We start from the raw sequence: 40,633 nt of genomic DNA, 5'->3' as shown, positions 1-40,633 counted from the left end.
CCTGAGTCTCACCATGTTTGAAACAACGCCAATAAATCAACTACTTACGCCGTCATCGGGAAATCTCAATGACGATAATCAACCAAAACAGATGTCTCTCCTATGAGAAACGTTGGGACACTAGTGAGTCCACATAAAACAAGGGCAACAAGCCGTAAGTGTTATTGTGTCTTAGTGCCTCGCGATCCGTTGGAATAGCACCTGCCGGAACTGGCAAAGCATAGAAATCAAAACTTTCTTTTGCAGGTATGCGGGTGCGCCGCTTTTCCATGATTTCTGTCCGTCTTTGCTTTCCGCTTTTCATTACGTCTCTACTTTAAAATAAAACCCCGACAAGTGTTACCAGGATTTTCTGATCTGTCCTTGCGGTGCAGACCAGACTGGAATCGAACCAATTTAACCGATGTAATCCTGATGGCATTCGGGTAAAACCTGTTTGAGCAGCTGCAAGACAAGATTTTGCCGTGACCTCGTCACTTTTGCAAAAAATGTAGTCACAGCTGCATTCTCGTACTGCTCAAAACCTTGACCAAATTTTGAACCACCACATGACAAGTGAATGATGTGAGCACCCCATGTAGTCACATAAGCATTCATATGGCATTCAAAAAACAAGCCCAATGACATTTATTGAATACGGCATGACAAGAATAGAGGGTGATATTACGTTTCAAATGTAATCACATCAGCATTCATACCATATTCAAAACCTGTACTGCGACATCTGATTGCAGTATTGAGAAATACAGTACGACAAGGTTTGCTTGCGATTTTTTTGGATGTAATCACCAGCGCATTCGTACTGCATTTCAAACTCAAGACCACAGTCACATGGTCTTTGAAGCACAGCATGACAAGATTTAAAGGTGACTTTACAGTTGGAGGTGTAATCACATTTGCATTCATGCTGTGTTCAAAAACTTTTACTACCTGGACTGGCGAAGCTGTTACTACATTTGCCCCGCCAGCGGCTCTCTAAATATCAATTGCCTTTACTTCACCTACCCAATGCTCTGCACTTAACTGACCAGCAGCAAAGGCAGCGATGATTTTGAATACGGCATCAGAAAAACCACCTACATTCAAAATATCATCTCTTTCTGCCGCCTGAGTCGTACCATATGGTGCGATGTCTATACACACCAGTTTGGCTTGTGGATTGCGTTGTTTGAACACATTCCATTCCGCCATGGTTGCAGTGGTACGACTACGGCTTGCATCCATCCAGGATTCATTGTCAGAGACAAAGATCACCAGGTCAGCCTGCGCCTTGCTCTTGTTCAACTGCACCAGTGGTGCACTGCAATTGGTTCCACCACCACCTATCGCTGCCAGTTTCTGCGCATTGGTCATCACGCTGTCACGTGGGTTCAAATCACATTTCACGACCTGGTTTTCAAACGGCAAAACCAGAGTAGATGGATTCTTGCGCAGCATGGCAGCAGCAACCAGCGCAGCGATGTCTATGCAACGTACTGCTGTCGTTGCAGAGCTACGGTAACCTGTGACTGCAGACGACATGGAACCAGACACGTCAGCACAGACCACGACTTTGCCAAATATTTCTGGCACATTGCTCAAGGCAATTTCCATAGCATCCTGTAAGGCGTTCTTGATCGGCAACGGCACTTCTTCATTCGCTGCCTTGTAAGCCGCCATCAACTGGTAAGGAAATACCTTGGCTTTGGCAATTGCCTCTGCATTACTCAATTTAGCAGCAATCAAGTCCACCATGCCTGGCAAGGCATAGACACCGTGACGGCCAAAGGTATTCAAGTTCATACGCAACATCTGCCAGCCAGCCTGACGGGCGATTTGCGCCCAGTCTTCTGTCGTCAAATCCATCGCTGTCAGCATCTGGAAAGGCACATCCGGCAAAGCCAGGCTGCGGTCTTTCTTGTATGCTTCAAACGCTGACACGATAGGTGGCAATGCTTCTGCCTTGTATGGTTTGCCTATCAACCAGGCGAAGAAGGCTTCACGCCATGCTTCTGTTGGCTTTGGATGCACCATTTTCACGACATCGGCCAGTGATGGTGTCGTACCCACCGCTGCTGACAGTAATTCTTTTTCGCTGGCAGTATTCAGCCATGCCTGTACCAGTTTTTTAGGACGTGAACCCAGAGACTTACGGCCTATCGCACCTGAACGCAGAATCTGTACAAAATTACGCAACATCTTGCCGTTGTTCATCACACGCTTGAAAGTACGCGGCAACTCAACTGCATTACGCATGGTCAATGCTGCTACCAGCAGCGCTGGCATGTCTTTCATATAACCACGCTCACGGCAGTAAATCGCGGTTTGCGCAATGAACAAAGGTGTTACCTCTTTAGTCAAATCCAGCACTGTCGCCAGTTGCGCTTCTGCACTGGCGTAGTAAGTCGCGTTCAAACAACCAGTGGCTGCATATTGGGCCAACTTGTGTTCCGCAGTGAACTTGTAAGCGGCTACGCCAGAAAAATTTGTTGTATCTGTGACTGGCAAAAATTTGTTTGTCAGTGAGTTTTTTAAACTCTGGAACAAGTGTGTGTTAACCATTTCATTTCCTTTTTTCTTTATTCTTATCAAGAGCTGTTTATTTGCTCGCTCTTGCCCATCTCTATTGCAATGGGCGTGCCAGGTCTGCGCCAACGTCAAACGAAACGACTTAAGTTATTGATTTAAATAGATAAACATAGAACTCACAAGAAAACTATCGAAATGGCCGTCAAAACAAATTTCATATATAATTATCTGAATAGATAAATATTTATCCAAAATGATCAAGAAGAAAAAAGTCGTCATCGGTTTCATAGGCACGCAACTCGATAGTGGCCGTGGCAGTGGTCGCTGGGAAAAATGGCGGCCCACGGTCGCTTTGACCCAGCACGAAGATATTGTCATCGATCGCATCGATTTGCTGTACAGCGGTCAGCATGAGCTATTGCTAGCACAATTAGAAAAAGACATTGCCGATACCTCACCCGAGACTAAGGTATGCGCGCATCAGTTAGATATACAAGATCCCTGGGATTTTGAAGAGGTGTATGGCTGCCTGTTTGACTTTGCCCGGTCCTACCCCTTTGATACAGATAAAGAAGAATACTGGGTGCACATCACCACCGGCACCCACGTGGCGCAAATTTGCCTGTTTCTGATGACAGAAGCCAGTTACCTGCCCGGCAAGCTCTTGCAAACTTCACCTCCACGGCGGCAGACCAAGGCCAATTTTGGTGAGATGACCATCATTGATCTGGACTTGTCACGCTATGACCAGATCGCCCAGCGCTTTAGCCGCGAGCAGGAAGAAGGGGTGGCCTTCCTGAAATCTGGCATTGCGACCCGCAATGCACGCTTCAATACCATGATCGATGAGATAGAGCGTGTCGCCATCAAGTCCAAGGCAGCAATTCTGTTGATGGGGCCGACTGGTGCGGGCAAGTCCTTCCTGGCGCGGCGTATCTTTGAATTGAAAAAAGCCAGACACAGGCTGGAAGGCAAGTTTGTCGAAGTCAATTGCGCCACCCTGCGTGGTGATGGTGCGGGCTCCACCCTGTTTGGTCATATCAAGGGTTCGTTCACCGGTGCCATGTCAGACCGCCCCGGTTTGCTGAGAACGGCACACAAAGGCTTGCTCTTCCTTGATGAAATTGGTGAGCTGGGTCTGGATGAACAAGCAATGCTGCTCAAGGCAGTGGAAGAAAAACGCTTCTTCCCGGTTGGCGGTGACCATGAAGTACAAAGCGATTTCCAACTGGTTGCAGGCACCAATCGTGATCTGGGTAAGGAAGTGGCTGCGGGCCGCTTTCGTGAAGACTTGTATGCACGTATCAATCTGTGGTCATATGAATTGCCTGGCCTGAGTGGCAGGGTCGAAGACATCGCGCCGAATATCGATTACCTTCTGTCGCAATACAGTGCGGAGAATGGGCAGATGGTGCGATTCAACAAAGAGGCAAAAGACAGTTATATGGAATTTGCCACTTCCCCTCAAGCAGTGTGGGCAGGCAATTTCCGCGATTTGTCAGCATCAGTCACACGCATGGCCACGCTGGCCGATGCGGGACGCATCAATGATCAGAATGCCAGTGAAGAAATCAAGCGCCTGCAACGGCTGTGGTCATATGCGCAGGAAAGCGGTGAAACAAATGAGCTGGATTTGCATGACTACCTCGATACTGAGCAATTGGCGCAACTGGATTTATTCGATGCCGTGCAATTACAGGCAGTGCTCGCAGTTTGCCTGCGCTCTAAAAACATGTCTGAAGCAGGCCGGAAACTGTTTGCTGCTTCCCGCAGCAACAAAGCCAATCCCAATGATGCAGACAGGCTTAAAAAATATCTCAACAAGTTTGGTTTGCACTGGGATGGATTAAGAGAACGATAGGGTCCCTATTTTATTGTTGAGCGGTTGGTGCAATTATCCAAGGTTTATAAGTTGCCTTGAGAGAAAACATATACACTTCGGGCCTTTCCCGCTTTACTCCGTCGCCTTGAGGCTTAATACAAACTTTCTAGTTCAGTGTTGATGTGGCCCTTGCCACAGAGTAGTCCCGGCCAGACATCAAAACGCACACTCATGATAAAAAAACTCGCAAAACTCAGCCCGATACTCGTTTTTGCTCTCATTAACCTGTCTTTTGTTGATCTTTCAAGTTTTGAAAATCTCTTCCTCGATTCGCCAACCCTGGGCACGGGGGACTTTGCCGGATGCCGTCAGTTTTTTGTAAAAGGACAAATTCCGACGCTAAGACATTCTCGGGACATGCGTCCGCGCGCCCTTTGTTTTTCAGCATTTGCGGTCATGCATTCAGGTAAAAGTCATACCCCCATCTATGTCGCTGAAAGGTTGAACCGTCAAATCATCTTGAAAGCCAGGGACAATGAGCGCAGCAACCAGTTCTATGCCGATGCCAGGTTGCCACGTGCAGAGAGGGCTGAACTCGACGATTACAAAGGTTCTGGCTATGACCGCGGCCATATGGCACCAGCTGCCGACATGATCGATAGCACCGCCATGGAACAAAGTTTCTCACTGGCCAACATGGTTCCGCAAGCGCCACTCAATAACCGGAAAACCTGGGCTGCCATAGAAAAAGCCACCCGCCAGTACGTCTTGCGCGCACAAGGCGATGTGTATGTCATTACTGGGCCAGTATATGGTCCACGCCCTGCGACAATAGGTAACAACAAGGTCTGGGTACCCAAATACCTTTACAAACTTGTATATGACCCCAATACCGGTCGCGCCTGGGCGCACTGGGTAGAAAACACCGACGATGCCCAGGTCAGCAAACCCATCAGTTATCAGGAACTGACGCAAAAGACGGGCATACAGTTCCTGCCCAATCTCAAACAACATGATATGTAATCGATGCGTCTTATCCAGGCCCAGCCTGGAGTTGACAATGCAGTCCGGTATTGCTGGCTAGCATGAAGAAATCACTTGGAAATCGCTATTTTTTGCCTTACTTGCAAAAAACTGTAATAAACTTAGCCACTTATCCAAAAGTCAAGTAGCCTGTTTTCGCATTAATTCCGTTTTATTGCCGCTTTTTCGTTTTCCACAGCATTTATCCATGTTTCACCTATTAACTGAAGGAAAAGTCCATGAATCTCATTGAACGTGCGAAAAATATCATCCTGACGCCACAAAAAGAATGGCTAGTCATTGAAGTAGAAAACACCGTCACGATAGACTTGTTCAAAAATTATGTTGCGCCTCTGGCTGCCATTCCTGCAGTCGCCAGCTTCATAGGCATGAGCATCATCGGTTTCAGCGTACCCATGCTTGGCACCATACGCTTGCCCATCATTGCAGGTATTTCAGCAATGGTGATGAGTTTTGTATTTGCTTTAATAGGCGTATATCTGATAGCCCTCTTGATTGATGCTCTGGCACCACAATTTGGCGCGACCAAAAACCCCGCGCAAGCCTTGAAAGTCGCCGCCTATTCTTTCACTCCGGCCTGGCTTGCTGGCATCCTGTCCCTTTTGCCTTCGCTAAGCATGCTGGGTGTGCTGGCGGGTTTGTATGGTATTTACCTGCTTTATCTGGGCTTGCCTGTGCTGATGAAGGTGCCTCAAGAGAAAGCTGCAGCTTACACCGCAGTTTCAGTCGTCTGCTCCATTCTGATCATGATTGTGTTTACGATGGTGGTAGGTTCTGTCGGTGGCGGTTCAATTTATGGCATGGGCGCCATACCTACTGCAAGCCGTACATCTGAAACCGCCGGTACACTGAACGAGCTTGAAAAAATGGGCAAGAAGATGGAGGAAGCCAGCAAGAAAATGGACGATGCAAAAAAATCTGGCGACCCACAAGCAGAAATGAAAGCAGCAACCGAAGCCTTGGGAGTAGCCTTGGGCGGCAGTAGCCAGGCCGAAGTGGTTGACAAGGACAAGCTAAAAGCCTTGCTCCCTGAAACCATAGGCGATTTGAAACGGAACAGCCTGGAAGGTGAGAAATCGGCCATGGGTGAATTCAAGGTCGCCAAGGCCGAAGCTCGCTATGCCGATGAAAATAATCATCAGATTAAAATCAGCATCACTGATACAGGTGGCAGCAAAATGTTTGGTGCCATGTTCGCCTGGGGCATGATGGAGCAGGACAAGGAAACCGATGCTGGTTATGAAAAAATGGGAAAGGTCAATGGCCGTCCTACGCATGAAAGATTTCAAAAGGATGGTTCAACTGGTGAGTATAGCCTCCTGGTTGGCGGTCGCTTCCTCGTAGAAACCCGTGGCGAGAATGTCGACATGGCCACCATCAAGACCGCATCGGCAGCAGTTGCTTACGATAAACTGGAAGCAATGAAAAATGAGGGAATAAAACCGTAACCCTCGATGCTCATTCAGCTATGCTTCACCTTAAAACTTTACCTTCAATGATGCATTGATAGCCAGAACTACCTATCAAACCTGTCCAGTTACTGCCTGCTCTTTACCTATCCGCAACAACCGCCCATCTGCAGGTGCTACTCCTCCGACATACTGGCTTTTCTGCCATTACTGCGAAAAACCACATCCCAGAAACTGGTACTGACACCAAAGCATACCGAATTTCCATCCGCATGATGATGACGTGCATGCCAGATCTTCCTTTGCTTCAACCAGGAATGTCTGGCCGGCCAGTGATGGGCAGCATGATGTGTGACGGTGTAAAACAAGTAGCCTCCCGTCAATCCCAAAGTCAGCGCACTGGCACGTAATACGTCACCCAGCAAAAACGCCGGTGTAAACACCAGGAAGATAATCAAAGTCGTGCTCAATATGGTCGGTGTACCTATCAAAGCAGCCGGACGCGCGTGATGCAGTTCATGCCAGCGTTTGAACGGTTGCAGGCCATGAAGGATGAAGCGATGCAAAAAATACTCTATTCCGGTAGATGCAAACAACCCTGCCAACACAAATACCGCAACCTCCAATAAGCGAGTATAGGGAGTAAGCACGCTCAAAAAAATCAGTAAGCAAGTTACCGCGACGCCATACAAGACAAAGTCGGTCAAATAAGCTGCTTTACTATGCTCGAGAGAAAAAAATGCCATGCCGCTCCTGATAATGTTGAATTCAAGTCTTGATCTACTACAAGAATAAAACGATTTCCAATCCAGCTCCGTACGTAAGCACACACAGTCCTTCATGCAATCAGCAGATGGACCTCCTGGCTGCATGAAGATGAATATGGAAAGCTGACTAGCATCAGACCTCCACGTTGTTTCCCTGACCCTGCCCAGAAAGACGACATTTGTGCGCCAACGCACCGATGAAAATTCGCATTTCACTTAGTCTCCCAAACAGGAATTACTGTTCCAGTCACATTCCGGTTTTTGCAATACATCTCCCTCCTCTTTTCACATCCAGAAAGAATATTCATGAATAAATTACGCGCTATACCTGCCGCCCTGGCCTGCCTGTTTTTCGCAGGTGCGGGCAATGCCATGGCTGAAGATTACAACCCATCCTGGTATATCGGTGGCAGCATCCATGCGGCAGAGACTGATGAAATTTTCGGTGCGGGCAATCGCGGCTATGGCGTCGGGCTACGTCTGGGCAAGCCTTTGTCAGAAAGCTGGGATGCCCAAATCAATACCAATTACACGCGGGCGTCAGACAATGGCAAACGCTATCAGCAAAATGCTTTGGGAATAGACCTGCTCTATCTTTTTTCGCGCAGCACAGTTCGCCCTTACCTGGTCATGGGTATTGCGGCAAACCGTGACAGGAGTAATGCAGGCTTAAAAAGTGGTGACAGCACGTCACCCGCGGCCAGCGGCGGCGTCGGTGTACAGCTCAGCTTGAACGATCAGTGGTCGGCCCAAGCAGAGTGGCGCAAGGTACATGGCTATTTGCATGGCAATGATTTTGGTTTTAGCCAGGCTAGCAATTCCCATCTTTCCGTTGGACTGAACTATAGCTTTGATAAACCAAAAGTGGCCGCCAGAACAGTCAGCTTCGCCCCTACACCACCACCCGAGCCGGTAATGGTACAAGCACCACCGCCAGCACCTGCGCCGGCTCCACCACCGCCTGTGTATCAAAAAATCACTTTGTCTGCGACAGAATTGTTTGCCTTTGATAGCGCAGTATTGAGCACGCCACAGCCAAAACTGGATGACATCGCTAATGCGCTGAATGCCAATATGCAGATCAATCAGGTTGTTATTACTGGTTATGCAGACCGCTTGGGTTCAGATAAATACAATTTGAATTTGTCCGAGCAGCGTGCCAATTCAGTCAAATCCTATCTGAACAACAAAGGCGTCGCTACACAAAGGCTGAATGCCATCGGCAAAGGTGAAAGCAATCCTGTCGTTGTCTGCAACAACAAAAAACGTGTCGATCTTATCGCCTGCCTGGAACCTAACCGCCGCGTTGAAATTGAACAATTTACTGTTGAACAGCGCGTCAGGTAAATGTAAATAGAAAAAAGAGAGCCAAGCTGGCTCTCTTTCTTATGGTCTCCAATGATGCTGTCAATTCACATCGACAACATCATTGGCAGAACAAATTTTACTTCAAACGCATATCGTTCTTCACAGAACGTACACCCTTGACATTGCGGGTAATGGCAACTGCTTTATCAATATTGGCATTGGAAGTCACAAAGCCACTGAGCTGCACTGTGCCTTTGAATGTTTCGACATTGATTTCCATGGATTTCAAAGTCGGTTCATTAAAAATTTCGGCTTTTACCTTGGTCGTGATGACGGAATCATCGACATATTCGCCAGTACCTTCACGTGTGGCTGTTGAAGCACAGCCAGCAATGACCAACAGAGAGGCGGCAAATATCATGGTCATCATGCGTTGAGCGATTTTCATTTTTTTCTTTCGAGAGATTGAGATTTAGAAACTACATTTATACATACAAGACCGCATATCGCTTGGCGCAAGAGCGGCTTTTCCTGACGTTAAAATTACTTGCCGAATTTGGATTTAGCTGCAACAACACAGTTATCCTTACCCTGACCGGTCAAGGCATCGCACTTTTCCAGCGCAACCTTGTATTCAGCTTTAACTTTGTCATCATTGGCGTCAACGCGCGCATCGACAACTTTTTTATCTGCTTTTGCGTTTGCCAATGCGGCAACTTTATTCGAATTGGCTTGCTTGACGCATACGTCTTTTTCATTACCAGCCATGCTGCCGCATTTGGCTTTTTCCACATCATAGTCAGCGTTGGCAATATCTTTTCTGGCGCTGGTACGTGCAGCCACAGTATTTTTATACTCCGCAGTAGCGTTGGCCTCTGTATGAACGCGCGCTGCTTTTGCCTCTGCTATGCAGACATCTTTCGGATTGCCTGCGACGGTGTCACATCGGCTCTTGGCCAGTTTGAATTCTGTAGTGGCAGCGTCTTTAGCCGCTGTGTAAGCAACTTTCTTTTCGTCGGCAGCGGCCAAAGCTGCCGTGCTAAATGTGGCTGAGCAAACCAGGATCATAACTAAATTCTTATTCATATTTTTCCTCTTAAGTGTGAGTAACGAACGAAACTTATTGGACGAAGCTGATTTCGCCTCAACGATTGCTGCGTCGGAAAAGCCCGATGCCTGAGTGTGCTGTCTGCTCACGTGTCCATCTGTGCGGTATCGAACATTGGTCAATATATATTTATCAAGTCAAATTCTTTACAGAGTGTGCCAGCGCACAGATGTCAAACCAGGAATAGCATAAATTTGTAGTACTTGATCAGATAAAGCCAGTCATCAAAAGATTTGGTCATCCTTGGTTCACCGTCATTAGCAGTGAGCCGCATTTTTCAGGGAGCCAGACATGATCGCAAGCAATGACACTTTATTAGTGAGGAAATCATCGACACGTCCCTCAACCAGGCACGGTGACTTCAAAAAGCCAGCCTTGGAAGATATTTCACTTAGTCAGCGTTGGAGTAGTGGCTATTACTCCGACATCAGCACGGGTACCGCTATAGGCATGGCTGTTGGCTGTATCCTGGGTGCGGTCAATGCAGCGCTTGCAGTCATGATTGCTCCATTTAACGTCCCCGTTCTTGGCTTGCTGGTGACGCATCCTTTGCAAGCGGCCTTGGTGGGTGCAGCCCTGGGCATGATCATGGGTTCTGTCATCGGCTCTTTACTGGGTTGGGGAATATCCAGCCAAACAGTAGAGCAACTGGACACTGATCTTGATTCAAATACCAAATTTTGTCCGATATCCAGAGCCGATGACCAGCAAAAAGTTGATGCCTGGAAGGATCAACACGGTGAATACGCCAATATCTGACCCAGTGTCTATCTATTTTTTAACAAAGGGAGAAAAACCATGATGGCCAAACGCGAGGCTTATATAGCCAGTATCAAAGCTCAGCTGGATGAATTAAATATCAGCATGACGGTGATGGAAGCAAAAGTTGCAGCTTCAAAAGAAGCGATGAAAGAGCAATATGCCAAAGAAATACAAAAACTCTATGTGCAATCGCAGCAAGTGCGCGACAAGCTCGATGAAATCAAGTCAGCCAGCGAAAACAACTGGGAGAGCATGATCAACACGACGGAAAAAGTGCGCGATGCTTTTGTCAATTCTTGCCACTATTTCAAAGCGCAATTAAAGGAAGATTGACTCCCTTCCGCAAGCTGCAATCCGGACCAGAAACATCCATCAAGCTGATAAATAACTGCAGCTTTGCTTAAACTGACTCTATAGGCTACATCATGAGCACCATCTTACTCGTCATACTTATCCTGGTCCTGATTGGACTCTTTCCCTCATGGCCGCATAGCCGCTCCTGGGGTTACGGCCCTAGCGGGGTTACCGGCCTCATTGTGATTATCCTTATCATTCTTTTGCTGACTGGTCGTTTGTAAAGCACTACGCATTTTCACTTTTTGGAGTTATCATGAAAACGACTAAACAAAGGTTGATAGCAGGAATTTTCTGTGCATTGTTCAGTAGTGGAGTCTTGAGCCCGGCGCTCGCTGCTGATGTAGACCCAACTACCATTGCTCAGCGCGGCGATCCTGAACGCTGGTATCAGGAAGAAACTACGCCCATGGCCTACTTCAAGACCTTAAAAAAGGAAGCGGAAGCCGTGCATCAGTTATCCGTAGTGGCCTGCAAACAAATGGATCGTACGCAACAAAATCAATGTCTGCGTGAAGCCAGAAATACAATGCAGCAAGATATGGCTGACGCCTACAGAAAGTCTGGTATCCGTCCACGTTAATGTCAGAAGAGGAAAAGCAATGTCTACCATGAAAGCCGCCGTCTACCTACGTCCAGGAAAAATTGCGATAGAAGAAAAACCCATCCCGGTTCCAGGGCCGGGTGAGGCGCTCATCAAAATTACCACGACGACGATTTGCGGCACAGATGTCCATATCCTCAAAGGCGAGTATCCAGTCAAACCAGGTTTGACCATAGGGCATGAACCAGTAGGAGTGATCGCCGCACTGGGTGCCGGGGTGAGCGGGTATGAAATTGGCCAGCGCGTTATCGTCGGTGCCATATCGCCTTGTGGACAATGCTATTCCTGCCTGGATGGACAGCATTCGCAATGCGGTGGCAAGCCAGCTGGTGGCTGGCGCTTTGGTAATACGATTGATGGTTGCCAGGCAGAGTACCTGTTGGTACCGTATGCCATGAGCAATCTGGAAGAAATACCTGACGGCCTTACAGATGAACAGGTCCTGATGTGCCCGGACATCATGAGCACAGGATTTGGCGGCGCTGAAAATGGTGATATCAAGATAGGAGATACCGTCGTCATCTTTGCCCAGGGACCAATCGGTTTGTGTGCAACTGCTGGCGCCAAACTACGCGGTGCCAGCCTGATTATTGCGGTGGATAGCGTAGCCAGTCGTTTGGAAATGGCAAGGGCATTAGGTGCAGATGTCACGATCGACTATACAACAACAGATCCCCTGACAGAAATCATGCGCCTGACCCATGGTCGCGGCGTCGATGTGGCGATTGAAGCGCTGGGTACGCAAGTCACCTTCGAAAGCTGTTTGCGGGCATTAAAACCCGGCGGCCGATTATCCAGCCTGGGCGTGTACTCTGGCAAACTGAGCTTACCACTGGATGCCTTTGCAGCTGGCCTGGGAGATCACAAAATCATTACCACATTGTGTCCAGGCGGCAAGGAGCGCATGCGCCGCCTGATGAATGTCGTGAAATCAGGACGAGTAAAACTGGACGCCATGGTCACCCATCGTTTCAGGCTGGATGATATAGAACAAGCCTATGACTTGTTCGCCAATCAGCGCGATGGTGTATTAAAGGTTGCAATTACCTGCTGACCTAGCTTACTCAATAACAAGGACTCATATGGCCGTTCATCATGGAATACCATCTCATTCATTGATGACTTCCATGAGCGTGGCCGCAGTCGTCTTGCTCAATGGCTGCAGCTCACTGCCTGACATCAATTACCTCGAACCATCCCTTGATCAACCGCAAAAAACGGTGTCGGAAAAACCTACCATCAATAATGCCAAGGGTGAGCTAACCATGTCAAAAGCCCAGGCTTTGATGCGGCAACGCTGGAAGAATTCAAGCACCGGCCTGGCGAATATGCAAGCCCTTGCGGCGCTGGAAGAAGCGGTCACTGGCAGCCCGCTGATTGCGGGAAATCAGGTAACTTTGTTATTCGATGGTCCGCAAACCATGGCGGCCATGATGGCTGCCATCAGACAGGCAAAAGACCACATCAATCTGGAAACCTATATCTTTGATCAGGATGAGCTGGGCATGGAATTCGCCAGGCTGCTCATGGAAAAACAACAGGCTGGCGTAGCCGTCAACATTATCTATGACAGTGTGGGCACTATAGGTACGCCACAAAGTTTTTTCGATAATATGAAAGCAGCAGGTATTCAGTTACTGGCCTTCAATCCCATCAACCCTGCCAGATTGCAAGGCCCATGGTCACCAAACCGGCGTGATCACAGAAAGATACTCATCGTCGATGGAGAAATTGCTTTTACTGGCGGTGTCAATATCAGCGCCAGCTATGCTAATAGCTCGCTATTCCGTTCCAAATCAAAAAAGCAGAGCAAAGTTGGCTGGCGTGACACGCATATCCAGATCACAGGCCCAGCCGTGGCGGCATTGCAAGGGGTTTTTCTTGATACCTGGTTGAACGCCGGTCACCAGCCACCAGCGGGCACACTGTATTTCCCAGTGCTGAAAGACCAGGGAAATAAAATGCTACGCGTGCTGGCGAGCGAGCCTGAAGGTAATCCCGCCATTTATAAAGCTTACCTGTTGGCGATACAAGAAGCCAGAGACAGCATCCACATCACGTCTGCCTATTTCGTACCGGATGCCCAGATATTAAGAGCAATGATTGCTGCTGCCCAGCGTGGTGTAGATGTGAAGATCATCATGCCTGGCGTGACTGACAGTGGTTTGGTATTTCATGCTGGACAATCGTTTTATACTGAAATGTTGAAGGGTGGTATCAAAGTCTATGAATTGAATATCGCCGTGCTGCATGCAAAAACTGCCGTGATAGACCAGGTGTGGTCAACCGTAGGGTCCACCAATATTGATACCCGCAGTTTCTTGCACAATAGAGAAGTCAATGTGGTCGTCATTGACACCGAGTTTGCCGTGTCTATGGAAAACGCATTCAAAGAAGATTTGCGTCTCTCCACCCAGGTCACTTTGGAAACCTGGCAACAACGTCCGCAAATCAACAAACTGAAGGAATGGCTGGCCAGACGCTTTGAATATTGGTTATGAGCTTGCGATCATCATTTTCTTTCTGATCAGATGATCACTTTTTATGATCAGATTCAGGTAATTTTTCTACTATGGGCGGGGTAATATTGATTGCGACCGGATCACTAGCAGGAAAACTCTCATCCAGTGCCTCATCCAGGGTATCTTCTTTCTTTTCTATTACTTTCTTCTTTTCTTCTGGCGTGGGTTTGACTGGAACTGGTTTTTCGTTCAATGGATCACTCATGATGTATTTCCCTGACGTTTGTAGAACTCCTTTACCTTGCATTGACCTATCAAATAAGTCAAGGCAAGGAAATGAGTGCGCCACGCTTAATGGCACTATCTATTTTTTTATCTTCAGATTATTGATGACACTCTCCACCCCGGAGATGCCCTTGGCAATCTCCTGAGCATGCGTTGCCTGTACTTCACTGTCGACAAAGCCACTCAGTTGGACCTCACCTTTGCGAGTGACTACAGCAACATCCATGCTTTTCATTTGCGTGTCTGACAGCATGGCAGCCTTAACCTCTGCGGTAATGACACTGTCATCGATCTTGTTGCCGACAGTTTGCTTGCCATCTTTCAAAACTAGCTTATTGTCGACTTTTTTAACACCTTCTACAGCCATGGCTACGGTAGTGCTGCGATCAATTTGTATCTGGTTGTCAGCAAACCCACTGATCAATACTTCACCTTTGCGGGTTTCGATCTTCACGTCCATGCTCTTGACCAGTTCATCAGCCATCAAGGCCGATTTGACCTTGGTGGTGACGACTGAATCATCAATTTCCACACCGATGGTCGTGGCCGCATTTGGCCCATTGGTATCTGGCGCTTTATTACAGGCAGCCAAGGGCAACAGCAGGGATATCGATAAAGCCGGGATAATGAAATTTTTGCGACGAAGGTAGTTCATGATTTTTCCTTTCATTTATTGAAGACTGAAGTAATCAGCGCGGTAATACCTTGCCATTGACGTCAGACAGGATGATCTCTACCCGACGGTTCAACTGACGGTTCTGCGCCGTATTGTTTTCAGTGACCGGAAAGGTTTCGCCATATCCTTTGGTCTCGATGCGGTCCCGCGACACACCCATCAAGACCAGGGCACTGCGCACGGCGCCAGCACGACGTTCTGACAGGTCCTGGTTATGCGCTTGTGTGCCAGTATTGTCAGTATGTCCTTCAATCAAGACAGTCCTTTGCATATTGTTTTGCAAAACAGTTGCCAGTTTTTGTACAGTGCGCATGCCATCCGGGTTCAATTTGGATTGATCGACACCAAACAAAACATCGCCCAACGTGATGACGATGCCGCGCGTGGTAGTCTTGGCTTGCAAGTCAGCCAGCTGTGCTTCCAGAGCAGCATTGCGGTTTTGCATTTCCAGTGCTCTGGCTTGTTCTTCAGCTGCTTTTCTTTGGGCATCGCCTGCCTCGCCTTGAGCTATCTGTGCTGCCAGCCTGGCCTGTTCTGCTTGTGCCTTGGCTTGATCCGCTTGCATTTTTGCCTTATCAGCTTCATTGGTACGCTGCTCCAGACGGATCTGATCACGGGCTTTGGCGGCATCGGCAACACTGGCTTCTGCCAGTTTTTGTTTACTTAACTCTTGTGCCGTTGCGATTTTTTGTTTCGCCAGATAAGCCAGTCGATCAATTTTTTCTGAGCTTTCATTATCTTTGGCCGCATTGTTGGCATCATCCATGGCAACCCCTGCCTGCCGCATTTCCAAAGGTGCCAGGCTCAGGACATTAGGGTTATTTTGCGCTGCCTGATAGTCCATGCGCGTCTGGTCCAGCAGGCTGGTGGTTTTTGGAGTCGTGCTACAGGCTGCCAACAGCATTGCTGTCAATAGTAAGGCAGGTGTAAAGATTTTCTTGATCATGATAATTCCCTGTTGTGTAGTTCAAACCTTGCCCCGTTTATGCTCAACTAGTGGCTTGACTGGTGGCTTGACTTGTTGCTCAATTGCTGAATAGTTGATGACTTATTTGGTCGTGTTTGTGTTTGCGCGTTCCAACTCTTCACGCAAGACACGGATATCGTCTTGCAGCGCATTAGCAGCTTTTTCTGCCTTTGCAGAATTGGCTTTGGCTTGTGCCAGCTTGGCATCGGCCTGCGCCTGGGTAGCCAGCTCACTGGCCAGTTTGTAGTCCTTGGCTTGCATGGCCTTGTTTGCCTGGGCCATTTTCTCGCGGGCAGCATTCATTTCTACCGGTGCAAATTCAGTGCCACCTGCCACCGCAGCATTGTCAACAGCCGCTTTGGAAACCGCGACCTCGGCGGTTGCTGGTGTTTTCATGCTGCTGCAGCCCAGCATCAGGAACATACCCGCGCTACATACAGCAAACATGCCACTCTTCAAGTTCTTATTCATGGTTTTCTCCGGTAAATTTAAAAGCGCAATCCATGCAGACTGCGCTGTTGTTGCCTAAGCCGCCTTTATATCTTCAGCACTGGGGGGTGGTCTGTACGTTGCCGCACATTTCCAAAGAATGATCATGCCTTCGGCCATAGGGCTATGTGCGCTAACGAACGTACAAAATCATGCTGATGTTTTAGTATCAAAACACTGCCTTTCCCATAGATCACGCCATCCTGTTTACGCTCAGATGTTTGCCTCATACAGATATCCAGGAAATGCCTGGCGACGGTGGATACACCTGTCGCTCGCTGGCAAATTCCAAATTAAAAGAAAGAAGTGTGAGAATTGAATTCAGCCAAAGATATGCTGTCATCCAGCTTGCATCATATAAAGAATGCCCTGAAGTACGGTCAGTTGCGCTTGCGCACCTATGCCGCGCAAACGGCAGCAGAGTTGCCATTGCGGGCAGACTTGTACAGTGCGCTGCAAATGGAACAGCATGGGCGGATACTGGCAAATAGCCATAAACTGAGTTCTATTTTTGGGCAAGACCAGCTTTTGTCACGCCTGGCAGATAATCAAGACGTGATCATGAATGCCTGCACCTTATTGACAGAAGCCATCAAGGATGGGCGGCCAGTGACACCCGCTGCAGCCTGGTTGCTGGACAATTTTTACCTGATAGAAGAGCAGATACGCACAGCCAAACGCCACTTACCTAAAAACTACAGCAAGGAGCTGCCAAGGCTGTTGCGCGGTAGCTCTGCCGGCCGACCCAGGGTATATGACATTGCGCTGGAAACGATCTCACATGGTGACGGCAGGGTTGATCCTGAAAACCTGAGTCGTTTCATCAGCGCCTATCAACTGGTGTCAGTGTTAAAACTGGGTGAACTATGGGCCATCCCCATTATGCTGCGGCTGGCCCTTTTAGAAAACTTGCGCCGCGTCGCCACCAATCTGACGATGACCCACAATCACCGCAATCTGGCAGCCAAATGGGCAGAGGATATGGTCGAAACTGCCGAGAAAGATCCCAGCAATCTAATCTTGCTGGTGGCTGACATGTCGCGCTCACAACCGCCACTTGACAGCTCTTTCGTGGCAGAAATGCTCAGGCGCTTGCAAGGTCAGGGGCCAGCTTTGGCCCTGCCTTTGAACTGGTTGTCACAACGTCTGGCAGAGACCGGACAAACCATAGAACATCTGGTCCATCAGGATTCGCAACAACAGGCTGCGGATCAGATTTCCATCAGTAACAGCATAGGCAGCTTGCGTTTGCTGTCATCCATGGACTGGCGCGAATTCGTGGAAAACATGAGCGTCGTGGATCGCTGTCTGCGCGATGATCCTGCATGCATCTATGCGCGCATGGATTTCGCCACACGTGATCTGTACCGTCATGCAGTGGAAAAAATTGCCAAGGGCAGCAGTTTCTCAGAAGCCGATGTGGCCCACAATGCCTTGCGATTTTCCCGTGAGGCCGCCATCCAGCATGGTCAGGCTGCACGCAAGGCGCATATAGGTTATTTCCTGATAGGAAAGGGCGTCGCAGAACTGGAACGTTCAGCAGCCATGCAACATCCATTGCCGGAGGCCATCAAGCATGCAGCGCGCAATTCTGCCTTGAGCATTTATCTGGGCAGCATCAGCATCGTGAGCCTGCTGACGACGGGATTGCTCCTTAGCCAGGCCAGGCACATAGTGATCAATCCATATTTACTGGCTTGTTTCATCATTGCCTGCCTGCTTGCCAGCAGCCAGTTTGCCTTGTCCATGGTGAACTGGCTGGCGACTTTTATTGCCTTGCCACGTCCTTTGCCACGCATGGACTTTTCAACAGGGATACCGCTGGAATCCAGTACCCTGGTGGTAGTCCCCACCATGCTGTTCAACCCGCAAAATATCGACGCTCTGTGTGAAGCCATGGAAGTACGTTTCCTGGCGAATAATGATGCTAATCTGCGTTTTTGTCTGTTGACTGATTTTGCCGATGCTGAACAGGAAACTTTGCCAGGCGATGAAGAGTTATTGACGCATGTCAGCCATGCCATTCTGGCGCTGAACAAAAAATATCCACGCCCGGACGGTGACAATTTCCTGGTCATGCACAGGCCAAGGATATGGAATCCGCAAGAAAAAATCTGGATGGCCTATGAACGCAAGCGCGGCAAACTAGGCGCGTTGAATGCCTATCTGCGCGGTGCAGGCGTTGATGCATTCATGCGTATCATCGGCAATACGTCTGGCCTGGAGCATATGAAATATGTCATTACTCTGGACACTGATACTGAATTGCCACGGGATACGGCACGCAAGTTTGTTGCCACCATGGCGCATCCACTCAACCGCGCCCACTACGATGAGAAACTGCAAAGAGTGACCGAAGGTTATGGCATCCTGCAACCACGCGTAGCCGTCGGACTCCCAGCCAGCGATGCCTCGTTCTATGAGCTGCTCTGCGGCGGCGAAGCTGGTATCGACCCTTACACCCGCAGCGTGTCAGATGTCTATCAGGATGTCTTCGATGAAGGGTCCTTCATCGGCAAGGGGATCTATGATATCGATGTATTTGAACTTGCCCTGAAAAACCGCATGCCAGAAAACCGCATACTCAGTCATGACTTGCTGGAAGGCTGCTACGCCCGTGCAGGCCTGCTGAGTGATGTACAGCTGTATGAAGAGTATCCTTCCAGTTATCTGGCAGATATGCGCCGTCGTCATCGCTGGATACGTGGCGACTGGCAAATCGCCTCCTGGTTGACACCCAAAGTACCTGGTCCCCGGGATGAGGCCAGCGGGCAATCCAGTCGACGCAGCAATTCATTATCTTTGCTGTCGCGCTGGAAGCTGCTGGACAATCTGCGTCGCAGCATGGTGCCACTTGCTCTTACCGCCTTTTTACTGATCGCATGGAGCAGTTTGCCTAACGCCTGGTTTTGGTCCGGCGCAGCTATCGGGTTTTTTCTCATTCCAGCGGCCAGCGCATTCTTGTTAAATCTCAGTCAGAAGCCGGATGATGTATTTTTTCGCCAGCATCTCTTATCGCTACTGCGCTCCAGCACCCAGCATTTCATCCATGCCTCTTTGAGCCTGATTTTTTTGCCATATGAAACGTGGATCAACCTCGATGCCATACTGCGCACCCAATGGCGTATACTGATTTCGCACAGGCACTTGCTGGAATGGAATCCGTCTACGCTCAGCAATCATCAGTTCAGGAACAGCTTGTGGAATAATTTCCGCAGTATGTGGATAGCACCTGTGTTTTCCATTTTCACATTCTTATTGCTGCAATATGTGAATCCCCTCGCCTTGCAGGCAGCTTTACCCGTGTTGTTGCTTTGGACAATTTCGCCACTCGTCGCTTATCAGATGAGTCGTGCCAAACAAAGGCGCGAATCACAGTTAAGTGCGACGCAAGTAGAATTTTTGCAGGCAACCGCCCGTAAAACATGGTTGTTCTTCGAAACCTACGTCGGCCAGGAAGATAACTGGTTACCGCCTGATAATGTGCAGTTCCAGCCGGTAGGCGTAGTCGCACACCGGACTTCACCGACGAATATAGGCCTGTCACTGCTGGCCAATCTGGTGGCTTATGATTTTGGCTACATCCCGGCTGGACAATTCCTGCAACGCACGCAAAACACTTTCACCAGCCTGAGCAAGCTGGAACGATATCAAGATCATTTTTACAACTGGTATGACACCAAAAGTCTGCAGCCTCTGTTGCCCTTGTACGTATCAACGGTGGATAGCGGTAATCTTGCAGGCCATTTGCTGACTCTGCGGCCGGGGCTGGCTGGCTTGAATGAGGCACCTATCTGCCAGCCACGCCTGTTTTGCGGTTTGCATGATACCTATTTATTGCTACGCAGCGCTGTTGGCGCGACTGTCGCAGACAAGCTAAAAGAATTTGAAACTGATCTTGATGTGCTGTGTCTGGGCGTACCAACATCGCTGATCGTCATTCACGATTGTCTGAAACGTTTGACACATCATGCTGACACCTATCTTTCCAGCGTGACTGTGGCTGCTGACAACGCCAGCCATATCTGGGCGAGCGCACTGAGCAAGCAAGCTCACGCGCAACTGGATGAACTGCTTTACCTTGCACCATGGCTTAACCTGCCCGATCCGACCAGCTGGATACATGCGTTTCCCGAGCTTGATCGCATCCCTAGTTTGCAGGGTGTGGCAACACTGGCTTATGCGCATGTGACTCCCAGAGAAGACAGTCTCTCACTTGATCAGGCCACACAAATAGAAAACCACAATAATGACCTGACAACATTGCTCAAAGTTGCCAGCAAACGCGCTACTGAGCGTATCCTGCAGATTGAGCAACTGGTACAGCAAACCAGCGAATTTGCCAGAATGGAATATGAATTCCTCTATGATGCCAGCACGCATTTGCTGACCATAGGTTATAACGTCAATGAGCGCAGGCGTGATAGTGCCTGCTATGACTTGCTGGCATCAGAAGCCAGGCTGGCTACCTTTGTCGCCATTGCCCAGGGTCAAATCCCGCAAGAAAGCTGGTTTGCACTGGGACGCCAGTTGACCATCGCAGGTGGCGAGCCGATGTTGCTGTCCTGGAGCGGCTCGATGTTTGAGTATCTGATGCCCTTGCTGGTCATGCCAAATTTTCAAAACACTTTGCTTGAACAGACTTACCGTTCTGTTGTACAGCGCCAGATTGAATATGGACAACAGCGTGGCGTTGCCTGGGGAATTTCAGAATCTGGCTACAACACTTTCGATGCCCATTTGAATTATCAGTACCGTGCCTTTGGTGTTCCAGGTCTGGGCTTTAAACGGGGACTGGGTGATGATCTGGTCATCGCACCATATGCGTCCATGATGGCCCTGATGATCGCACCTGAACAAGCCTGCAGCAACCTGGAACAATTATCGGCCCAGGGATTTGAAGGTTTGTATGGTTTCTTCGAGGCGATAGACTACACACCTTCACGTTTGCCACGTGGGCAGACACATGCCTTGATACGCTCTTTCATGGTCCATCATCAGGGTATGGGTTTCTTGTCACTGGCTTATCTGCTGCTCGATCAGCCCTTGCAAAAGCGCTTTGAGTCAGACCCGCTGTTCCAGGCCACCATGTCGCTATTGCATGAACGCGTGCCCAAGGCCAGTGCCGTGTATTCCAACACAACTGAACTGGCTGACATACGTAGCGCCAGCAGTGGCCAGGAAATTCCTTTACGTGTCTTGCATCATGTGAATACCCGCACACCGGAAGTGCAATTGCTATCGAATGGCCGCTATCACGTCATGATCAGCAGTGTGGGCGGCAGCTATAGCCGCTGGAATGATCTGGCCATCACCCGCTGGAATGAAGACAGTACCCGCGATCACTGGGGTACTTTCTGCTACGTACGCGATGTCAGCAATGGTCGTTACTGGTCAACTGCATTCCAGCCTTGCCTGGTGAATTCACCAACCTATGAAGTGATTTTTTCTGAAGGCAGAGCAGAATTCCGCCGCAGTGATAATAATCTCGACATGCATACCGAGATCGTGGTCTCGCCAGAAGATGACATCGAATTGCGCCGTACCCGCATCGTCAACCGCTCACGTCATCGCCGCACCATAGACTTCACCAGCTATGCAGAAGTCGTGCTGGCACCGGCAGCTGCCGATGCCATGCATCCAGCTTTCAGCAAGCTGTTTGTAGAAACAGAAATTCTGAACGAGCAGCACGCGATTTTGTGTACCCGTCGCCCGCGTTCCATCGACGAGAAAATACCCAGCATGTTCCATCTGATGGCCTTGCATGGTGCCAGCATGGAAAGTGTTACCTACGAAACCGACAGAGCCCAATTCATAGGTCGTGGCAATACCTTGGAAGATCCCGCCGCCATGCGCGTCAGCCGTTTATCTGACAGCCAGGGGTCGGTGCTCGATCCCATCGTCGCCATACGCTATCAAATCACACTGGAGCCGGAACAGGCTGCCACACTGGATGTAGTCACTGGCGTGGCAGAAAACCGCGAACTCTGCCTGGGCTTGATCGAGAAATATCAGGACAAGCACCTGGCCGACCGTGTTATCGAGCTTTCCTGGACACATAGCCAGGTAGTATTGCGCCAGTTAAATATCGGTGAGGCCGATGCCCAGTTATATGGGCGCCTGGCAAATTCTGTCATTTACATGAATCCGCTTTTGCGTGCCGATACCAGTGTTCTGAGCCGCAATCACCGGGGACAATCAGGCTTGTGGGGTTACGCCATATCCGGTGATTTGCCCATCGTGCTACTGCAAATCAATCATCAAGACCATATCGAGTTGGTCAGGCAACTGGTGCAGGCGCACGCGTATTGGCGTTCCAAAGGTCTGGCGGTGGATCTGGTGATCTGGAATGAAGATCATGCCAATTACCGCCAAGCGCTGCAGGAGCAAATCATAGGCATGATTTCATCGGTCATCGGCACCCATGCGATAGAACGGCCCGGCGGCATTTTCGTCAGGCTGGCGGAGCAAATTTCACCGGAAGATAAAATCCTGTTCCAGGCAGTAGCCAGGGTGATACTGAATGATCACCGTGGCAGCTTGCTGGAGCAATTGAACCGGCGCGACCTGGTGGAGTTGCGCGCACCCAAGCTGCTACCATCAAAGCAGATGTATCAACAAACTGGCTATCAATCACTGAGCAACAACAAGCCGAGCCAGCCGCCTGAAAAACTGCAGAATTTCAATGGCATAGGCGGTTTTTCTGAAGATGGCCGCGAGTATGTCATCACAACCAGGGAAGGACAAACGACCCCTGCCCCATGGGTTAACGTATTGGCCAATCCTCATTTTGGCAGTGTAATTTCTGAAAGTGGGCAAGCCTATACCTGGGCTGAAAATGCCCATGAATTCCGCTTGACACCGTGGAATAATGATCCTGTCTGCGACAGTAGCGGTGAAGCATTTTATATACGCGATGAAGACACAGGCGCCTATTGGTCACCCACCGCCCTGCCCTGTCGTGGCAGTGGAGACTATGTCACCCGTCACGGTTTTGGCTATAGTGTATTCACCCACCAGGAACAAGGCATACGTACGGAGTTGACGGTGTTTGTCAGTATCGACACGGCAGCCAAGTATTCAATACTGCGTGTCATCAACGAATCAGATGAGCAAAGAAAATTGTCGGCCACTGGTTATGTGGAATGGGTGCTGGGTGATCTGCGGCCAAAATCCCTGATGCACATCGCCACTGAAGTCGACCCTGCTAGTGGCTGTCTGTTAGCACGCAATCCCTACAATACCGAATTCCCGGCTCGCAGGGCCTTTTTTGATCTGGATGGTGGCAACCGCAGCGTCAGTGGCGACCGCAATGAATTCATCGGTCGCAATGGCAGCCTGCGCAGTCCGGCTGCACTGGACAGACAGCGCCTGTCTGGTAAAACCGGTGCTGGTCTGGATCCCTGTGCAGCATTGCAACAAGAATTTGAACTCAGTCCAGGACAGGAAAAGCGACTGGTGTTTGTGCTGGGCATGGCAATCGCTGAAAACGGCAACGTTCCACAATTCATACAACAGCACCGAGGCATTGTTGCTGCCGAGCAGGCACTGACTAAGGTACATACATACTGGCGCAACACTTTGGATACAGTACAGGTCACGACCCCTGATCAGGATTTGAACTTGCTGGCGAATGGCTGGCTGCTATATCAAACCATTGCGTGTCGCCTGTGGGCGCGTAGCGGTTATTACCAGTCTGGTGGGGCATTTGGTTTCCGTGATCAGTTACAGGACAGTATGGCCCTGGTGCATACTGGTCAGGCGCTGGCGCGAGAACAACTACTTTTGTCTGCTACCCATCAGTTTCTGGAGGGCGACGTACAACACTGGTGGCATCCACCAGTGGGGCGTGGTGTACGCACCCATTGCTCAGATGACTATCTATGGTTACCGCTGGCGGTGGCACGCTATGTGAATAGCAGCGGAGACTTTGGTGTTCTTGATGAAGAACTGCATTATTTGGAAGGGCGGGCAGTTAATCAGGAAGAAGATTCATATTACGACTTGCCTGGCAGATCAATGCAAATCGGTAGCCTGTATCAGCATTGTGTCAAAGCGATAGAACACGGTTTGCGGTTTGGTAGCCATGGTTTGCCCTTGATCGGCTCTTGTGACTGGAACGATGGTATGGACAAGGTTGGCCATCTGGGCAGGGGAGAAAGCGTCTGGCTGGCTTTCTTCCTGCATCAGGTCTTGACGAAATTTTCGACGATTGCGCTGAACCGTAACGACAAAGAGTTTTCAACACTTTGCCTGAGCCAGGCCAGCCAGTTGTCGAAAAATATTGACGCCAACGCCTGGGATGGTGCCTGGTACAGACGAGCTTATTTTGATGACGGCGGCGCACTAGGCTCGGCACAAAATGCTGAATGCCAGATAGATTCGATCTCACAAAGCTGGGCCATACTGTCCGCTGCAGCCAGCCCGCAAAGGGCAACACAGGCCATGCAATCTCTAGACAAGCGCCTGATGCGGCGTGACAAGCAGATCATACAATTGCTCGACCCCGCCTTTGATTGTTCAGGACAAAATCCCGGCTACATCCGTGGTTATGTGCCAGGCGTACGCGAGAACGGCGGACAATATACCCATGCGGCGATCTGGACTGGCATGGCATTCGCCAAAATGGGTGATGCCGCCCGCGCCTGGGAAGCATTTGACATGATCAACCCCATACATCATGGCAATTCTCCAGATACCATCGCCCGCTACAAGGTCGAACCGTATGTCATCTGTGCCGACGTATATGCAGTTGAACCGCATACAGGACGCGGAGGCTGGAGCTGGTACACAGGTTCGGCAGGCTGGATGTATACCTTCATGATGGAATCATTGCTGGGATTAAAACGCGAGGGCAAACATCTGAGCCTGACACCCTGCGTACCTGCAGGATGGACAAGTTTCAGTCTGCGCTACCAACATCTGAGCAGCACTTACCTGATCACGGTCAAGCTCAGGGATGTGGCTTATGGACAGAGCTTGCTGTTCATCGATGATATCGCCATGGGGAACTTATTGATACCCCTGATGGATGATCAGCGGGAGCATGTCGTGGAACTCAATTATGTGCAACTGACGCAAGTTTAAAACAGCAAGACAAGAAAAAGGCCAGATGCTGATGAGCATCTGGCCTTCCTTATTTCAATCTACTTATTTCAATCTACTTGCTTAAATCTACTCATTGCCTGGGTTCGCCATTCCTGTTCACTGCAATGGTAGATCCCGGAGGTGAACTCATCTGCACACGGTGTTCCCTGCCACGGTAGTTATACGTCACATCCCAGTATTGCGGTGTCGTATTGGCCGTGGTCTGGCAACGGCGGACATCACGCTCATAGGTATTGCCGCCATTGCGGCCTACATTGGCACCCAGTGCCCCACCGGCGACAGCGCCACCAGCAGTTGCCAGGTCACGCCCGGTGCCGCCACCAACCTGATGGCCCAGTATGCCGCCTATCAGGGCTCCGGCAATCGCGCCGCCGACATTTGGTTCGCTGCGTTCACCCTGGCTGACTTGCTGGCGTTCTATCCAACAACGTTCATTTGGAGGGCCAACTACTGCACGTACTGAAGTTACCTGTGCCTCATAGACACCTTCGTTCGGGCGGCGCCGATACTCATAATTGGGCCTGCTCATCGGCGCTTCCATCTCATTATCGTAACGACGCCTGCTACTGATAGGACGAACGGAAGAAACGCGGTTGTTCATACCCATACCCGAAAGAGTATCGTAACTGCCTTTACTCAAAATCATGCAACGACCACCGAAATTGGCATCATCACAGACTTCCCAGCGACCGCTAGAGATAACCACTGACGAAGCCAAGTCATTAAAACCGCTATTGCGGAAATTGTTTTGCTGCACATTGGTACTAAAGGTACGCCCGCGAAAACCTTCACTCTCATAGAACACGATTTCCGCACTTGCATGAGCTACCAGCAACAGGCTGGACACACCGAGCATGATTTTTACTTGTTGTTTCATTTTTTTCTCCAGGTTTGAAATCTGAACAAAGCCATGGCAGCTAATATGCCACCAATCAGGCTGAGTAAGAGAGCCAGCACGAATCATGTATTCATAGCAAGGCACCGTCATGAGCAGCATCCACGTTTCGACAAATGCAGTCTGTACGCTGACACACATAAAACTTCATGTTGTATGACATTAATTTCTCAAAAAGAACTGTTCATTCCATCTCGCCTTCATACTGATGTCATGTACGTCAGCGCACATTCATTCTAGTCAATACGACGTATAAATGGGGTCTTGTTTTTATGTACATCAGGAGAACCGACATGAAACTCACCCCCCTCAATGCGAAAATGGAACAATGCCTGGCCAACTGCCTGGCTTGCCATCGCATTTGTACAGCGGCAGCTGCCCATGTCATGCATGGCGATAGTCATCACAGTGAAGTCCTGCATCTGGTAAGCCTGCTGGACTGCGCACAGATTTGCCTGGTGCATGCCGATTTCATGGCGCGTCGCTCACCACACCATAGCCACCTGGCAAGGGAATGTGCGGAAATTTGCCTGTCTTGTGCCTCCTTCTGTGAAGCTCACAGCGATGCAGACGGCATGATGACGGAATGCGCAAAAGCCTGCCGGACATGCGCGGACAGTTGCACCGGGATGTGATACCCCGCTTTCTGCAGACCATGGCACTTACCCATCTGTTTGCAAAAAATTCAAATTGTTTGTCATAGCGCAAAATGCGGCAGCGCACGCCTACCAAAATCACAATACATCACGAGCAACACAATAAACCAACATCTCAAGGAAACCATGAATAACAACACAAAAGCCTATCTGATAGGCGCTGGCATAGGCTCGCTGGCGGCTGCCGCTTTTATGATACGTGACGGAAAAATCAAGGGCGACAACATCAGCATACTTGAGGCAAACTCCCTCATTGGTGGCAGCCTGGATGGCGCGGGTAATCCAGAAAAAGGCTATTCATTGCGCGGTGGACGGATGCTCACCACCGACAATTATGAATGCACCTGGGATTTATACAAATCCATCCCTTCCCTGCACAACCCAGGAAAATCGGTATTTGAAGAGACGATAGATTTCAATGAACTTCACAAGTCCAATTCCAAAGCCAGGCTGGTTGATAAACGTCGAGCCAAAGTGCCGGTATCGTCCATGGGTTTCTCCATGCAAGACCGTATGGAACTGCTGAAACTGAGTCAGGCAGATGAAGCAGAAATGGGCAATAGTACGATTACCGACTGGCTCTCACCTGCTTTCTTTGAGACCGAGTTCTGGTATATGTGGGCCACCACGTTTGCTTTCCAGCCATGGCATAGTGCGGTCGAATTCAAACGCTACCTGCACAGATTCATGATGGAATTCTCGCGCATAGAAACCCTGGCAGGCGTCAAGCGCACCATCTACAATCAGTATGATTCACTGGTATTGCCTCTGCAAACCTGGCTGAAACAAAATGGCGTGCACTTCATCATGGATTGTCAGGTACAAAGACTGACACACACTGAGCGCGATGGGCAGTTCATGGTCACTAACCTGCATTGCCTGCGTGGTGGTGCAGAGGAAGTGATCACCATCAACGACGGCGACCTGGTCTTCTTGCAAAATGCGTCCATGACCGATGCATCCAGTTTGGGATCAATGAGCAGCGCCCCAGAAAAACGCAACAAGCTGGACACTGGCGGCTGGAAATTGTGGGAACAGCTTGCTGCCGACAGGCCAGATATTATGGGTAAGCCCGAGGCTTTCAATAGCTGCATTGCACAGTCATACTGGGCTTCATTCACTGTCACGCTAAAAGACCCACGGTTCTTTAATCTGATGCAGAAATTCAGTGGCAATGAAGCCGGCACCGGCGGCCTGGTTACCTTCAAGGACTCCAACTGGTTGATGTCCATCGTGCTGGCACATCAGCCACACTTTATCAATCAGCCAGCCGATGTCCAGGTATTCTGGGGTTATGCGCTCTTCCCTGACCGTATCGGTAATTATGTTGCCAAGCCCATGAGTGAATGCAGTGGTACCGAAATCCTCGAAGAATTGCTGGGTCATTTGCGCTTCGATACAGAAGTATTTGAAAATGCCAATTGCATACCCTGCCGGATGCCCTACATCACCAGCATGTTCATGCCACGCTCAGCTGGGGACCGCCCTTTGCCCATACCACCAGGCACAAAAAACTTTGCCTTCATCAGTCAATTTGTTGAAGTAGCGGATGATGTCGTCTTCACGGTTGAGTACTCAGTCCGCGCAGCCCAAATGGCCGTCTACCAGTTATTGGGCATCGACAGGCAAGTACCGCCAATAACCGCCCACGACAAGATCCTGGGTACGAAAATAGACGCTCTGATCAAAGCGTTTAAATAAATTCGAGCTTGCAATGCAGCCCTCCACACGAAGTGCTGGCTGCATTGCGAATGATTTTTATGCTTTGAGTCGGTGTAGAAAAAATAGAGTTACAACATAGCCAAAAAGAAGTATTTGCAAAAGAACACTTTCTCTATTTAGCACTTTTGATCCTACTTAAGCAAGCCCCAAACATTTTGGCCTATGCTTCATCTGTTGCTATCGAATACAGGTGAAAAACTCGTTCCCTGTTTTATGTAATCAGGGAAGCTGGCATCCTGAATTCTCAAAACTCTCTTTATAAATCGAAGTAAGTGCGACCAAGTCGATGTGGGTTGCAGTGCAAACGCAGGTACGGAACTGCGCAAAATGGAACAACCGACCCCATGTCAGCAAACCAAATTAACGATAACTTGCACTTCATATTTGTGATTTTCAGATCAAGAGGGAGATTGCTCTGAAAACCGAATTGATGATCAATAAGATATCAAAATCCACATTCATCAATAACACACGGTCGGTCTGACTGCCGTGAACTTATTGAAATGAGCCGATACATTTTTTTAAGTAATGCTGATTGCTCAGACCTGTCAACGCCCACGGTGTCTGTCATTGCGCTGATCATGGCGAACTTGCTATTGCGGTCAACTGTACACTAGGCTATAAATCTGAAAGGAGCTAGAAATAACGCATGAAAGAAATATCCGTGAGATCTTGAAAATGGGTATCAGAAACCATTGATACTTTAAGAGGAGAGAATGACCATGGTTCAGGCTGAACGTCTTCAAATAGACGAATCCTCTTTGCGCGAACTGGTAGAAACCTTGCGCTTTCGCGCTGAGAGTCTGGAATCGCTGGATAAGCTGGTGTCTTCGCTCAAACAGGAGGCCGAACACCATCATCGCCTGGCGGACTCTTTAAAGCACGGTTTGGAGCTGGTACAGCAAATCGTTGAAGAGCGCGAGGCCTTCTTCAGTCTGTCACTGGACATGCTGTGCATTGCCACTACCAGCGGATATTTTCATAAGGTCAACCGTGCGTTCGAACGTACCCTTGGATATACACAAGAAGAATTATTATCACGCAGTTTTCTTGAACTAGTACACCCGGAAGATCTTGAAAAAACACAACATGAAGTAGAAAAGCTGCGTTTGGGTATAGACACCATCAGTTTTGATAATCGCTACCAGCATAAAAATGGTGACTATCGCTGGTTGAACTGGACTACCCCTGCACCGATACCTGGTTCTCATTTTTTGTATGCTGTTGCGCGTGATGTTACCGAACAGCGCCAACGCGATGAACGTACACTGTATCTCGCTTCTCACGATGACTTGACCGGGCTGGCAAATCGCTGGCGTTTTAACGAAGAACTGAAAGCCAGTTTCGCCAGATTAAAACGTCATTCGAATAGACAGTTCGCAGTACTGGTACTTGATCTCGATCAGTTCAAACCTGTCAACGATAACTATGGTCATCAGGCAGGTGATATGGTCTTGCGTACTACAGGCGAACGTCTCAATGCAATCAAAAGAGAAACCGACGTCTTATGTCGTCTGGGCGGTGATGAATTTGCCCTGCTGGCTCCAGAAACCGATGCCCGCGAAGCCAGCATGATTGCAGAGCGTATGCGCAAGGAAATCATACGCCCCATCAGCATAGGCGACAGAGACGTGATTGTTGACGTCAGTATCGGCATCGCCTTGGCAGAAGAAAGTATCAGCGATGCAGACAGCCTTATCAAACTGGCAGATGAAGCCATGTATGACATCAAACGCAGTAAGGTAAGTGATGGGCAGCTGACGCCATAGAAAATTTCTAAACAGACAGCTAGTTTTTTTATGTTTCGCATACGTCTATCGCTGCATTTTTTACGAAATTTTTAGCTCTACACTGATACGCTTGCTCTTTCAAAAAATGGCAGTCTTGGTCAGCAAAATGATGTTGCCCAAGCCAGACGTACTCCTGAATGAGCAAGCAACCATGAAACTCCAACATATCATTTACCACTTGTCTGCGATGGTGATTGCGTACGGCATCGTACTCGTGCTGCCTATGCTATTTGATTATGTTTTTGATACTTGCACAGAAATCGCTGTTATTGTCTGGCTTAATATAGGCCTGCTGGTCATGCGAGTGCGAAAGATCCCTTTCCCTTCCCCCGACATGCACCATGTCGATGTCAAAGGAGGCTTGAAGGTACTATGGTGGGCCATCTTTTGGCCTAATTACATGCGTTAGACCCTGTGTGTTATCTCACGCGTAAAAGCTGTCAGATGCGGCCTGCCGCAACCACAGCAGAAGAAAATTTTTGCTGCGTTTTGATAAAAGATCATGGCAATCAGGTGGACGCTGGCGCGATGCTCCAGGATGCAAAGTTATCCAATACAGATGCGATATCCAGTGATTCACTGAGTCGCTTTCTGAATGGCAAATCACAGACAAAGCCGGCGACATCAGCAAGCATTTGCAAATGTTCAGACACTCTTTCACTTGGAAAAAGCAGGACAAATAGTTCTGTCACTGGCAATCCGTCAGGGCTGTCGAAATCAATGGGGGTGGCGAGGCTAACATAGGCCATCATGGGACGATGCAGCTCACTGATTTGCGCATGGGGAAATGCCACACCTTGGCCAAGCGCCGTCGATCCCAATTTTTCACGCGCGCAAAGACCTGCCAAAATCTTCCCGCGATCTAGTTGATGCTGCGTTTCCATTAGCGCAGCAATATGCATCAGCGCCTGCGTCTTGTCTTCCACGCACAAGTTCAGCAGGATGTTTTCAGGATAGAGATATCTGGAAAAAGAATTCATGTGCAAAAAAACGACGACTAACAGGCAGGGCATATTAACTAATCCCCCCTCAACTTCATAACTCGCCCATCTCGACTTGCATGCTGCTCGTGATTCTTTTATGGGGTCGAATTAAAGAAACGATACTCTATTTCACATAAAAATTTCGTAAAAATATGCAGACGCTTTTGTAAAACTTCCACTTTTCTCAAGCTTCCCCTGAGATGTTCAAGCTGGTGATTTCATACTAAAAAAGAGATAAATAATTACTTACTGTTAACGACTATCACCACGAAATTGACAGTTTTTTTACGCAAGACCCGATAGCATTGATCCTATTGATATGTGCTTCCCCTCCCAGTTATTCTTTGATAAAGGTGATACAAATGAGCCTATTTGGAACCATGGTTGCAACCAGAAGCCATGAAGAATTTGCAGTCAGCCCTGTTCTGACTGAAGACAACAGAGATGTGGCCGACATGGAAGCATCCATGCTAGCGGCGAAGAAAAAAGCGTCACCTCAACGTGGCCCCCTGGCCACACTCGTATCCAAGACACTGGTACGCTTTCATATCATCAATTAAAGAATCTGGGAATACTCCGTCTGCTGGATATTCTTGGAGGATGCAGCCAACAAAAATATTTTTCGAGTGCAGACATGACCAGACTGGCAGATCTGGTCAGCTTAACGTCAAACAAAATGGCACATTTACATTTTAATTTTAAGTCTATCAGTTCAGATAACCATGCGTTTACAGATAAGAAGGAAAAGACTGAATCTCTGCCGACATTGGTCCAGTTTATCTTTCTGTCAGTGTGGCTACTTAGCATTGCAGCAGTCAGCCTGCTGTACTTTACACCCCATGTGATCAACAGGTACTGGAACTCATTACCCCTTGCACAGGCAGCGAAACCGCTATTGCCAGCCCCGGAAGCGGCCTTGCCTGGCATGGAGGCGACACGGTCTGGTGCAGCGGAGAAAGTGTCGCCGCAAGAATTGTCTGTCTCAACTGGCGAGAAAACACGGCAGCGAAAATTGCTTAGTACCTGGTTGTCCCGGCGCTATCGCATTGCTGGCGATGCTGGCATCGCTCTGGCCGATAGTCAATACGATAATAGCGCTTTTTCTGTCTGGGTCGACTACTGCTTTGACCAGGCCTGGCTAAAAAATGTCTGGTATAAAAAATCGAGATACATACCTACTGGAGACAGAAGCTACTGCCGAAAGTGCTTATATAATGAATGCACTCAGAGATGTACCTTGAAAACTCTAATGCGCGTCGCATTTCAACTCTTATTGTGGAATCCATTGCAAAGGCTTTCCACTGGCATCAGCCACAGTCATCATTTCTTTAAAGACGCGCGCTTGTATACTATCTGGAAGGCGCACCATGTCCACGGCGCGAACGAGATGGTCGCTATTCATAAAGCTCCAGGTAAAGAACTTCATGGTCGCAATAGCTTTTTCCGGATTTGCGGCAATTTTCTGGAGAATGACAAACGTGCCCATCGTGATAGGCCAACTGTTGGCTCCTGGCCTATCAGTCAGCATTTCCTCAAAGCTACCTTGCGTTTTCCAGCCGCTATTGATCATGCTGGACGCAAATGCATCGGCTGAGGGAGCGACAAATTTTCCGTCGCGATTTTTGAGAAGCACATAGTCCAGATTATCCTGGAGCACGTAGTTATAGTCGATGTAGCTGATAGCATAAGGTGTTTTTTTTATCGCTGCAGATATGCCACTGCTGCCTTTGGCCTGGATAAGTTCAGGGTGCCACTTGATCGTAAAATTTTTCCCATACGCACTCTGCCAATCTGTTTTTTGTTTTGACAGGTAATCTGTAAAATTGTAGGTGGTTCCAGAGCCGTCCTGGCGGACAATCACTTCAATTGCTTTCTTGGGCAGCTTGAGGTCAGGATTCAGAGTTGCAATCGCAGGATCATTCCATTGACTTATTTTGCGAGCAAAAATGTCCGTGAGAATATCGCCAGTGAGTTTTAGTTTACCTGTGGCTATGCCAGGGATGTTAACCACAGCTACAACTCCAGAAATCGCAGAGGGGAATTGAATGAGTCCATCATGTTTTAAGTCCACCAGACTTAGCGCAACATTGCTGGCACCAAAATCGACCGCCTTTGTCTTGATTTGTTTTATTCCCGTAGATGAACCGACTGCTTGATAGACGACGCTTGTTTCAGTTTTCTTGTTGTAGGCCTCAGCCCATTTCGTGTATAAAGGTGCCGCTGCGGAAGATCCTGCACCACTTATCGTCGCCGCAATGGCGGGATAGAGATTACAGAATAGGAACAGGAAAAGAGAAAATATTCTGGTTATGTGCATTTTTTTATTGGCAGCAAGCTCAGACATTAATTTTTTCGCGATGTGCTGTTTTTCGGCATATTCCACTGAATACTCCCGGTGTACAGAACGAAATGAGACCTCTGGCAAAAGCAACAATAAAGTCATTTTTACCTCGTTGCGCGCGATACACCAGCGACATGAGTTTAATTGCATAGAAAAATTTCAAAAAAATTCTTTCTATAGCTTGTCGAATTAATTCGCATTCACCGCCCTAAGTGTGGACTTGGCAATTTGCCTGACCTGCGTAGACAAATTTTTTGTCTGCATGATGCGGCGACTCCCCCCATTTTTCAGGTGTGTTGTTTCAACTTCGGAAATCTTAAATACAGCGACCGCTTGTGACAACTTGACTGCCTGATCATGCATACTTTGTGCAGCGGCAGCAGCTTGCTCGACCAGGGCAGCATTCTGTTGCGTAATGTCATCCATTTGTCCAAGTGCTTCATTCACATGTTCGATTCCTGAGCGCTGCTCCGCACTGGCAGTAGTAATTTCTTGCATCGTGTCAGTCACAGACTGAATGGAATTGACAATTTGCCCCATCGTTGCTCCGGCCAACTGTACTTGCTGGCTACCGACACTGACTTGCTCAACAGAAGCTGTGATCAGTGCTTTAATTTCCTTAGCCGCACCAGCGGAGCGCTGGGCAAGATTACGTACTTCGCTTGCTACGACGGCAAAGCCCCTGCCTTGTTCCCCAGCTCTGGCGGCCTCTACGGCCGCATTCAAGGCCAGGATGTTGGTCTGGAATGCGATACCGTCAATGACACCGATGATATCGCTGATTTTTTTGGATGATTGCTGAATCGCCCCCATCGTCTCAATCACCCTTCCGACAGCAACTCCACCGTCCTGTGCAATGGCAGAAGCGGAAAGAGCATTGGCGTTAGCATGCTCAGCGCCAGCAGCGTTTTGTTTGACAGCATCCGTCAATTCTTCCATTGAGGCCGAGGTTTCCTCCAACGAGCTTGCCTGCTGCTCGGTGCGGGAAGATAAATCCGCATTGCCGTGCGCAATTTCTTTGGATGCCGTTGCGATTGTTTCCGTGCCTGAACGTATGTCAGCAACCAGTCTGGCCAGGCCGGAGCTCATTCCTTCAAATGCATTCAGCAGTTGTGCTATCTCATCTTTGCCATGGGACGAAATCTGCGTGCTAAGGTCGCCTGCGGCAACACGTTGAACTGCCTCGCTCAACTCTCTTACTTCACCAGAAAATGAAACATAGAATCCCATGAGCAGATATGCGGCGATCATCAAGATAATTGAAATCACGGCAATCAGCATATTGCGATGCAGTACATCTTTTTGAAGGCGATCTTCCAATGTGGCATCCAGCAAAGTCCCTGCGACGCTTGCATAAACATACCAACCATCTGCGCTCGCCATACCCGCCTTCAGAAATTCAGTTCCCGAGGTTTGGTTCAGGGCACTCAATACCTCATTTTTTGTCCGCTCCAAAAATTCAAGATTACTGGTGATAACCGTTTGTTGCGTATCCATTTTCGCTTTGAACCCGGGATTGGCACGATACATGGCTTCAAGCAGTGCCGGGATACGGCCTATGTCTCGCTTGGCCAGCATGACGTCTGAACTAATCAACAAGTCCTCGTTGGGCTCCAGCAAACCGGTATCGATATACGAAGCACCACGACCCGAGATATCTGAAATACCATCAGCCAATTCTGGCAAGGTTTTGGCAAACATATTGATCAGATAATAGGTATCTACTTCTGGATCCAGAGTCAGGTGCGAACGGTCAGCAATCTGCGTATTCAATTTGTACAGTAGTGCAATCAATGCTGAATGGTCTGCATAGCTCTCTTTGTTTTTTGAAGCCGGAAGCTTTTGTACGATGCCCTCCCAAGTACGCTTAATGTCTGCGAGTGAAGCCTCCAGCCCCATTTGTGTTTGTTCTTTTTGCAGCTTAATGAACAACTCCAATTTGGATGTAATTTCCTGCTGTTTTCTTTGCGCTTCTTCTTTTGCCGCTGCATTGCCTGCCAGGGCCAGATGTCGCAGTGCCCGGTGTTGCTGAGCTATTTTCAACATCTCTTGCGCTGCCAACAATTGCCGCACTCCCTGCCGTTCGCTTTGACTGAAAGAGATCGATTTGTTTAGCTCATGGATCAGCAAGCCGGTAACCAGTAAGGCCGGAACAGAAAACAGCACTGCAACGATCACAAATTTTGGAAATAGACGGAGGCGCTGCATGAGCGCAATGGCTGGACGAAGGAATATGGACATGATCACCCAATAAAACATGCCTCGCTTCAGGATTGAAACGAATTATTGCATTGCAGCAATAATGCGCCTGCTTTATGTCCTTCTCATGACCATCACGTTACAAATGGTTACATTTTTTGATGTGATTTCAACGTTCTGTCAACCAGCATAGCTGGCACAGCAATTAAATAAGAAAGTTTCCACAAGAAAACTGCGGTGCAATGCTTAAGTGGTAACAAGAATGAGTAATATCAGCTGGAGAGTGGTACGCCAGAAAAAAGCCTTTTACTCAAACCGATTGCTCTGCTTCAAGCGTGGCTTCTACGTCGTTCGGGATCTGTCAAGACACGCTGCGTTATTTGACGTGGCACTCCCTGGCCCAACAAGTATTCAATGGCGCAGGCAGTACCTACCGTCTGCTGCAAAGAGATACCGCGGTCAACCGTATTCTGGGTAATAAAATCCTCTCTGTTACGGGTGCCTGTAGAGGGGAATTCTTTCGTTTCCTGCATTAATTCAAAAAGGCTAATTGACATCATGATCTCCTGGGCCTATCGACAGAACGAAGCAACAAACTCACTTTACAATCTCATTTTGCAGGAAAGAGCTTATACCTAATAAGGCGCTTATTCCATGTCATTAAAGCACTTGTGAGCATTTTTTAAGCTATAAAAAATAGACAGGTGATACACTTCTTCTATGTGGAAGCAGAAGATGGTAGTAAAAATTGCTTCAACAAGAGTTCAGGCACACAATTTGCTGGAACTGGCCGGGAAATGAAGTATCCTTGAATTTCATCGCAGGCAAGGCGCCGAAGTGCATTCACTTGTTCTTGTGTCTCTACGCCTTCTGCGACCACTGTCATATCCAGTGCGTGCGCCATGGACACAATCGCTTTGAAGAATATGTCGCCTTCTTTCGATTTCGTCAGTTCATTTGTGAAAACCCGGTCTATTTTCAACACATCCATATCAAGTCGCTGAAGTTGTGAGAGGGATGAATAACCTGTCCCAAAGTCATCAACCAACAATTTAACACCCAGTTCGCGTATCTCGCAAAGGTCTGCGATGATTGCATTGTCTTCACCCATCATTGCTGATTCTGTAATTTCGACTTCTAGCAGAGAAGCGTCGACACCCCAATTTTTGATGCAATCAGACAGTTTTTTGGGGAGTGCACCTGCACTAAATTGTTTTGCTGACACATTGATCGAGATAGGAACGATCGGTAATAGCTCTTTTTCCCAAGCTGCAATTTGCGAGCATGCCTTTGCCATGACCATGTCTCCAAGTCGCAAGATCATGCCATTGGATTCTGCAATTGGAATAAACTCAATTGGAGGGACCAGGCCAAAGTCAGGGCGCATCCACCTTATCAAAGCCTCCATACTGGTCATCTTGCCAGTCTCAGCATTCACACGCGGCTGGTAATACAGCACGAATTGATCCTCTTCTATGGCGAGCTCCAGCGCACGCTCCATATCAACACGTTCTTTTAATTTCTGATATAGCTCGGGTTTAAAGAAATTGTAATGCCCCTTGCCCGTTGCTTTGACCGCATACATGGCGATATCCGCATTCTTCAGCAAAGTTTCCGTCGCGTCACCATCAAGTGGGTACATACTGATGCCGATGGATGCGCCAATCTGATGCTTCTGTCCTTCCCACCAAAATGGCTGACCGAAAGCGTCACCAATACGTTCGGCAACACGGGCAGGCATGCTCTCCTTTTCTACAGGTTCCAGCACGACCAGAAATTCATCTCCCCCCAAGCGGACGACATTGTCAGATGGTCTCAATACCGACTGCAAACGTGAGGCAACCGACTTAAGTAACTGGTCGCCAGCTGTGTGTCCTTGGGAATCGTTCACGTTCTTAAAGCCATCGAGATCAATAAAAAGCAGTGCCAACATTTGCTCTGTCGTTTTCGCCTTTTTGAGTGCTTTTGGCAAATACTCCATTAACCAGTGGCGATTATACAAACCGGTCAACACGTCTTTCGTGGCCAGACGGCGGAGTTCGCGCTCGGCCTCTTTTTTTTCGCTGATGTCCTGTATCGTCACGGCCAAACCAGACCCTGAACGTGTAAGTCGGCGGCGCGCCCATGCCATATTCAAAGGGCTCAAATCTGGCAATTCGTATTCGTCTTCATAAAAGCCGGTTTCCATCGCACGGGTATAAATTTGCATCAACATATTGAAATAAATTTCGCCTTGCAAGGACGACATGTTCATTCCTATAAGTTCTTCTCGATTGAGGCCAAAAAACAATGCGCCTCGAGCATTACAGTCGACCACTTGGAAATCGATGATCTTGCCGCGCGCATCCCTTAGCGCATTCATCATGTAAAACCCTTCGTCTGTAGCTTCTGTTGCAAGACGGTAGGTGTCACGCACTTGCTTGCTCTGATGTTTTTTCCACGCAAGAATAGTTGTCGTCACACCCGTTTTCTTTGCTTGTATCCATATGGGCTCATAAGTATCGAATAGTTCCTGCTCATTCAATCCCACGACGGCAATTAAGGAAAAGGCGTCCAGACTGTGCCAACCCAATATTCTTGATTGCTGGTCAACAAAGCTAGACGGCCCCGGAAAATCAGCCACACCGACTACCGTTTTGAATTGCACGTCCTGGCTAAATACCTGGCTGCCGCCAAACGGGATTGAATCACCTATCCTGGTTGCGCCGACTGTGCCATCACTTGTCAGGATCGCGACTAATCCGCCCTTACCAAGGCTTTGTCTGTCATAGAAAGAAGAAAAGTAGGATGGCTCTACCGAGATGACGACAATGCCGTCGAAGGCATCGTCTGCGTCTTCCAGTCTGCGCGTAAATTGAACAACAAGTTTGCCAGAACTGTTGACAACGGCTGGAAGGCCAATCTGCATCGCACTGGAGTTATTGTTTTGATGATAGAAAAACTGCCCTCTTAATGTCGTATCCTGCCATTTTTCTATTGGCACAGTTGAGGTCACCGGCTTTCCTTTGGCATCCAGGATGGCGACCAGTTCAAACTGGGGCGCAATAAACAGCCCCTGGGATCTTTGTTGTTCCAGTTTTAAAGAACGCCTGGAATGTTCCCAGTCGTACTTTACATGCATGCTCACTTGATCTATTTGCTCAATAGTACGGTTGAGGTATTGTGCATAGGCGCGCGATAGCGATGCAGCATCTTTCAAGGCATTTGCCCGTACCAGTTTTTTGTCTTGCTCTATGCTTGCATAGTACGAACTCCAGACAATCAGGCTGAGAACAAGACAAATGAGTGACCATATAAAAACAAACGCAAAGCTATACCTTAAAAAGGCATGCTCGTGCGCCCACTTCCGCATAGAAGTGATAAAAAATGATGTAGTCACAATATTAGACAGACATTCTAAGTAGTGTCGAAAAAGTGATCGTATTGCAATCGAATTACTGTATTTCAGATTATCAAAAACACCAAAATCTCAAACAAATTATTCAACTGCGAACAACGTAAAGATCCTGCGTCATTTAATTGAAATTACTTGCAGGTAGTGTTGAATGTACAGTGAATTGTTCGCCCCATCTAATAATGGAGGGCAAATGTATGCCTTACTTCCCGAAGACAGAATCAGCGACCTTGCATGTGGCGCTCTGTCGCCATAAGTCATTTTCCCCTCATAAGGGTATACAACAAATATTCCTCTGGTTGGAACAATTTTTTTAAATGAATTATTAAAAACCGCTGTATTTATTGCTAATCAACAACGAGTCCAAGTAGTCATTGATCTGTCATACCTAGCTGCTATGCTAGAACAAATCTCCTCGATGTGGATTCGGTTCAAGCAGCTTGCGAGCCACTTTTTTTATCTCAAAGACCAGGTTTTGGCTTAGTCATTTGCGATATAGTAATTGCACATTATTATTACATTATTCAAGTCACGCGCATCTTCTCTGGCAAGCAAGATATCCCTGACTTCGATGATCTGACTTCTGCTTGGAATAATCTCAATCGGGCTATGGCACACCCAATCCACCAAGATACTGGTGATTTTCTTGTGGCCCAAGTTAGCGACCTCCTTACGATTAGAAATCGTAGCACTGAAAACCTTCAGGATTCAGTTTTTCTGCCCATTTGTTGGCTGCACGCAGATTCTCTACCGGCACACCAAAACGCTCTTGACTAGGTAGCATAGCTAACACTCATAAATAGACAAGTTAAAAGTCAATGCACCCGTTGAATATTAACTATATATACATAAAATCACTAGTGTCCCAACGTTTTCACATCAGGGGTTCGTAAGTCAATGATTTGTTTGCACAAATTGATGTTTTTATCTGGTCTCGATTTGAACGTCGAGGTGCAGAATTGGAGCTTTTTGCGAATATC

Annotated in this window: 30 protein-coding genes; 16 read left to right on the top strand and 14 right to left on the bottom strand. The window is 48.4% G+C overall.

The genetic code is table 11. From position 1 onward, the window contains the following. Positions 1 to 100: 100 nt before the first annotated feature. Complete coding sequence (locus H8L47_RS27640; RefSeq protein WP_186957045.1) at positions 101 to 304, bottom strand: hypothetical protein; 204 nt, start codon at positions 302 to 304, stop codon at positions 101 to 103. A 671-nt stretch (positions 305 to 975) separates the two neighbouring features. Next, entirely contained in the window at positions 976 to 2,541 is a 1,566-nt protein-coding gene (locus tag H8L47_RS27635) for a vWA domain-containing protein (RefSeq protein ID WP_186957044.1), read from the bottom strand. A 223-nt stretch (positions 2,542 to 2,764) separates the two neighbouring features. On the opposite strand from H8L47_RS27635, the gene rtcR reads away from it, so the two are divergent. The 3 genes from rtcR (at position 2,765) to H8L47_RS27620 (ending at position 6,822) form a co-directional block, all read left to right on the top strand. Beyond that, entirely contained in the window at positions 2,765 to 4,369 is a 1,605-nt protein-coding gene (gene rtcR / locus H8L47_RS27630) for an RNA repair transcriptional activator RtcR (RefSeq protein WP_305258221.1), read from the top strand. A 192-nt stretch (positions 4,370 to 4,561) separates the two neighbouring features. Continuing rightward, positions 4,562 to 5,353, top strand: coding sequence for a DNA/RNA non-specific endonuclease (locus tag H8L47_RS27625; RefSeq protein ID WP_186957042.1), 792 nt, complete (start codon positions 4,562 to 4,564; stop codon positions 5,351 to 5,353). Positions 5,354 to 5,592: 239 nt separating this feature from the next. Continuing rightward, positions 5,593 to 6,822 carry a Yip1 family protein gene (locus H8L47_RS27620; RefSeq protein WP_186957041.1) on the top strand — a complete coding sequence of 410 codons (1,230 nt, stop codon included), beginning with the start codon at positions 5,593 to 5,595 and terminating at the stop codon, positions 6,820 to 6,822. A gap of 137 nt (positions 6,823 to 6,959) precedes the next feature. On the opposite strand, the gene H8L47_RS27615 is transcribed toward H8L47_RS27620, so the two are convergent. Next, positions 6,960 to 7,529 carry a sterol desaturase family protein gene (locus tag H8L47_RS27615; RefSeq protein ID WP_186957040.1) on the bottom strand — a complete coding sequence of 190 codons (570 nt, stop codon included), beginning with the start codon at positions 7,527 to 7,529 and terminating at the stop codon, positions 6,960 to 6,962. Positions 7,530 to 7,856: 327 nt separating this feature from the next. Between H8L47_RS27615 and H8L47_RS27610 the strand changes: the two genes are divergently transcribed. Continuing rightward, the gene (locus tag H8L47_RS27610) at positions 7,857 to 8,897 is read left to right on the top strand and encodes an OmpA family protein (RefSeq protein ID WP_186957039.1); all 1,041 of its coding nucleotides are present in this window, start codon (positions 7,857 to 7,859) and stop codon (positions 8,895 to 8,897) included. Positions 8,898 to 8,994: 97 nt separating this feature from the next. On the opposite strand, the gene H8L47_RS27605 is transcribed toward H8L47_RS27610, so the two are convergent. Together H8L47_RS27605 and H8L47_RS27600 are read right to left on the bottom strand one after the other, a co-directional pair. Continuing rightward, positions 8,995 to 9,306: a BON domain-containing protein gene (locus H8L47_RS27605; RefSeq protein WP_186957038.1), complete on the bottom strand. Its 312-nt coding sequence runs from the start codon at positions 9,304 to 9,306 to the stop codon at positions 8,995 to 8,997. 95 nt (positions 9,307 to 9,401) lie between these two features. Continuing rightward, positions 9,402 to 9,944, bottom strand: coding sequence for a hypothetical protein (locus H8L47_RS27600; protein WP_186957037.1), 543 nt, complete (start codon positions 9,942 to 9,944; stop codon positions 9,402 to 9,404). 313 nt (positions 9,945 to 10,257) lie between these two features. Here H8L47_RS27600 and H8L47_RS27595 point away from each other — a divergent pair, with 313 nt between their 5' ends. From H8L47_RS27595 to cls, 6 genes are all read left to right on the top strand, one after another. Then, a complete protein-coding gene (locus H8L47_RS27595; RefSeq protein WP_186957036.1) occupies positions 10,258 to 10,725 on the top strand; it encodes a hypothetical protein in 468 nt (155 codons plus the stop codon). 39 nt (positions 10,726 to 10,764) lie between these two features. Next, positions 10,765 to 11,061, top strand: a complete 297-nt coding sequence (locus H8L47_RS27590) for a sll1863 family stress response protein (protein WP_186957035.1) — start codon at positions 10,765 to 10,767, stop codon at positions 11,059 to 11,061. A gap of 92 nt (positions 11,062 to 11,153) precedes the next feature. Next, positions 11,154 to 11,306, top strand: a complete 153-nt coding sequence (locus H8L47_RS27585) for a DUF3309 family protein (protein WP_186957034.1) — start codon at positions 11,154 to 11,156, stop codon at positions 11,304 to 11,306. A 32-nt stretch (positions 11,307 to 11,338) separates the two neighbouring features. After that, on the top strand, positions 11,339 to 11,665 hold the full coding sequence (locus H8L47_RS27580) for a hypothetical protein (RefSeq protein ID WP_186957033.1): 327 nt from the start codon (positions 11,339 to 11,341) through the stop codon (positions 11,663 to 11,665). A 19-nt stretch (positions 11,666 to 11,684) separates the two neighbouring features. Beyond that, positions 11,685 to 12,740 (top strand): NAD(P)-dependent alcohol dehydrogenase, encoded by a 1,056-nt coding sequence (locus H8L47_RS27575; RefSeq protein ID WP_186957032.1) that lies wholly within the window; start codon positions 11,685 to 11,687, stop codon positions 12,738 to 12,740. Between the two features lie 28 nt (positions 12,741 to 12,768). Next, positions 12,769 to 14,187 carry a cardiolipin synthase gene (gene cls / locus H8L47_RS27570; protein ID WP_230413939.1) on the top strand — a complete coding sequence of 473 codons (1,419 nt, stop codon included), beginning with the start codon at positions 12,769 to 12,771 and terminating at the stop codon, positions 14,185 to 14,187. A 34-nt stretch (positions 14,188 to 14,221) separates the two neighbouring features. Here the strand turns inward: cls and H8L47_RS27565 are convergent, their stop codons facing one another. From H8L47_RS27565 to H8L47_RS27550, 4 genes are all read right to left on the bottom strand, one after another. Then, entirely contained in the window at positions 14,222 to 14,413 is a 192-nt protein-coding gene (locus H8L47_RS27565; RefSeq protein ID WP_186957031.1) for a hypothetical protein, read from the bottom strand. A gap of 99 nt (positions 14,414 to 14,512) precedes the next feature. Next, entirely contained in the window at positions 14,513 to 15,088 is a 576-nt protein-coding gene (locus H8L47_RS27560) for a BON domain-containing protein (protein ID WP_186957030.1), read from the bottom strand. A gap of 34 nt (positions 15,089 to 15,122) precedes the next feature. After that, the gene (locus H8L47_RS27555; RefSeq protein WP_186957029.1) at positions 15,123 to 16,055 is read right to left on the bottom strand and encodes an OmpA family protein; all 933 of its coding nucleotides are present in this window, start codon (positions 16,053 to 16,055) and stop codon (positions 15,123 to 15,125) included. 102 nt (positions 16,056 to 16,157) lie between these two features. Further along, positions 16,158 to 16,547: a DUF4398 domain-containing protein gene (locus H8L47_RS27550; RefSeq protein WP_230413938.1), complete on the bottom strand. Its 390-nt coding sequence runs from the start codon at positions 16,545 to 16,547 to the stop codon at positions 16,158 to 16,160. A gap of 333 nt (positions 16,548 to 16,880) precedes the next feature. On the opposite strand from H8L47_RS27550, the gene H8L47_RS27545 reads away from it, so the two are divergent. After that, positions 16,881 to 25,652: a GH36-type glycosyl hydrolase domain-containing protein gene (locus H8L47_RS27545; RefSeq protein ID WP_329605503.1), complete on the top strand. Its 8,772-nt coding sequence runs from the start codon at positions 16,881 to 16,883 to the stop codon at positions 25,650 to 25,652. Positions 25,653 to 25,743: 91 nt separating this feature from the next. On the opposite strand, the gene H8L47_RS30370 is transcribed toward H8L47_RS27545, so the two are convergent. Then, a complete protein-coding gene (locus tag H8L47_RS30370) occupies positions 25,744 to 26,550 on the bottom strand; it encodes a beta/gamma crystallin-related protein (protein WP_186957028.1) in 807 nt (268 codons plus the stop codon). A 311-nt stretch (positions 26,551 to 26,861) separates the two neighbouring features. Between H8L47_RS30370 and H8L47_RS27535 the strand changes: the two genes are divergently transcribed. The 4 genes from H8L47_RS27535 to H8L47_RS27520 all read left to right on the top strand — a co-directional run bounded on the left by H8L47_RS27535 (position 26,862) and on the right by H8L47_RS27520 (position 31,145). Further along, the gene (locus H8L47_RS27535; RefSeq protein WP_186957027.1) at positions 26,862 to 27,203 is read left to right on the top strand and encodes a four-helix bundle copper-binding protein; all 342 of its coding nucleotides are present in this window, start codon (positions 26,862 to 26,864) and stop codon (positions 27,201 to 27,203) included. Between the two features lie 147 nt (positions 27,204 to 27,350). Further along, positions 27,351 to 28,925, top strand: a complete 1,575-nt coding sequence (locus H8L47_RS27530; RefSeq protein ID WP_186957026.1) for an oleate hydratase — start codon at positions 27,351 to 27,353, stop codon at positions 28,923 to 28,925. A 743-nt stretch (positions 28,926 to 29,668) separates the two neighbouring features. Then, positions 29,669 to 30,715: a sensor domain-containing diguanylate cyclase gene (locus H8L47_RS27525; protein ID WP_186957025.1), complete on the top strand. Its 1,047-nt coding sequence runs from the start codon at positions 29,669 to 29,671 to the stop codon at positions 30,713 to 30,715. Between the two features lie 172 nt (positions 30,716 to 30,887). Continuing rightward, entirely contained in the window at positions 30,888 to 31,145 is a 258-nt protein-coding gene (locus H8L47_RS27520) for a hypothetical protein (RefSeq protein ID WP_186957024.1), read from the top strand. Between the two features lie 100 nt (positions 31,146 to 31,245). On the opposite strand, the gene H8L47_RS27515 is transcribed toward H8L47_RS27520, so the two are convergent. Beyond that, the gene (locus tag H8L47_RS27515) at positions 31,246 to 31,716 is read right to left on the bottom strand and encodes a PTS sugar transporter subunit IIA (RefSeq protein WP_186957023.1); all 471 of its coding nucleotides are present in this window, start codon (positions 31,714 to 31,716) and stop codon (positions 31,246 to 31,248) included. Between the two features lie 365 nt (positions 31,717 to 32,081). Between H8L47_RS27515 and H8L47_RS27510 the strand changes: the two genes are divergently transcribed. Further along, a complete protein-coding gene (locus H8L47_RS27510) occupies positions 32,082 to 32,279 on the top strand; it encodes a hypothetical protein (protein ID WP_186957022.1) in 198 nt (65 codons plus the stop codon). Positions 32,280 to 32,989: 710 nt separating this feature from the next. Here the strand turns inward: H8L47_RS27510 and pstS are convergent. The 3 genes from pstS to H8L47_RS27495 form a co-directional block, all read right to left on the bottom strand. Continuing rightward, positions 32,990 to 34,162, bottom strand: a complete 1,173-nt coding sequence (gene pstS / locus H8L47_RS27505) for a phosphate ABC transporter substrate-binding protein PstS (protein ID WP_230413937.1) — start codon at positions 34,160 to 34,162, stop codon at positions 32,990 to 32,992. Positions 34,163 to 34,249: 87 nt separating this feature from the next. After that, positions 34,250 to 36,301, bottom strand: a complete 2,052-nt coding sequence (locus H8L47_RS30365; RefSeq protein ID WP_329605502.1) for a methyl-accepting chemotaxis protein — start codon at positions 36,299 to 36,301, stop codon at positions 34,250 to 34,252. A 676-nt stretch (positions 36,302 to 36,977) separates the two neighbouring features. Next, entirely contained in the window at positions 36,978 to 39,638 is a 2,661-nt protein-coding gene (locus H8L47_RS27495) for a bifunctional diguanylate cyclase/phosphodiesterase (protein WP_329605501.1), read from the bottom strand. Positions 39,639 to 40,633: the final 995 nt, after the last annotated feature.

Origin of the sequence: Undibacterium umbellatum, assembly GCF_014284125.1 — a bacterium.
Lineage (GTDB): Bacteria > Pseudomonadota > Gammaproteobacteria > Burkholderiales > Burkholderiaceae_D > Undibacterium > Undibacterium umbellatum.
This window is presented reverse-complemented; position numbering and strand designations above follow the sequence as displayed.

What these genes read in the sequence shown, in the direction of transcription:
- pstS (WP_230413937.1), bottom strand. Translation starts at nt 34,162, where the DNA reads ATGACTTTATTGTTGCTTTTGCCAGAGGTCTCATTTCGTTCTGTACAC.
- H8L47_RS27625 (WP_186957042.1), top strand. Translation starts at nt 4,562, where the DNA reads ATGATAAAAAAACTCGCAAAACTCAGCCCGATACTCGTTTTTGCTCTC.
- H8L47_RS27635 (WP_186957044.1), bottom strand. Translation starts at nt 2,541, where the DNA reads ATGGTTAACACACACTTGTTCCAGAGTTTAAAAAACTCACTGACAAAC.
- cls (WP_230413939.1), top strand. Translation starts at nt 12,769, where the DNA reads ATGGCCGTTCATCATGGAATACCATCTCATTCATTGATGACTTCCATG.
- H8L47_RS27620 (WP_186957041.1), top strand. Translation starts at nt 5,593, where the DNA reads ATGAATCTCATTGAACGTGCGAAAAATATCATCCTGACGCCACAAAAA.
- H8L47_RS27590 (WP_186957035.1), top strand. Translation starts at nt 10,765, where the DNA reads ATGATGGCCAAACGCGAGGCTTATATAGCCAGTATCAAAGCTCAGCTG.
- H8L47_RS30370 (WP_186957028.1), bottom strand. Translation starts at nt 26,550, where the DNA reads ATGAAACAACAAGTAAAAATCATGCTCGGTGTGTCCAGCCTGTTGCTG.
- H8L47_RS27555 (WP_186957029.1), bottom strand. Translation starts at nt 16,055, where the DNA reads ATGATCAAGAAAATCTTTACACCTGCCTTACTATTGACAGCAATGCTG.
- H8L47_RS30365 (WP_329605502.1), bottom strand. Translation starts at nt 36,301, where the DNA reads ATGTCCATATTCCTTCGTCCAGCCATTGCGCTCATGCAGCGCCTCCGT.
- H8L47_RS27580 (WP_186957033.1), top strand. Translation starts at nt 11,339, where the DNA reads ATGAAAACGACTAAACAAAGGTTGATAGCAGGAATTTTCTGTGCATTG.
- H8L47_RS27610 (WP_186957039.1), top strand. Translation starts at nt 7,857, where the DNA reads ATGAATAAATTACGCGCTATACCTGCCGCCCTGGCCTGCCTGTTTTTC.
- H8L47_RS27595 (WP_186957036.1), top strand. Translation starts at nt 10,258, where the DNA reads ATGATCGCAAGCAATGACACTTTATTAGTGAGGAAATCATCGACACGT.
- H8L47_RS27600 (WP_186957037.1), bottom strand. Translation starts at nt 9,944, where the DNA reads ATGAATAAGAATTTAGTTATGATCCTGGTTTGCTCAGCCACATTTAGC.
- H8L47_RS27565 (WP_186957031.1), bottom strand. Translation starts at nt 14,413, where the DNA reads ATGAGTGATCCATTGAACGAAAAACCAGTTCCAGTCAAACCCACGCCA.
- H8L47_RS27535 (WP_186957027.1), top strand. Translation starts at nt 26,862, where the DNA reads ATGAAACTCACCCCCCTCAATGCGAAAATGGAACAATGCCTGGCCAAC.
- H8L47_RS27525 (WP_186957025.1), top strand. Translation starts at nt 29,669, where the DNA reads ATGGTTCAGGCTGAACGTCTTCAAATAGACGAATCCTCTTTGCGCGAA.
- H8L47_RS27585 (WP_186957034.1), top strand. Translation starts at nt 11,154, where the DNA reads ATGAGCACCATCTTACTCGTCATACTTATCCTGGTCCTGATTGGACTC.
- H8L47_RS27560 (WP_186957030.1), bottom strand. Translation starts at nt 15,088, where the DNA reads ATGAACTACCTTCGTCGCAAAAATTTCATTATCCCGGCTTTATCGATA.
- H8L47_RS27515 (WP_186957023.1), bottom strand. Translation starts at nt 31,716, where the DNA reads ATGAATTCTTTTTCCAGATATCTCTATCCTGAAAACATCCTGCTGAAC.
- H8L47_RS27520 (WP_186957024.1), top strand. Translation starts at nt 30,888, where the DNA reads ATGAAACTCCAACATATCATTTACCACTTGTCTGCGATGGTGATTGCG.
- H8L47_RS27575 (WP_186957032.1), top strand. Translation starts at nt 11,685, where the DNA reads ATGTCTACCATGAAAGCCGCCGTCTACCTACGTCCAGGAAAAATTGCG.
- H8L47_RS27640 (WP_186957045.1), bottom strand. Translation starts at nt 304, where the DNA reads ATGAAAAGCGGAAAGCAAAGACGGACAGAAATCATGGAAAAGCGGCGC.
- H8L47_RS27615 (WP_186957040.1), bottom strand. Translation starts at nt 7,529, where the DNA reads ATGGCATTTTTTTCTCTCGAGCATAGTAAAGCAGCTTATTTGACCGAC.
- H8L47_RS27550 (WP_230413938.1), bottom strand. Translation starts at nt 16,547, where the DNA reads ATGAATAAGAACTTGAAGAGTGGCATGTTTGCTGTATGTAGCGCGGGT.
- H8L47_RS27510 (WP_186957022.1), top strand. Translation starts at nt 32,082, where the DNA reads ATGAGCCTATTTGGAACCATGGTTGCAACCAGAAGCCATGAAGAATTT.
- H8L47_RS27530 (WP_186957026.1), top strand. Translation starts at nt 27,351, where the DNA reads ATGAATAACAACACAAAAGCCTATCTGATAGGCGCTGGCATAGGCTCG.
- H8L47_RS27605 (WP_186957038.1), bottom strand. Translation starts at nt 9,306, where the DNA reads ATGAAAATCGCTCAACGCATGATGACCATGATATTTGCCGCCTCTCTG.